Annotated in this window: 51 protein-coding genes and 1 pseudogene (2 of these 52 only partly in view); 26 read left to right on the forward strand and 26 right to left on the reverse strand. The window is 71.3% G+C overall.

Annotated features, from left to right (window positions below; translation table 11 throughout):
- Positions 1 to 382: the 5' portion of a carbonic anhydrase gene (locus tag AB0G20_RS01840; protein WP_361294259.1), read on the reverse strand. It extends 224 nt beyond the left edge of the window; only the first 382 of its 606 coding nucleotides appear in the window; the start codon lies at positions 380 to 382; its stop codon lies off the left edge, out of view.
- Between the two features lie 215 nt (positions 383 to 597).
- Between AB0G20_RS01840 and AB0G20_RS01845 the strand changes: the two genes are divergently transcribed.
- The 4 genes from AB0G20_RS01845 (at position 598) to AB0G20_RS01860 (ending at position 4,863) form a co-directional block, all read left to right on the forward strand.
- The gene (locus tag AB0G20_RS01845) at positions 598 to 1,422 is read left to right on the forward strand and encodes a response regulator transcription factor (protein WP_361294262.1); all 825 of its coding nucleotides are present in this window, start codon (positions 598 to 600) and stop codon (positions 1,420 to 1,422) included.
- Entirely contained in the window at positions 1,419 to 2,906 is a 1,488-nt protein-coding gene (locus AB0G20_RS01850; protein WP_361294265.1) for a HAMP domain-containing sensor histidine kinase, read from the forward strand. The genes AB0G20_RS01845 and AB0G20_RS01850 overlap by 4 nt, the downstream gene beginning before the upstream one ends.
- Positions 2,907 to 3,070: 164 nt before the next feature.
- Complete coding sequence (locus tag AB0G20_RS01855) at positions 3,071 to 4,228, forward strand: alkaline phosphatase PhoX (RefSeq protein ID WP_361294268.1); 1,158 nt, start codon at positions 3,071 to 3,073, stop codon at positions 4,226 to 4,228.
- 116 nt (positions 4,229 to 4,344) lie between these two features.
- Positions 4,345 to 4,863, forward strand: coding sequence for an NUDIX hydrolase (locus AB0G20_RS01860; RefSeq protein ID WP_361294271.1), 519 nt, complete (start codon positions 4,345 to 4,347; stop codon positions 4,861 to 4,863).
- Between the two features lie 276 nt (positions 4,864 to 5,139).
- Here AB0G20_RS01860 and ppdK read toward each other — a convergent pair whose 3' ends face one another.
- A complete protein-coding gene (gene ppdK, locus AB0G20_RS01865; RefSeq protein ID WP_361295769.1) occupies positions 5,140 to 7,833 on the reverse strand; it encodes a pyruvate, phosphate dikinase in 2,694 nt (897 codons plus the stop codon).
- Between the two features lie 461 nt (positions 7,834 to 8,294).
- A complete protein-coding gene (locus tag AB0G20_RS01870) occupies positions 8,295 to 9,521 on the reverse strand; it encodes an ROK family protein (protein WP_361294274.1) in 1,227 nt (408 codons plus the stop codon).
- A gap of 220 nt (positions 9,522 to 9,741) precedes the next feature.
- Between AB0G20_RS01870 and AB0G20_RS01875 the strand changes: the two genes are divergently transcribed.
- The 3 genes from AB0G20_RS01875 (at position 9,742) to AB0G20_RS01885 (ending at position 14,915) form a co-directional block, all read left to right on the forward strand.
- Positions 9,742 to 11,067, forward strand: coding sequence for a hypothetical protein (locus tag AB0G20_RS01875; RefSeq protein WP_361295772.1), 1,326 nt, complete (start codon positions 9,742 to 9,744; stop codon positions 11,065 to 11,067).
- A complete protein-coding gene (locus AB0G20_RS01880) occupies positions 11,064 to 13,001 on the forward strand; it encodes a glycogen debranching N-terminal domain-containing protein (protein ID WP_361294277.1) in 1,938 nt (645 codons plus the stop codon). Before AB0G20_RS01875 ends, AB0G20_RS01880 begins: the two co-directional genes overlap by 4 nt.
- A gap of 153 nt (positions 13,002 to 13,154) precedes the next feature.
- The gene (locus tag AB0G20_RS01885; RefSeq protein WP_361294280.1) at positions 13,155 to 14,915 is read left to right on the forward strand and encodes a sulfatase-like hydrolase/transferase; all 1,761 of its coding nucleotides are present in this window, start codon (positions 13,155 to 13,157) and stop codon (positions 14,913 to 14,915) included.
- Here the strand turns inward: AB0G20_RS01885 and dusB are convergent, their stop codons facing one another.
- Positions 14,916 to 16,049: a tRNA dihydrouridine synthase DusB gene (gene dusB / locus AB0G20_RS01890; RefSeq protein ID WP_361294283.1), complete on the reverse strand. Its 1,134-nt coding sequence runs from the start codon at positions 16,047 to 16,049 to the stop codon at positions 14,916 to 14,918.
- Positions 16,050 to 16,127: 78 nt separating this feature from the next.
- Here dusB and AB0G20_RS01895 point away from each other — a divergent pair, with 78 nt between their 5' ends.
- The gene (locus tag AB0G20_RS01895; RefSeq protein WP_361294286.1) at positions 16,128 to 17,573 is read left to right on the forward strand and encodes an MFS transporter; all 1,446 of its coding nucleotides are present in this window, start codon (positions 16,128 to 16,130) and stop codon (positions 17,571 to 17,573) included.
- A gap of 63 nt (positions 17,574 to 17,636) precedes the next feature.
- Here the strand turns inward: AB0G20_RS01895 and AB0G20_RS01900 are convergent, their stop codons facing one another.
- The gene (locus AB0G20_RS01900; RefSeq protein ID WP_361294289.1) at positions 17,637 to 18,071 is read right to left on the reverse strand and encodes a VOC family protein; all 435 of its coding nucleotides are present in this window, start codon (positions 18,069 to 18,071) and stop codon (positions 17,637 to 17,639) included.
- A gap of 142 nt (positions 18,072 to 18,213) precedes the next feature.
- On the opposite strand from AB0G20_RS01900, the gene AB0G20_RS01905 reads away from it, so the two are divergent.
- Positions 18,214 to 18,420, forward strand: a complete 207-nt coding sequence (locus AB0G20_RS01905; RefSeq protein WP_361294292.1) for a hypothetical protein — start codon at positions 18,214 to 18,216, stop codon at positions 18,418 to 18,420.
- Positions 18,421 to 18,448: 28 nt separating this feature from the next.
- Here AB0G20_RS01905 and AB0G20_RS01910 read toward each other — a convergent pair whose 3' ends face one another.
- From AB0G20_RS01910 to AB0G20_RS01930, 5 genes are all read right to left on the reverse strand, one after another.
- Complete coding sequence (locus AB0G20_RS01910; protein WP_361294295.1) at positions 18,449 to 19,315, reverse strand: GNAT family N-acetyltransferase; 867 nt, start codon at positions 19,313 to 19,315, stop codon at positions 18,449 to 18,451.
- A 91-nt stretch (positions 19,316 to 19,406) separates the two neighbouring features.
- A complete protein-coding gene (locus AB0G20_RS01915) occupies positions 19,407 to 19,994 on the reverse strand; it encodes a TetR family transcriptional regulator (protein WP_361294298.1) in 588 nt (195 codons plus the stop codon).
- A 25-nt stretch (positions 19,995 to 20,019) separates the two neighbouring features.
- On the reverse strand, positions 20,020 to 21,024 hold the full coding sequence (locus AB0G20_RS01920; RefSeq protein ID WP_361294301.1) for an aldo/keto reductase: 1,005 nt from the start codon (positions 21,022 to 21,024) through the stop codon (positions 20,020 to 20,022).
- 89 nt (positions 21,025 to 21,113) lie between these two features.
- The gene (locus tag AB0G20_RS01925; RefSeq protein ID WP_361294304.1) at positions 21,114 to 21,728 is read right to left on the reverse strand and encodes a LysE family translocator; all 615 of its coding nucleotides are present in this window, start codon (positions 21,726 to 21,728) and stop codon (positions 21,114 to 21,116) included.
- Positions 21,729 to 21,971: 243 nt separating this feature from the next.
- Positions 21,972 to 23,354 (reverse strand): glycine--tRNA ligase, encoded by a 1,383-nt coding sequence (locus tag AB0G20_RS01930; RefSeq protein WP_361294307.1) that lies wholly within the window; start codon positions 23,352 to 23,354, stop codon positions 21,972 to 21,974.
- Between the two features lie 183 nt (positions 23,355 to 23,537).
- Here AB0G20_RS01930 and AB0G20_RS01935 point away from each other — a divergent pair, with 183 nt between their 5' ends.
- Genes AB0G20_RS01935 through AB0G20_RS01950 form a run of 4 tightly spaced genes read left to right on the forward strand, consistent with a single transcriptional unit; the run spans position 23,538 to position 26,668 of the window.
- Positions 23,538 to 24,500: a metal ABC transporter substrate-binding protein gene (locus AB0G20_RS01935; RefSeq protein WP_361294310.1), complete on the forward strand. Its 963-nt coding sequence runs from the start codon at positions 23,538 to 23,540 to the stop codon at positions 24,498 to 24,500.
- A 20-nt stretch (positions 24,501 to 24,520) separates the two neighbouring features.
- Positions 24,521 to 25,288 (forward strand): metal ABC transporter ATP-binding protein, encoded by a 768-nt coding sequence (locus tag AB0G20_RS01940; protein ID WP_361294313.1) that lies wholly within the window; start codon positions 24,521 to 24,523, stop codon positions 25,286 to 25,288.
- Positions 25,288 to 26,190 carry a metal ABC transporter permease gene (locus tag AB0G20_RS01945; protein ID WP_361294316.1) on the forward strand — a complete coding sequence of 301 codons (903 nt, stop codon included), beginning with the start codon at positions 25,288 to 25,290 and terminating at the stop codon, positions 26,188 to 26,190. Before AB0G20_RS01940 ends, AB0G20_RS01945 begins: the two co-directional genes overlap by 1 nt.
- Before the next feature lie 58 nt (positions 26,191 to 26,248).
- The gene (locus tag AB0G20_RS01950) at positions 26,249 to 26,668 is read left to right on the forward strand and encodes a Fur family transcriptional regulator (RefSeq protein WP_361294319.1); all 420 of its coding nucleotides are present in this window, start codon (positions 26,249 to 26,251) and stop codon (positions 26,666 to 26,668) included.
- Between the two features lie 179 nt (positions 26,669 to 26,847).
- Here AB0G20_RS01950 and AB0G20_RS01955 read toward each other — a convergent pair whose 3' ends face one another.
- Genes AB0G20_RS01955 through AB0G20_RS01970 form a run of 4 tightly spaced genes read right to left on the reverse strand, consistent with a single transcriptional unit; the run spans position 26,848 to position 28,929 of the window.
- Complete coding sequence (locus AB0G20_RS01955) at positions 26,848 to 27,681, reverse strand: isoprenyl transferase (protein ID WP_361294321.1); 834 nt, start codon at positions 27,679 to 27,681, stop codon at positions 26,848 to 26,850.
- A gap of 56 nt (positions 27,682 to 27,737) precedes the next feature.
- Positions 27,738 to 28,484 (reverse strand): DNA repair protein RecO, encoded by a 747-nt coding sequence (gene recO / locus AB0G20_RS01960; RefSeq protein WP_361294323.1) that lies wholly within the window; start codon positions 28,482 to 28,484, stop codon positions 27,738 to 27,740.
- A gap of 26 nt (positions 28,485 to 28,510) precedes the next feature.
- The gene (locus AB0G20_RS01965) at positions 28,511 to 28,726 is read right to left on the reverse strand and encodes a hypothetical protein (protein WP_030836519.1); all 216 of its coding nucleotides are present in this window, start codon (positions 28,724 to 28,726) and stop codon (positions 28,511 to 28,513) included.
- Positions 28,723 to 28,929, reverse strand: a complete 207-nt coding sequence (locus AB0G20_RS01970) for a hypothetical protein (RefSeq protein WP_361294326.1) — start codon at positions 28,927 to 28,929, stop codon at positions 28,723 to 28,725. The genes AB0G20_RS01965 and AB0G20_RS01970 overlap by 4 nt, the downstream gene beginning before the upstream one ends.
- 286 nt (positions 28,930 to 29,215) lie before the next feature.
- Between AB0G20_RS01970 and AB0G20_RS01975 the strand changes: the two genes are divergently transcribed.
- Together AB0G20_RS01975 and AB0G20_RS01980 are read left to right on the forward strand one after the other, a co-directional pair.
- Positions 29,216 to 29,689 (forward strand): GNAT family N-acetyltransferase, encoded by a 474-nt coding sequence (locus tag AB0G20_RS01975; RefSeq protein WP_361294329.1) that lies wholly within the window; start codon positions 29,216 to 29,218, stop codon positions 29,687 to 29,689.
- Between the two features lie 50 nt (positions 29,690 to 29,739).
- On the forward strand, positions 29,740 to 31,212 hold the full coding sequence (locus AB0G20_RS01980) for an alpha/beta hydrolase (protein WP_361294332.1): 1,473 nt from the start codon (positions 29,740 to 29,742) through the stop codon (positions 31,210 to 31,212).
- Here AB0G20_RS01980 and AB0G20_RS01985 read toward each other — a convergent pair.
- From AB0G20_RS01985 to AB0G20_RS01995, 3 genes are all read right to left on the reverse strand, one after another.
- Positions 31,200 to 32,363, reverse strand: coding sequence for an abortive phage infection protein (locus AB0G20_RS01985; RefSeq protein WP_361294335.1), 1,164 nt, complete (start codon positions 32,361 to 32,363; stop codon positions 31,200 to 31,202). The two genes, AB0G20_RS01980 and AB0G20_RS01985, sit on opposite strands and share 13 nt — an antisense overlap.
- 98 nt (positions 32,364 to 32,461) lie before the next feature.
- Entirely contained in the window at positions 32,462 to 32,905 is a 444-nt protein-coding gene (locus AB0G20_RS01990; RefSeq protein WP_361294338.1) for a protein phosphatase, read from the reverse strand.
- A gap of 40 nt (positions 32,906 to 32,945) precedes the next feature.
- Complete coding sequence (locus AB0G20_RS01995; protein WP_361294341.1) at positions 32,946 to 33,662, reverse strand: FadR/GntR family transcriptional regulator; 717 nt, start codon at positions 33,660 to 33,662, stop codon at positions 32,946 to 32,948.
- 241 nt (positions 33,663 to 33,903) lie between these two features.
- On the opposite strand from AB0G20_RS01995, the gene AB0G20_RS02000 reads away from it, so the two are divergent.
- Genes AB0G20_RS02000 through AB0G20_RS02020 form a run of 5 tightly spaced genes read left to right on the forward strand, consistent with a single transcriptional unit; the run spans position 33,904 to position 40,435 of the window.
- Entirely contained in the window at positions 33,904 to 35,532 is a 1,629-nt protein-coding gene (locus AB0G20_RS02000) for an ABC transporter substrate-binding protein (RefSeq protein ID WP_361294344.1), read from the forward strand.
- 4 nt (positions 35,533 to 35,536) lie between these two features.
- Positions 35,537 to 36,499 carry an ABC transporter permease gene (locus tag AB0G20_RS02005; protein ID WP_361294347.1) on the forward strand — a complete coding sequence of 321 codons (963 nt, stop codon included), beginning with the start codon at positions 35,537 to 35,539 and terminating at the stop codon, positions 36,497 to 36,499.
- An 8-nt stretch (positions 36,500 to 36,507) separates the two neighbouring features.
- Positions 36,508 to 38,481 carry a dipeptide/oligopeptide/nickel ABC transporter permease/ATP-binding protein gene (locus AB0G20_RS02010; protein WP_361294350.1) on the forward strand — a complete coding sequence of 658 codons (1,974 nt, stop codon included), beginning with the start codon at positions 36,508 to 36,510 and terminating at the stop codon, positions 38,479 to 38,481.
- Positions 38,478 to 39,506, forward strand: coding sequence for an ABC transporter ATP-binding protein (locus AB0G20_RS02015; protein ID WP_361294353.1), 1,029 nt, complete (start codon positions 38,478 to 38,480; stop codon positions 39,504 to 39,506). The genes AB0G20_RS02010 and AB0G20_RS02015 overlap by 4 nt, the downstream gene beginning before the upstream one ends.
- Positions 39,503 to 40,435 (forward strand): dihydrodipicolinate synthase family protein, encoded by a 933-nt coding sequence (locus AB0G20_RS02020; RefSeq protein WP_361294356.1) that lies wholly within the window; start codon positions 39,503 to 39,505, stop codon positions 40,433 to 40,435. The genes AB0G20_RS02015 and AB0G20_RS02020 overlap by 4 nt, the downstream gene beginning before the upstream one ends.
- Before the next feature lie 191 nt (positions 40,436 to 40,626).
- Here AB0G20_RS02020 and AB0G20_RS02025 read toward each other — a convergent pair whose 3' ends face one another.
- From AB0G20_RS02025 to leuA, 5 genes are all read right to left on the reverse strand, one after another.
- On the reverse strand, positions 40,627 to 41,289 hold the full coding sequence (locus AB0G20_RS02025) for a response regulator transcription factor (RefSeq protein ID WP_361294359.1): 663 nt from the start codon (positions 41,287 to 41,289) through the stop codon (positions 40,627 to 40,629).
- Positions 41,286 to 42,464 (reverse strand): sensor histidine kinase, encoded by a 1,179-nt coding sequence (locus AB0G20_RS02030; RefSeq protein ID WP_361295775.1) that lies wholly within the window; start codon positions 42,462 to 42,464, stop codon positions 41,286 to 41,288. Before AB0G20_RS02030 ends, AB0G20_RS02025 begins: the two co-directional genes overlap by 4 nt.
- A 108-nt stretch (positions 42,465 to 42,572) precedes the next feature.
- Positions 42,573 to 44,666, reverse strand: coding sequence for an MMPL family transporter (locus tag AB0G20_RS02035; protein WP_361294362.1), 2,094 nt, complete (start codon positions 44,664 to 44,666; stop codon positions 42,573 to 42,575).
- A gap of 153 nt (positions 44,667 to 44,819) precedes the next feature.
- On the reverse strand, positions 44,820 to 45,515 hold the full coding sequence (locus AB0G20_RS02040) for a TerB family tellurite resistance protein (protein ID WP_361294365.1): 696 nt from the start codon (positions 45,513 to 45,515) through the stop codon (positions 44,820 to 44,822).
- Positions 45,516 to 45,726: 211 nt separating this feature from the next.
- Positions 45,727 to 47,448, reverse strand: coding sequence for a 2-isopropylmalate synthase (leuA, locus tag AB0G20_RS02045; RefSeq protein ID WP_361294368.1), 1,722 nt, complete (start codon positions 47,446 to 47,448; stop codon positions 45,727 to 45,729).
- Between the two features lie 321 nt (positions 47,449 to 47,769).
- Between leuA and AB0G20_RS02050 the strand changes: the two genes are divergently transcribed.
- From AB0G20_RS02050 to AB0G20_RS02060, 3 genes are read left to right on the forward strand one after another with little or no spacing between them, the layout of a single operon-like run.
- Complete coding sequence (locus AB0G20_RS02050) at positions 47,770 to 48,831, forward strand: M4 family metallopeptidase (protein ID WP_361294371.1); 1,062 nt, start codon at positions 47,770 to 47,772, stop codon at positions 48,829 to 48,831.
- A 20-nt stretch (positions 48,832 to 48,851) separates the two neighbouring features.
- Positions 48,852 to 49,118, forward strand: a complete 267-nt coding sequence (locus tag AB0G20_RS02055) for a protealysin inhibitor emfourin (RefSeq protein WP_361294374.1) — start codon at positions 48,852 to 48,854, stop codon at positions 49,116 to 49,118.
- Between the two features lie 58 nt (positions 49,119 to 49,176).
- A complete protein-coding gene (locus AB0G20_RS02060) occupies positions 49,177 to 50,499 on the forward strand; it encodes a GH1 family beta-glucosidase (RefSeq protein WP_361294377.1) in 1,323 nt (440 codons plus the stop codon).
- On the opposite strand, the gene AB0G20_RS02065 is transcribed toward AB0G20_RS02060, so the two are convergent.
- The 3 genes and pseudogenes from AB0G20_RS02065 to AB0G20_RS02075 form a co-directional block, all read right to left on the reverse strand.
- Positions 50,489 to 51,301 (reverse strand): SAM-dependent methyltransferase, encoded by an 813-nt coding sequence (locus AB0G20_RS02065; protein ID WP_361294380.1) that lies wholly within the window; start codon positions 51,299 to 51,301, stop codon positions 50,489 to 50,491. The genes AB0G20_RS02060 and AB0G20_RS02065 overlap by 11 nt on opposite strands.
- Positions 51,302 to 51,353: 52 nt before the next feature.
- Positions 51,354 to 51,605 carry a DUF397 domain-containing protein gene (locus AB0G20_RS02070; protein ID WP_361294383.1) on the reverse strand — a complete coding sequence of 84 codons (252 nt, stop codon included), beginning with the start codon at positions 51,603 to 51,605 and terminating at the stop codon, positions 51,354 to 51,356.
- Positions 51,602 to 52,345 (reverse strand): annotated as a pseudogene (locus tag AB0G20_RS02075) (DUF5753 domain-containing protein); the annotation flags it as partial. The gene AB0G20_RS02070 and the pseudogene AB0G20_RS02075, both read right to left, overlap by 4 nt.
- 152 nt (positions 52,346 to 52,497) lie before the next feature.
- On the opposite strand from AB0G20_RS02075, the gene AB0G20_RS02080 reads away from it, so the two are divergent.
- On the forward strand, positions 52,498 to 52,941 hold the full coding sequence (locus tag AB0G20_RS02080) for an ATP-binding protein (RefSeq protein ID WP_361294385.1): 444 nt from the start codon (positions 52,498 to 52,500) through the stop codon (positions 52,939 to 52,941).
- A 14-nt stretch (positions 52,942 to 52,955) separates the two neighbouring features.
- On the opposite strand, the gene era is transcribed toward AB0G20_RS02080, so the two are convergent.
- Positions 52,956 to 53,918, reverse strand: a complete 963-nt coding sequence (gene era, locus AB0G20_RS02085) for a GTPase Era (protein ID WP_361294388.1) — start codon at positions 53,916 to 53,918, stop codon at positions 52,956 to 52,958.
- 160 nt (positions 53,919 to 54,078) lie between these two features.
- On the opposite strand from era, the gene AB0G20_RS02090 reads away from it, so the two are divergent.
- On the forward strand, positions 54,079 to 55,389 hold the full coding sequence (locus AB0G20_RS02090) for an ammonium transporter (RefSeq protein ID WP_361294391.1): 1,311 nt from the start codon (positions 54,079 to 54,081) through the stop codon (positions 55,387 to 55,389).
- Positions 55,386 to 55,621, forward strand: the 5' portion of a protein-coding gene (locus AB0G20_RS02095) for a P-II family nitrogen regulator (RefSeq protein WP_030836455.1). It continues 103 nt past the right edge of the window; only the first 236 of its 339 coding nucleotides appear in the window; its start codon is at positions 55,386 to 55,388; its stop codon lies off the right edge, out of view. Before AB0G20_RS02090 ends, AB0G20_RS02095 begins: the two co-directional genes overlap by 4 nt.

A 55,621-nucleotide genomic window follows, 5' to 3' on the forward strand; every position in this document is an offset into this window, starting at 1 on the left:
GGCGGGCGAGGCGGAGCCAGGCGTCCACACCGGGCAGGGCGGACAGGTCGTCGCCGGACTTCAGCGCACCCATCGCACCGCAGTGTGAGTGACCACACACCACGATGTCCTGAACCCCGAGCACCTCCAGTGCGTACTCGATGGTGGCCGCCTCTCCACAGGCCCCGGGCCGTCCGTAGGGCGGCACGATATTGCCCGCGTTCCGCAGCTCGAATATTTCTCCGGGTCGTGCGCCCGTGATCATCGCGGGTATGACGCGCGAGTCCGAGCAGGTAATGAACAACGCCTCCGGGTATTGCCCTTCAGCCAGTTTCCGATATTCGCCGCTGTCGAAATCGACGCGCGTCCTGAACGTACGGGCACGGTCCAGCAAAGCCTTCAACGCACTCTCCTGAGCTGGGAGTTCATCCTGTGACCCCACCGTAGACCGCCGACCTACAGAGGAAGGTTAAGCAAAAGCCAGAGCCCGGCCAGCAATTGAACATTCTTTGTCGGATTCCCAGATGCAGCGTCATCTTGTAGCGTGTGAACTCCGGGGCAGGAAATGTGAATTGACGCTGCCCGGATTCATGCCGGCTTCACGGAGAGACAGGACGTATGGGCCTACGAGTGCTGCTCATCGAAGACGACGAGACGATCGCCGAGCCGCTCACCGAAGGGCTCGGCCACTTCGGTCTGACGGTCGACCACGTCGCCACCGGGACGGACGGTCTGAGAGGCCCGTACAACGACGTCGTCCTGCTCGACCTGGGGCTGCCGGACATGGACGGCATCGACGTCTGCCGCGGCATCCGGCAGGTCTCGGACGTGCCCATCGTCATCCTCAGCGCCCGCGGCGAGGAGGCCGACCGTGTGCTGGGCCTGGAGCTGGGCGCCGACGACTACCTGGCGAAACCATTCAGCGTGCGGGAACTGGTCGCCCGGGTCCGTGCGGTGACCCGCCGCACGCAACGCACCCACCAGGCGTTTCCCGAGAGCGCGGGAGCCCGGGGCACCCCCGAGCCGCCGCCGTACGAGCCGGCTCCGGCCCCCGCGTACGACCCGGCCCCGCCCCTCTCCTACGAACCCCCCGCGACCACCTCCTACGACCCCGCCCCCGACCCGCCGCACGACCCGGGCCCGCTCGTCGTGGACCGCCGCACCCGCCAGGTCTGGGTGGGCGACGCCCCCGTCCTGCTCACGCCCAAGGAGTTCGACCTGCTGGCACTGCTGAGCGAGGACCCGGGCGCGGTCTACTCGCGGCAGCAGATCCTCGACCGCGTCTGGGACCCGCACTACGACGGCCCGACCAAGACCCTGGACGTCCATGTGGCCGCACTGCGCCGCAAGTTGGGGCACCCGGCGTGGATCAGGACCCTGCGGGGCGTCGGTTTCCGGCTGGCGGTGCACACGGGGCCGACCGCGCAGGTGGCCTCTCCGTGACCCGCCGGCTGCTGCTCAGCTACCTCAGCCTCGCGGCGCTGGTGCTGCTCTGCCTGGAGATCCCGCTGGGCTTCGTGTACTCACGCGGCGAGCGGGAGCGGGTCGTCAACGCGGCGAAGGAGGAGGCCGAGTCGGTCTCCGCGTACGCCGCGCTGTCCCTCGCGGCGGGGCGGGCCGAGCAGGACCTGCCCGAGCGGGTGGTGCACTGTGCGCGGCGCATCGGCGGGAAGGTGGTGATCGTCGGCCCCTCGGGCGCGCCGCTCGCCGCCTCGCACCCGAGGGATGCCGAGATGTCCGGCGACCTGGCCGCGCGGCCGGGCATCGCGGCCGCACTGCGGGGCACGTCGACGGTGGACGTCCGGACCTCCACGATCGGCGGGGTCGAGTATCTGTCCGTGGCCGCGCCGGTCGGCCAGGAGGTGCGGCCGACCGGTGCGGTGTGGCTGACGGTGCCCACCCGGACGGTGCACGAGCGGGTCCACCATGTGTGGCTGCTGCTGGCGCTGGGCGGACTGGCCGTGCTGACGGCGGTCGCCGTGGTCGGTTTCGCCTTCGCCCGCTGGGCGGGCCGTCCCATCCGTGAACTGGAGCAGGCCACGCACGACTTGGCCGACGGCGGCCGGTTCGCGCCGGTGACGATCACGAAGGGACCGCCGGAAGTACGCAGTCTGGCGGCCGCGTTCAACCACACCGCGGCCCGGTTCGCCCATCTGCTGGCGTCCCAGCGGGCGTTCGCGGGCGAGGCCTCGCACCAGCTGAAGACACCGCTGGCGGCGCTGCGGCTGCGCCTGGAGAACCTGGAGCCGGACATCGCCGCCCGGGCCCGGGGCAGCCTCGCCGCGGCCGTCACGGAGACGGACCGGCTGGCCCGGATGGTCGAGCACCTGCTGGCCATGGCCCGGCTGGAGGAGCACGCGGCGATCCCCGCCACCGTCGACCTGGGCGCGGTCTGCGCGGAGCGGCACCGTACCTGGCAGGCCCTGTTCGCACGGGAGGGCGTCTCCCTCGTGCTCTTCGCGGGGAGCGTCTGCCCGGTGCTGGCGGTGCCGGGGGCCGTCGAGCAGATCATGGACAACCTGCTGTCCAACGCCCTGCGGGCGTCCCCGGCGGGCAGCACCGTCACGATCGAGCTGCGGCTGCACGCCCCGCCCCGGCGGGCCTTGCGCGACAGTCGGCCCCGCTGGGTCGACCTGCACGTCACCGACGAGGGCCCCGGCATGACGGAGGAGCAGCGGGCCCGTGCCTTCGACCGCTTCTGGCGCGCCCCGGGCGCCCCCAAGGGCGGTACGGGACTCGGTCTCGCCCTGGTGCAGCGCCTCACCCATGCCAGCGGCGGCGAGGCGACCCTGCGCGCCGCGGCGACCGGCGGCCTGGACGTGGTGATCCGGCTGCCGTCCGCGCGGCCGCCGGGCGAGGGCGGCCCCGGGCCGGGCGGCGACCGCCCGAGGAGGCCGAGACGGGAGGTTCCGGCGCTGCCGGCGTAGACCCGGCAGCCGCAGAGCACGGGCGGCCTCAGCATGCCGTCCCACGGCCACGAGTTGGCCATGCCCCGTCAACCCGGCGCCCTTAGCGTCCTTTCCGCCTCCCCCCACGCACGACCCCTGCCGTCGACCGGCGGCGGGGCGGTACGGCACCTCTTGGAGTGAGAGTGGAACGTCGTAGCCTCCTGCGTGCGGCCGTCCTCGGCGGCACATCGGCCGCTCTGGGCGGAACCCTGTGGCGCGGCGCCGCGTACGCGGCCCCGGCCCAGCCCGGCACCGGCCCCTACGGGCCGCTGGGTTCCCCGGACGCCAACGGCATCAGACTCCCCAGCGGCTTCACCAGCCGGGTGATCGCCCGGTCGGGCCAGCGCGTCGGGAACACGTCGTACACCTGGCACAACGCCCCGGACGGCGGCGCCTGTTACGCCGACGGCACGGGCTGGATCTACGTCTCCAACTCCGAGATCAACCCCTCGGGCGGCGCGAGCGCGGTCAAGTTCTCGGCGACGGGCGCGATCACCGGCGCGTACCGGATCCTCTCCAACACCCGTCAGAACTGCGCGGGCGGCAAGACACCGTGGAACACCTGGCTGTCCTGCGAGGAGGTGTCCCTCGGCTACGTCTACGAGACCGACCCGTGGGGCACGAACGCCGCGGTGCAGCGTGCGGCGATGGGCCGCTTCAAGCACGAGGCGGCGGCCGCCGACCCGGTGCGCAAGGTGATCTATCTGACCGAGGACGAGACGAACGGCCGCTTCTACCGCTTCGTGCCGACGACCTGGGGCAACCTGTCGTCCGGCAAACTCCAGGTGATGGTCGCGGGCAGCGCCACGAGCGGCTCCTTCACCTGGGCCGACATCCCCGACCCCGACGGCTCCCCCACTGCCACCCGCTCCCAGGTCTCCGGCTCGAAGTCCTTCAACGGCGGCGAGGGCTGCCACTACGCGAACGACACGGTCTGGTTCACCACCAAGGGCGACAACCGCGTCTGGCAGCTCAACCTCCTCACCAACACGTACGAACTGGCCTACGACGACTCCCTCGTCAACGGCACGGCCCCCCTCACCGGCGTCGACAACATCACCGGCGCCTCCTCCGGCGACCTCTTCGTCGCCGAGGACGGCGGCAGCATGGACATCTGTGTCATCACCCCTGACGACGTCGTCGCCTCGTTCCTGCGCGTCGACGGCCAGTCGAGCTCGGAGATCACCGGCCCGGCCTTCTCCCCCGACGGCACCCGCCTCTACTTCTCCAGCCAGCGCGGCACCAGCGGCAGCTCCTCGGGCGGCATCACCTACGAGGTGACGGGCCCGTTCCGCTCGTAACCGGGGGGCGCGTGCGACACCTGAGCCGGACCCGCCGGTGACCATCGGCGGGCCCGGCCGTTCCACCGGTTGGGCAGTTCACAGCGGGCTGCCCTGCCGACGGAAGGAACACCACCGTGGACACGACCGCGCCCGTCCCGAACGCGCCGGGTGTGCTGCCCCGTGCCGAGTGGGTCAAGACACTGCCGCAGACCATCGTCGCGTCCTGCGTCCTGCTGCTCGACGCCGAGGACCGGCTCCTGCTGCTGCGCTACGCCGGGGGCCTGCCCGCCGCGGGGCTCTGGGGGCTGCCGGGCGGCATGCTCGACCACGGCGAGGACCCCGCCGGTGCCGCGCGCCGGGAACTGCACGAGGAGACCGGCATCGTCCTGGAAGAGGACCCGCGGTTCATCGGGTACGACCACCGGGCCGATGTGCTGGGCACGGGGCCGGTGATCGACTTCTACTTCCACGGTGGCCGGCTCCCGGCCGGGCAGCCCGTCCGGCGCAGCTCGGAGCACGACGACCACGGTCTCTTCGCCCTCACTGAACTGGAGTCCATGCCGCTGGCGACTCTCCTGCCGACCCTCGGCGCGCTGCTCACCGCCGCCCGGTCCGGCACGGTCGTGTGCCTGCGGGAAGGGCGGCCCCAGTGACCCCACCGCGTCGCCCGCAGCGGTCGTCCTCGCTTCCCTCGCGCTGTCCCTCGCCCTGACCGCGCCCTCTCCCTGGAGACCGGTCCTCGTCGTCCTCGTGTCGACCCTTGCGCCCCGGCCCCTGCCCCACGGGCCACGAGCCCGGCGGTACGGTCCCGGATGCACGAAGGGGCGGCACCTCCGCACAAGGTGCCGCCCGCTCTTCTCCGTGCTCCGGAGCCGCCGCGATCGGTGAGGGTCGGGGACCGTCGACGGCTCCGGGTTCCGTGGCCCGGGCTAGCGGTGGTCGCTGCCCTGGGACTGGACCGCCGCCCGGCCCGCTTCCAGGCGGGCCACCGGGATGCGGAACGGGGAGCAGGAGACGTAGTCGAGTCCGACCTCGTGGAAGAAGTGGACCGACTCCGGGTCGCCGCCGTGCTCGCCGCAGACGCCGAGCTTGAGGTCGGGGCGGGTCTCGCGGCCGGCCTTGGCGGCCAGCTTCACGAGGGAACCGACGCCGTCCTTGTCGATCGTCTCGAAGGGGGAGACACCGAAGATGCCCTTCTCCAGGTACGCCGTGAAGAAGCTCGCCTCCACGTCGTCCCGGGAGAAGCCCCACACCGTCTGGGTCAGGTCGTTCGTGCCGAAGGAGAAGAACTCCGCGGCCTCGGCGATCTGACCGGCGGTGAGCGCGGCGCGCGGCAGCTCGATCATCGTGCCGATGGACAGCTTCAGCTGCGCGCCCGAGGCCGCCTCGACCTCGGCGATGACCTGGTCGGCCTCCTCGCGCACGATCTCCAGCTCCTGCACCGTGCCGACCAGCGGGATCATGATCTCGGCACGCGGGTCGCCCTTGGCGGCCTTGCGCTCGGCCGCGGCCTCGGCGATCGCCCGGACCTGCATGGTGAACAGGCCGGGGATGACCAGGCCGAGGCGCACCCCGCGCAGACCCAGCATCGGGTTCTGCTCGTGCAGCCGGTGCACGGCCTGGAGCAGGCGCAGTTCGTTCTCGTGCGGCTCCTGGCGGGACTCGGCGAGGGCCACGCGGACGGACAGCTCGGTGATGTCCGGGAGGAACTCGTGCAGCGGCGGGTCCAGCAGGCGGACGGTGACCGGGAGGCCGTCCATGGACTCGAAGAGCTGCACGAAGTCCTGCTTCTGGAGCGGGAGCAGCTGCTTGAGGGACTCCTCGCGCTCGGTGTCCGTGTCGGCCAGGATCAGCCGCTCCACCAGCTCGCGCCGGTCGCCGAGGAACATGTGCTCGGTGCGGCACAGGCCGATGCCCTGGGCGCCGAAGCGGCGGGCGCGCAGCGCGTCCTCGGCGTTGTCGGCGTTGGCGCGCACCCGCAGGCGGCGCTTGCGGTCGGCGAAGGCCATCATCCGGTGCACGGCCTCGACGAGCTCGTCGGCGTCGTCGGCACCCGGGTGCATCCGGCCCTCGAAGTACTCCACGACCGGCGACGGCACGACGGGTACCTCACCGAGGTAGACCTTGCCCGAGGAGCCGTCGATGGAGACGACGTCGCCCTCCTCGACGACGTGCCCGCCCGGCACGGTCATCCGGCGGCGCTTGGTGTCGACCTCCAGCTCCTCGGCGCCGCAGACACAGGTCTTGCCCATGCCGCGCGCGACCACGGCCGCGTGGGAGGTCTTGCCGCCGCGCGAGGTCAGGATGCCCTCGGCGGCGATCATGCCGTCCAGGTCGTCGGGGTTGGTCTCACGGCGGATCAGGATGACCTTCTCGCCCGAACGCGACCACTTCACGGCCGTGTAGGAGTCGAAGACGGCCTTGCCGACCGCCGCCCCCGGCGAGGCCGCGATGCCCCGGCCGACCGTCGCGACCTTCGCGCTCTCGTCGAAGCGCGGGAACATCAGCTGCGCGAGCTGGGCGCCGTTGACGCGGGTGAGCGCCTCGGCCTCGTCGATCAGGCCCTGGTCCACCAGCTGGGTCGCGATGCGGAAGGCCGCGCCCGCGGTGCGCTTGCCGACGCGGGTCTGGAGCATCCACAGGACACCGCGCTCGATGGTGAACTCGATGTCGCAGAGATCCCTGTAGTGGTTCTCCAGGGTCTCCATGATCTGCATGAGCTGGTCGTACGACTTCTTGTCGATCTGCTCCAGGTCGGCGAGCGGCACGGTGTTGCGGATGCCCGCCACGACGTCCTCGCCCTGCGCGTTCTGCAGGTAGTCGCCGTAGACGCCCTGGTGGCCGGAGGCGGGGTCGCGGGTGAAGGCGACGCCGGTGCCGGAGTCGGGGCCGAGGTTGCCGAAGACCATGGAACAGACGTTGACGGCCGTGCCCAGGTCGTGCGGGATGCGCTCCTGGCGGCGGTAGAGCTTGGCCCGGTCGGTGTTCCAGGAGTCGAAGACGGCGTGGATGGCGAGGTCCATCTGCTCGCGCGGCTCCTGCGGGAAGTCCCGGCCGGCCTCGGTCTTGACGATCTTCTTGAACTTGGTGACGAGCTTCTTGAGGTCGGCGGCCTCCAGCTCGGTGTCGACCGTGACCTTCTTGGCCGCCTTGGCCGCCTCCAGCGCGTCCTCGAACAGCTCGCCGTCGACACCCAGGACGGTCTTGCCGAACATCTGGATGAGGCGGCGGTAGGAGTCCCACGCGAACCGGTCGTCGCCGGCCTGCTTGGCCAGGCCCTGCACCGACTTGTCGGAGAGGCCGATGTTGAGGACGGTGTCCATCATGCCGGGCATGGAGAACTTGGCGCCCGAGCGCACCGACACCAGCAGCGGGTCGTCGGCCTGGCCGAGCTTCTTGCCCATGCGGGCCTCGAGCGCGTCGAGGTGTGCACTCACCTCGTCACGCAGTGCCGCCGGCTCCTCGCCGCTGTCCAGGTAGACCTTGCAGGCCTCGGTGGTGATGGTGAACCCGGGCGGGACCGGAAGGCCGAGGTTCGTCATCTCCGCGAGGTTCGCGCCCTTGCCACCGAGGAGGTCCTTGAGGTCCTTGTTGCCCTCGGTGAAGTCGTAGACGAACTTCACGCCCTCAACGCTCGCGGCCTGCTCGGCTACCGGGAGATCTTTGTTTTCCGACACGGGTCTCGACTCCTCGAGGACGCGGTGGCTGCCCTGACGGGCAGGAACATACCCAGATCAAAGGCGTCTGGGTACGTCCACTTGTGCGTCATGCGCCTGTAACCACTCGTCCGCCAGCGGATCGAAAGTCAAGGCTGAGCAAGCGATCGCAGCCGCATGTTTTCACTTCTTGAACGCAAGAGCCTCCCTGAGACCCTCCGAGCGCTCATGTGAGCGATGTTTCCGCACATTTGATTTCGCTCGATGAACGATCAAAGGGTGGCACTCAGTGCCACCCTTTGGAGAAGTGCAGTCGCCCAAGATCCGCTCATCTGAGCGCAACCCTTATCAGGGGTGGCGAGAATCACGCTGCCACAGCCGCCGGGATTTCACCATGCGGACGGCGTCCCGGGACCGAAACACCGGCGTCACACCCCGAGCGCGCGCAGCCGCTCCTCGACCCGCTCGGGCGCGTAGAGGTGCTCCACGACCATGGCACCGGCCCCGACCAGCGCGGCCTGCTCCCCCAGCCGTGCGGTCACCACGTCCAGGTGGGCGGTGGAGCGGGGCAGCGCCCGCTGGTACAGCAGTTCGCGCACGCCCGTCAGGAAGGCGGTTCCGGCCAGATCCCCGGCGATCATCAGGACGCCGGGGTTGAGCAGCGTCACGACGGTCGCGAGGACGTCCCCGACCCGGCGCCCGGCCTCCCGGGCGAGTCCGACCGCCTCGGGGTGCCCGGACGCCAGCAGGTCCCGGACGTCCGAGCCGGAGGCCGCCGGCACCCCGGTCTCCGCCAGCCGCCGCGCCACCGCGCCACCGCTCGCGACGGCGGCCAGACAGCCGTACGAGCCGCACCGGCACAGCGCCTCGGCGCCCTCCGGCACCCGGATGTGCCCGATGTCGCCGGCGCCGCCGTCGATGCCGCGGAACACCGAGCCGTCCACCACGACCCCGGCGCCGATGCCGGTGGAGACCTTGACCAGCACGAAGGCGGAGCAGCCGGGGTAGCCGGTGCGCTGTTCGCCGTACGCCATGAGGTTGGCGTCGTTGTCCACCAGCACGGGCACCCCGGCGGCGCCCGCGTGCTCGGTGAGCGCCCGGGACAGCCGGCCCCGTATGTCGTAGCCGTCCCAGCCGGGCATGATCGGCGGCTGGACGACGCGGCCGGTCTCGGTGTCGACCGGGCCGGGCACCGCGAGCCCGACCCCGCAGAGCGCCTCGGCCCCGCATCCGGTCTTCTCCAGCAACTCGGCGAACCAGCGGCCGAGTTCGCCGAGCACGGTGTCCGGGCCGTCCTCGACGACCAGGGTGCCGGAGTGCTCGGCGAGGATCTCGCCGCTCAGCGACAGCACGGCCGCCCGCGCGTGCCGCGTGTCGAGGTCGGCGGCCAGGACCACCGCGTGCTCGTCGTCGAACTCCAGGGTGATGGAGGGCCGTCCGCCCAGCGGGGAGTCCACCGGCCCCCCGGCGCCCTCGCGCAGCCAGCCCGCCCGGAAGAGCCGGTCCAGCCGCTGCCCGACGGTCGCCCGGGACAGTCCGGTCGCCTGCTGCAGCGCACCCCGGGTCACGGCACGGCGACTGCGCACCAGTTCGAGCAGCTCGCCGGCGCTCCCCCGGCCCGCACCTCGTCCGGTTCTCCCGGGCCGTCCGGTCATGCACACCCCCTTGTGTTTCTCAACCTTGCCTTACATAGTGGGTTTTGCGTGTTAAATAGACGTAACCCTACGGTAGCCGCAGCCGAACCTTCCGGCCGGACGTCTTTTCGGAGAGCCCCGAGTGGACCGCACCGCCCAACGCGCCCCGCGCCCCCCAGGACGCACCGTTGCATACGATCCGTCCAGCGCCGCGTCCCCCCTGCATGTGCGGGCCACCGCCGTGCTGGAGGCAGGCTGGACGGGGACGTCCACGGTGCCCTCGCGCAGTCTGTATCCGCACCAGTGGTCGTGGGACTCTGCGTTCATCGCGATCGGCCTCAGGCACGTCTCGCCGTTACGGGCCCAGACGGAACTGGAGACGCTGCTGGCGGCCCAGTGGGCGGACGGGCGGATCCCGCACATCGTCTTCAACCCCTCCGTCCCCCTCGACGCGTACTTCCCGAGCCCCGACTTCTGGCGCTCGTCGACCGCGGGGAGCACCGCGGGCGCCCCGCGCACCGTACAGACGTCCGGGATCGTGCAGCCACCGGTCCACGCCCTGGCCGCGTGGCTGGTGCACCTCGCCGACCCGGGCCTGTCCAGGGCGCGCGGCTTCCTCACCCGGGCGTACCCCCGGCTGGCCGCCTGGCACGGCTACCTCCTGCACCGGCGCGACCTCGGCGGGGGCGGGCTGGTCTCCGTCGTGCACCCCTGGGAACAGGGTATGGACAACAGCCCCTGCTGGGACCGCCCGTTGTCCCGGGTCACCCCGGCCCCGGCCCGCTCCTACCGGCGCGCCGACCTCGACCACGGCGCCCCCGAGGACCGGCCGACGGATCTGGACTACGGGCGGTACGTGCGGCTGGCCGCCGACTACCGGGACCGCGGATACGCCGACGGCCCCGACGGAGCGTCGGGCGGATTCGCCGTGGAGGACCCGGCGTTCAACGCCCTGCTCGTCGCCTCCGAGTACGCCCTGGCCCGGATCGCCCACGAGCTGGGCGCGGCCGGCTCCGCACGGCGGGTCCGCGCCGAGCGCCTGACGGCGGCCCTGGTGGAGCGGCTGTGGGAACCGGCGGCGGGGATGTTCCTGTGCCGGGACGTGCGCGCCGGGGAGCTGATCCCCGAGCGCGGTGTCTCCGGGCTGATCCCGCTGCTGCTGCCGGCCCTGCCGCGCGACCTCGCGGCCACCCTGGTCCGCACGATGTGCGGCCCGCACTTCGGCCTCGGCGGCACGACCCGCCTGGTCCCGAGCTACGACCTGCTCGGCGAGGCCTTCGACCCGCACCGCTACTGGCGCGGCCCGGCCTGGTTCAACACCAACTGGCTGCTGGAGCGCGGGCTGCGGCTGCACGGCGAGCGCGGCCGGGCCGACGCCCTGCGCAAGGGCATGCTGCACACCGCCGGCGCCTCCGGCTTCGCGGAGTACGTCGACCCGTACACGGCACAGGCCTGCGGCGTCACCGGCTTCGGCTGGACCGCCGCGCTCACGCTCGACCTGCTGCACGACCGGCCCGCACGGGGCAGGAACGGCCTCACGGCGATCAAGGGAGGAGACCGGGGATGACTGACCGGCATCATCTGCTCGTGCACGGCCGGACGTTCGCCGCCGTCGGCGACCGCGGCGACATCAGCGGCTACCGGGGCGGCAGCGCCCCGGACGGCATGTTCGTACGGGACGCCCGGCATCTGAGCCGGTGGCAGCTCACCGTCGACGGGGCGGTGCCCGACACGCTGACGCCGGTGGCCGACGGGGACACCGCGCGCTGTGTGCTCGTGCCGCGCGGCGGCCGCGACGAACCGCCCGCGTACACGCTCTTCCGCGAACAGGCCGTCGGGGACTCCGCGTTCGTGGAGTCGCTGCGCGTCACCAGCAACCGCCCGGTGCCGACGACGGTCCACCTCGCGGTCACCGCCGACGCCGACTTCACCGACCAGTTCGAGCTGCGATCGGACCACCGCACCTACACGAAGGCCGGGGCCGTCCGCTCCCGCCGCGTGCTGGGCCACGGCGTGGAGTTCACCTACCGGCGCGGCGAATGGCAATCCGTCACGACGGTGACGGCCGACCCCCACCCGGACGCCGTGGAGGAGACGGGCACCGGCGCCCGCCGCCTGGCATGGACCCTGGACCTCGAACCGCACGGCACCGCCGAGCTGACCCTGCGGGTCATGGCCCGCCCGCACGGCGACCGGCGTGCCCTGCGCGTACCCCGCTCCCCCGCCGCCCTCCAGGAGCAACTGCGCGCCCGGGAGGGCGAGTTCGTCCAAGACGTGGCCTTTCCGGCCGGCTGGCCCGAGCTGGCCGCGGCCTGCACCCGGGGCCTCGCCGACCTCGCCGCCCTGCAGGTCCCGGCGACCGGCCCGGACGGTGAGGAACTGCGCGTCCCGGCCGCCGGCGCCCCCTGGTTCCTGACCCTGTTGGGCCGGGACGCCCTGCTGACCTCGCTGTTCGCCCTGCCCTACCGGCCGCGGCTGGCCGCCGCCACACTGCCCGCGCTCGCCGCGACGCAGGCCACCGGGACCCGCGCCGACGAGATCGCCCAGCCCGGCAAGATCGTGCACGAGGTACGGCACGGCGAACTGGCCCACTTCGGCCAGGTCCCCTACGGCCGCTACTACGGCTCGGTCGACGCCACCCCGCTCTTCCTCGTCCTGCTCGGCGCGTACACCGAGCACACCGGCGACACCGGCCCGGCCCGCCGCCTCGAACCCCACGCCCGGGCCGCGATCACCTGGATGCTCGACCACGGCGGCCTCACCTCGCGCGGCTACCTCGTCTACCGCGCCGACCAGGGCGGCCTCGCCAACCAGAACTGGAAGGACTCCCCCGGCGCCATCTGCTCCGCCGAGGGCACCCGCCCCCACGGGCCGGTGACGGCCGCGGGCGCCCAGGGCTACGCCTACGACGCCCTGCGCCGCACGGCGGGCCTCGCCCGCACGGTGTGGCAGGACGCCACGTACGCGCACCTGCTGGAGCAGGCGGCCGGCGACCTGCGCGACCGTTTCCAGCGGGACTTCTGGATGCCGGAGCACTCCTTCCCCGCCCTCGCGCTCGACGGCCGGGGCGAACGGGTCGACGCGCTGGCCTCCGACGCCGGGCACCTGCTGTGGTCGGGGCTGCTGGACAAGGAGTACGGCGAACTCGTCGGCCGGCGGCTTCTCGAACCGGACTTCTTCTCCGGCTGGGGCGTCCGCACCCTCGCCGCCGGGCAGCCGGCGTACCACCCGCTCTCCTACCACCGCGGCTCGGTCTGGCCGCACGACAACGCGCTGATCGCACTGGGCCTGGCCCGCTACGGGCTGCACGACGAGGCCCGCGCGATCGCCCGCGGCCTGGTCGACGCGGCGGGCACGACCGGCCACCGGCTCCCGGAGGTCCTCGCGGGCTACGGCCGCGACACCCACCCGGAGCCGGTGCCGTACCCGCACGCGTGCGTGCGTGAATCCCGTTCCGCGTCCGCACCGTTGGCGCTGCTCACGGCGGTCGGCGTGGTCTGAGGGCCGTGTTGGGTCGCCGTTTGCCGGGTGTTTGCCGAGCGCTGGCCCGGCGGGCTGAACACACCTGAGGGACACCCCGTACCGAACGGTGGCGGGCCCGCACCCCCACGCGGGTCCGCCACCTCACCGGGTTCGAACGGGAAGGACCTCCGGGTGCCTGTCTTCACACACGTCCAGAAGGCCGTCGCAGCGGAGGCCGACCCTGAGAAGAGGGAGGGCGCCGGTCCCAGATCCCGCTTCGCGCGCCTCACCCGCCTCCGCGGCTGGCGCACCCGCCACCCCCGGGCCGCCCGCGCCCTCCGCCTGGCCACCACCGCCCTCGCCGCCGTCGTGGTCCTCGGGGCCCTGCTGCTGCCCAACACCCTCCCCGCCCTCGAACCGGACAGCTTCGCGCGGATCCCGGCCGAGGCGGTCATCGGGGCCGTCGTCGTGCTGGCGCTGCCGCCCCGGCCCCGGCTGGCGGCGGCGGTGCTGTACGGACTCGGGCTCACCGCACTGACCACGGTGAACCTGCTCGACATGGGGTTCAACGAGTACCTGGGCAGGGGCTTCAACGCCGCGCTCGACTGGGACCTGCTGCCCGACGCCCAGGCGTACGTCGAGGACACACTCGGCGGGGGCGTCGCGACCGCGGCCGCCGTCGGCGCGGTGGTGCTCGTGCTGCTCGTGGCGGCCGTCATGGTCGCGGCGGCGATCCGGCTCGCGCACGTGCTGGCCCGCCACCGGGTGCGGGCGACCAAGGGCGCCCTGATCGCCGGCACCGTCTGGGTCACCTGCTCCGCGCTGGGCCTGACCCTGTTCGGCGGGCCGATCGCCTCCGAGCGCGGGGCCGGGGCCCTCAGGGTGCACGCGCAGCGGACGGTGGAATCGCTGCGGGACGAGGCGGCGTTCGTGAAGCAGTCGAAGGCGGACACCTTCGGCAACACCCCGCCCGGTGAACTGCTGCCGGATCTGCGCGGCAAGGACGTGATCTTCACGTTCATCGAGAGCTACGGCCGCAGCGCGATCGAGGACCCGGTCATGGCACCCGGCGTCGACCGGACCCTCGACACGAGCACCGAGGCCCTGGAGAAGGCGGGCTTCGCGGCCCGCAGCGGCTGGCTGACCTCGGCGACCTACGGCGGCAGCAGCTGGCTCGGCCACTCCACGACCATGTCCGGCCTGTGGATCGACAACCAGCGGCGCTACCGCACGGTCAGCGCCGGCGACCACCTCACCCTCACCAAGGCCTTCCAGAAGACCGGCGCCTGGGACACGGTCGGTGTCATGCCGGGCGTGCAGAAGGGCTGGCCGGAGGAGGAGTGGTACGGCCTCGACAAGCTCTACGACGCCTTCGACCTGGGCTACCGGGGCCCGAAGTTCAGCTGGTCGACGATGCCCGACCAGTACGCGCTGGAGGCCTTCCAGCGGCAGGTGCACGGCAAGAAGCGGGACAAGCCGCTGATGTCGTTCGTCATCCTGACCTCCAGTCACCAGCCCTGGGCGCCCATCCCGAAGATGGTCGGCTGGGACGAACTCGGCGACGGCTCGGTCTTCGACGCGATCCAGAAGGCCGGCAACAAGGCGTCGGACGTCATCACCGACACCACCAAGTCCCGCCAGGAGTACGGCAAGTCCATCGAGTACTCGGTCACCAGCCTCACCCAGTGGCTGGAGCGCTACGGCACCGACGACACCGTCCTGGTCTTCCTCGGCGACCACCAGCCCATCGCCCGGGTCAGCGGCACCCGCGCCGGCCGGGACGTGCCGGTGTCGATCGTCGCGAAGGACCCGAAGGTCCTGGACAAGGTCGCCGCCTGGAACTGGACGGAGGGCCTCAAGCCCGACCGCGACGCGCCCGTGTGGAGGATGGACGCCTTCCGCGACCGCTTCCTGAAGGCGTACGGCTCCACGCCGCGCCCCTCCAAGGGCTGATCAGCCGCCGGAGGTGTCGAGCTCGGCGTCCTCGCCGACCCCGGCGCAGTCGTAGGGGTCCTTCAGCCAGCCGTCCGGCAGCACCACCCGGTTGTTGCCGGAGGTACGGCCCCGGGGCCCGTCGGCGCCGGCGGGCCAGGGCTGGTCGAGGTCCAGCTCGTCCAGACCGGACCGCAGCTCCTCCAGGGACGAGGTGATCGCGAGGCGCTTGCGCATCTCGGAGCCGACCGCGAAGCCCTTCAGGTACCAGGCGACGTGCTTGCGGAAGTCGATCACGCCCCGGGACTCGTCGCCGATCCACTCCCCGAGCAGGGTGGCGTGCCGGACCATGACGTCGGCGACCTCGCGCAGGGCGGGGCGGGCGATGTCCTGGGTACGGCCCTCGAAGGCGGCGACCAGGTCCGAGAACAGCCACGGCCGGCCCAGGCAGCCGCGCCCCACCACGACACCGTCGCAGCCGGTCTCGCGCACCATCCGCAGGGCGTCCTCGGCCGACCAGATGTCGCCGTTGCCGAGCACCGGGATCTCCGGCACGTGCTCCTTCAGCCGGGCGATGGCCTCCCAGTCGGCGGTGCCGCCGTAGTGCTGGGCGGCGGTGCGGCCGTGCAGGGCGATGGCGGTGACGCCCTCCTCGACGGCGATCCGGCCGGCGTCGAGGAAGGTGATGTGGTCGTCGTCGATGCCCTTGCGCATCTTCATCGTCACGGGCAGATCGCCGGCGCCGCTGACGGCCTCGCGCAGGATGGCCCGCAGCAGGTTCCGCTTGTACGGCAGCGCGGAGCCGCCGCCCTTGCGTGTGACCTTCGGCACCGGGCAGCCGAAGTTCAGGTCGATGTGGTCGGCGAGGTCCTCCTCCGCGATCATGCGGACGGCCTTGCCGACGGTCGCGGGGTCCACGCCGTACAGCTGGATGGAGCGGGGGCGCTCACTCGCGTCGAAGTGAATGAGCTGCATGGTCTTCTCGTTGCGTTCGACCAGTGCCCTGGTGGTGATCATCTCGCTGACGAACAGGCCCTTGCCGCCACTGAACTCCCTGCACAGGGTGCGGAAGGGCGCATTGGTGATCCCGGCCATGGGGGCCAGGACGACGGGGGGCTGGACGGTGTGCGGACCGATCTGGAGGGGCGTGGACATGCCTCCATTGTGCCGTGCAATGAGATGGCAAAATTCATTAGTTAGCCACACTATCGAAATCGGCGTACGATGGCGCGCATGCCCGAGCTCAGCCCCCGCCGCCGCATGCTGGTACTCGCGATCTGCTGCATGAGCCTGCTGATCGTGAGCCTCGACAACACGGTCCTGAACGTGGCCCTGCCGTCCATGCAGCAGGACCTGCACGCGAGCACGTCGGGCCTGCAGTGGACGATCGACGCGTACACGCTGGTCCTGGCCTCGCTGCTGATGCTCGCGGGCTCCACGGCCGACCGGATCGGCCGCAAGCGGGTCTTCATGGCAGGCCTGGTCGTCTTCACCCTCGGCTCGGTGCTGTGCTCCCTCGCGCCGAACCTGGAGGCGCTGGTCGCGTTCCGGATGGTGCAGGCGGTGGGCGGCTCGATGCTGAACCCGGTCGCCATGTCGATCATCACCAACACCTTCACGGACCCGCGCGAGCGGGCCCGGGCGATCGGCGCGTGGGGCGCGGTCGTCGGCATATCGATGGCTGCCGGCCCGCTCGTCGGGGGTCTCCTGGTGGAGTCGGTCGGCTGGCGCTCGATCTTCTGGATCAATCTGCCGGTGGGCCTGGCGGCACTGCTGCTCACCCTGCGGTTCGTCCCCGAGTCCCGCGCGCCGAAGGCCCGCCGCCCCGACCCCGTCGGGCAGGTGCTGGTGATCGCGCTGTTCGGCTCGCTGACGTACGCGATCATCGAGGCGCCGAGCACCCCGTTCCGGTCCACAGCGCCGCTGGCCGTCGTCGCCCTCGCCGCCCTGGCGGGGCTGCTCCTCTACGAGCCGCGCCGCAAGGAACCGCTGATCGACCTGCGCTTCTTCCGCTCGGCGCCGTTCAGCGGGGCGACGGTCATCGCGATCAGCGCGTTCGCCGCGCTCGGCGGCTTCCTGTTCCTGTCGACGCTGTACCTGCAGAACGTGCGCGGCCTGACCGCCCTGGAGGCGGGCCTGTGGATGCTGCCGATGGCGGTCCCGACGTTCCTGTGCGCGCCGCTGTCGGGCCGCCTGGTCGGCACGCGTGGCCCCCGTCTGCCGCTGCTGATCGCGGGCTTCGCGATGACGACGAGCGGTGTCCTCTTCGCCGCGTTCGAGGCGGAGACCTCGAACGTCACGCTCTTCGCCGGCTACGTCCTCTTCGGCATCGGCTTCGGGTTCGTCAACGCGCCCATCACCAACACGGCGGTCTCCGGCATGCCGCGTGCCCAGGCGGGGGTGGCCGCCGCGGTCGCCTCCACGAGCCGGCAACTGGGCCAGACGCTGGGGGTGGCGGTGGTGGGCGCGGTGCTCGCCTCGCGCATCGGCTCGTCCTCCTACCGCGAGGCGTTCGTGTCAGCGGCGCGGCCCGGCTGGTGGATCCTCGTGGTGTGCGGCTTCGCGGTCCTGGCGCTGGGGGCGGTGACGAGCGGGCGGTGGGCCCGGGGCACCGCCGAGCGGGCCGCGGAGCGGCTGGAGCCGGCGGAGGTACGCCAGACCGTCGGGACGAGCGGCTGAGTCCGGAACGGCTCCCGGGGCCGGCGGTCGCCGGTGCCGGCCGATTCTGCGACTCGCAGCCGCTCAGTCGAGACAGAACTCGTTGCCCTCGATGTCCTGCATCACGATGCACGACTCGTCGTACTCGTCGGCGAGCAGCACGCGCACGCGTGTGGCGCCGAGCGCGACCAGTCGTGCGCACTCGGCTTCGAGCGTGGCGAGGCGTTCCTCGCCCACGAGCCCGGTGCCCACGCGCACGTCGAGGTGCACCCGGTTCTTGACGACCTTGCCTTCGGGGACGCGCTGGAAATACAGCCGCGGTCCCACGCCCGAGGGATCACCGCAGACGAACCCCGCGCCCTGGCGCTCGGGCGGCAGAGTGCGATCGAAGTCACCCCACGTCGCGAACCCCTCCGGCGGGGGCGGTACGACGTACCCCAGAACCTCGCACCAGAAGCGGGCCACCCGCTCGGGCTCCGCGCAGTCGAACGTGACCTGGACCTGCCTGATCGATGACATCGGCGCACCCTAGCAGGGCTCTGTCGCTCATCTCCCGGTATATATCGGCAGGTTGTTGGAAACCCCGTTGATGTTGGTCTTGCTGCACACTCCTTGCTGCGAGCAGACCGGAACGCCGGATTTCTCGACGCGGGAGGGCGCCATGACACCGATCGACACGAGCAAGGTCAGCCGCTGGGACCAGCACGGCCGGGAGCATGTGGTGCGCGTGCACCGGACGGGCGTGCAGCGCACGATCAGATGCGACACCTGCGGCTGGCGCAGAAAGGCCCAGTTCCTGCCCTGGCTGAAGGCCGAGGAACACCTGGCGGAGGCCCATCAGGCGACGGTGGACCCGACGGCGGCGTGAACGGCCGGAGGGCCTGGAAGGACGAGCCTCAGTAGAGGATCGAGGGCAGGTACGCCCCGTCGGGCTGGTTGTACAGGCCGATGGTCATCAGGCTCATCAGCTGCACGACCTTGAGGCCGTTGGACAGGCACCATCTCAGCAGCACACTGTCGCTCACGGGGACGAGGATGCCCGGCCCGGCGAACTGCGGGGCCGCCGCGATCAAGGCTTGGAGGTCCCGGGTGGTCTCACCGACGGCGTGCGCGAAGAAGGCCAGGTCGGTGGCGTACCCGGTGACGCGTCCCGCGCACTCGACAACCCGGGCGGTGCCCTGTTTGAGCCCGTCGGCGACCTCTCCGCCCCGGTCGACGCCGTGGACCTGCCGGCACAGGTCGTTGCAGGCACCGAGGTCCGCGTCCGTGGCCTCCCGCACCGTGCAGCCGGGCAGCGCACGCCCGATCGGCGGGCCCTGGACGCAGGCGAGCGTGGCCCGGTGGACGAAGCCCAGGCTGACGTACAGCGAGAACGACCTGTTGTGGTAGCCGGTCTGCAGCAGCCGGATGCCCGGCGCCCCGCGCTCGTCGGACCGCTCCATCACGTCCCTCATCAGGCGGCGGCCCACGCCCGCGTTCTGCACGCCGGGGTCGACGGTGACGGGCCCGACCCCGACGACGGGTGAGCGTTCGTCGAGGAAGTTGCTGCCCACGATCCGCCCGTCGAGTTCGGCGACGACGCTGTAGAAACCGGGGTGCGTGAGGGCTCCCTCGATCACCGCGACACCCACGTCGGGGCTCGGGAAGTCGGGTGGGAACGCATGCTCCCCGGCGATGCCGGCGAAGGCCTCGTAGCAGATCCTTCCGCACTCCGCGGCGTCGTCCGCGGTGCCCGGGCGCAGTATGAGATCCACGATCGCCATCCCCTTCTCAGCGCCCCCGCGCGGTGACCCACCCCTCTCTTCCCATCCTGTGCCTCTGCTTGCCGGGGCGCACCTGCTAGCGGTGATCCTTCTAGGGCCGCAGGCCTCGCACCAGCAGGTCGACGACCGCGGTGAAGTCGGCCTCGGCGCCCGGCTCTTCCCACTCCCGGGCGTAGCTGGGATCGTGGAAGCGGCCCGTCGCCTGGAACACCGCTCGGGCCGTGGCCCGCGGGTCGGTGGCGGCGAAGTCGCCGCTGGTGACGCCGGCCTCGATGATCCGGGTCAGCTGGGCGATCAGGTCGGCGAGGTGCTCGCCGACCGCCGTACCGGCCTCGTCGGTGAGGACCGTGTACGTGGCGAACAGCTCCGGATCGTCGCCCGCTTTGCGGCGCTTGGCCGCGAACAGCGCGGTGAGCCAGTCCCGCAGCCGGGTCTCCGGGGCGCTGTCCGCGGCGGCGATCCCGGACAGCTGCCCGGACGTGCGGTCCAGCCAGCGCTTGGTGACCGCCTCGCGCAGCGCCGCCTTCGTCCGGAAGTGGCGGTAGACGCTGCCGTGGCTGACGCCGAGCGCACGCGCCACGTCCACCACGGTGGCCTTGGCCGGGCCGTGGCGGCGCAGCACCTCCTCGGTCGCCTCCAGGATGCGCTCGGCGGTCAGGATCTCGCTGGTCGGTGCCATGCCCTGACCGTACCCGGAGCCCGGTTCAGCTCTCGAGGTGTGCCATCTGGGCCGCCGGGTAACGGTCGCCCGCAGCGGCGCCGGGCGGTACGGCCTCCTCGATCGCGGCCACGTCGGCCGCGTCCAGCGTCACGTCCAGCGCGCCCAGCGCCTCCGTGAGCCGGTCGCGGCGGCGGGCGCCGACCAGGGGCACGATGTCCTCACCGCGGGAGAGCACCCAGGCGATGGCGATCTGCGCGACGCTGACGCCCTTCTGCTCGGCGATCTTCCGCAGCGCCTCGACGAGGTTCAGGTTGTGCCGGAGGTTGTCGCCCTGGAAGCGCGGCGACATCGCCCGGAAGTCGCCCGCGCCGAGCTGCCGGTCCGCGGTGAAGTGGCCGGAGATCAGGCCCCGGGAGAGCACTCCGTACGCCGTGATGCCGATGCCCAGCTCGCGGGTGGTGGGCAGGATCTCGTCCTCGATGCCGCGGGAGATGAGGGAGTACTCGATCTGGAGGTCGGAGATCGGCGCGGTGGCGGCGGCCCGGCGGATCGTGTCGGCGCCGACCTCGCTGAGGCCGATGTGCCGTACGTATCCCGCCTCGACCAGTTCCGCGATGGCGCCGACCGTCTCCTCGATGGGCACGTCCGGGTCGAGGCGGGCGATGCGGTAGACGTCGATGTGGTCGACGCCGAGCCGCTGGAGGGAGTGGGCGGCGAAGTTCTTCACGGCGGCGGGCCGGCCGTCGTAGCCCAGCCAGCTGCCGTCCGGGCCGCGCAGGGCGCCGAACTTCACGCTGACCAGGGCCTGTTCACGCCGGGCGGCGGGAGCGGCGCGCAGGGCCTCGCCGATCAGCATCTCGTTGTGGCCCATGCCGTAGAAGTCGCCGGTGTCGAGCAGGGTGACGCCCGCTTCGAGCGCCGCGTGGAGGGTCGCTATGGATTCGGCCCGGTCCGCCTCGCCGTACAGCGCGGACATGCCCATGCAGCCGAGACCGAGGGCGGAGACCTGGGGGCCGGTGGTTCCGAGGGTTCGGGTTCGCATCGTCATGCCGTCCACTGTGCCATGACGACTGACAGATTTCAATATCTGTCAGTCCATACTTGTCATCCGCCTCGAGAACTGCGGCACGCCCCTGGCTACCGCGCGGTGACCGCCAGCTTCGCGCCCAGTGCCACGAACGACCCCGCGAAGCCCCGCCGCAGCCACGCCATCACCCGGGGCCGCCCGATCACATGGCTGCGCACCGACGCGGCCAGTACCCCGTACGCGGCGAACACCGCGAAGGTCGCCAGCATGAACACCCCGCCGAGCCCCACCATGCGCACCACCGCGTGCGGCTCACCGGGGCTCACGAACTGCGGCAGGAACGCGAAGAAGAAGATCGTCAGCTTCGGATTGAGGATGTTGATCAGCACACCCCGCACGATCACCCGCCGCGCGGACACCGGCGCCGCCGCCCGCTCCTCCACCACGAGCGCCTCCTTGTCCCGCACCGTCGCCCACGCCATGTACAGCAGGTAGGCGACGCCCGCGTACTTCAGCACCTGGAACGCGGTCGCGCTCGCGTGCAGCAGCGCGGCGACGCCGGTGACGGTGGCCAGCAGATGCGGCACGATCCCGAGGGTGCAGCCGACGGCCGCGACGACACTCGCACGGCGCCCCCGGGAGAGCGCGGCGGCCAGGGTGTAGACGACGCCGGTGCCCGGCGTGGCGACGACGACAAGGGTGGTCAGCAGGAACGCGATGCTCATGCCGTCACCCTGGCGCGGCACCCGCCCTGGAAACAGGACCAATCGGCCCCGGCGCTACGGGACCAATCCCCCACGCCCCAGAGACCTCAGACGACCAGACCAAGGAGCGCATCGCCGAGCTCCTCAAGAAGCACCGGGTGCACGACTCGCGCAGGGGCAACCACCTCAAGAGGACCTGTGAAAACGCCGCGGTGCCGGGCCCCTCCGAGGAGGAACCCGGCACCGCGGCGCAGCGAAAGGCGATCAGCAGCCGATCAGGCGGGCCGCCAGGTAGCCCTCGATCTGGTCGAGGGAGACGCGCTCCTGCTTCATCGTGTCGCGCTCGCGGACGGTGACCGCGTTGTCCTCGAGCGTGTCGAAGTCGACGGTCACGCAGAACGGCGTGCCGATCTCGTCCTGACGGCGGTAGCGGCGGCCGATGGCGCCGGCGTCGTCGAACTCGATGTTCCAGTTCTGGCGGAGCGCCTGGGCGAGGCCCTTGGCCTTCGGGGACAGCTCCGGGTTGCGGGACAGCGGCAGCACCGCGACCTTCACCGGGGCGAGGCGCTGGTCGAGGCGCAGCACGGTGCGCTTCTCCATCTTGCCCTTGGCGTTGGGGGCCTCGTCCTCGATGTAGGCGTCCAGGAGGAACGCCAGCATCGCGCGGCCGACACCCGCCGCGGGCTCGATGACGTACGGAGTCCAGCGCTCGCCGGCTTCCTGGTCGAAGTAGGTGAGGTCCTGGCCGGAGGCCTTGGAGTGGGCGCCGAGGTCGTAGTCGGTGCGGTTGGCCACACCCTCGAGCTCGCCCCACTCACTGCCGCCGAACTGGAAGCGGTACTCGATGTCGGCGGTGCGCTTGGAGTAGTGGGAGAGCTTCTCCTTCGGGTGCTCGTACCACCGCATGTTCTCCTCGCGCAGGCCGAGACCGGTGTACCAGTTCCAGCGCTGCTCCATCCAGTACTCCTGCCACTTCTCGTCCTCGCCCGGCTTGACGAAGAACTCCATCTCCATCTGCTCGAACTCGCGGGTGCGGAAGATGAAGTTGCCGGGCGTGATCTCGTTGCGGAAGGACTTGCCCATCTGGGCGATACCGAACGGCGGCTTGCGGCGCGAGGTGGTCTGCACCTGGGAGAAGTTGGTGAAGATGCCCTGCGCGGTCTCGGGCCGCAGGTAGGCGATGGAGCCGGAGTCCTGCGTCGGGCCGAGGTGGGTGGACAGCAGGCCCGAGAACTGCTTGGGCTCGGTGAACTGGCCCTTGTTGCCGCAGTTGGGGCAGTTGACGTCGGCCAGGCCGTTCTCCGGCAGGCGCTTGTGCTTGGCCTCGTAGGCCTCCTCCAGGTGGTCCGCGCGGAACCGCTTGTGGCAGGAGGTGCACTCGGTCAGCGGGTCCGTGAAGGTGGCGACGTGACCGGAGGCGACCCAGACCTCGGGGGCCAGAATCACGGACGAGTCGATACCCACGACGTCCTCGCGCGAGGTCACCATGTAGCGCCACCACTGGCGCTTGAGGTTCTCCTTGAGCTCGACACCCAGGGGGCCGTAGTCCCAAGCGGCGCGCTGGCCGCCGTAGATCTCACTACAGGGGAATACGAAGCCCCGGCGCTTGCTCAGGCTGACGATGGTGTCGATCTTGTCGGCGGCCACGGTGCTCTCTTCATTACGACGACGGGCGACGAAGCGAGATGCTTCCAGCGAATGCTTCAGGTTACCGGCGGGGACGCCCCCTCAATCAAATCGCTCCCCCCTCGGCGGCCGCCGGCCCCCTCCCGTCCCGCTCCTCGGACCGTTTGTTGACAACGGTTTCCATATTTGTTGAAAATGAGTGTCATGAACGTACGACGACGCCTCATACCCGCCGCCCTGGCCTCCGCTCTCGGCCTCGGCGCCCTGACCGCCTGCTCCAGCGACAGCGCGGCCTCGGGCAACACGGACAAGTTCGACGTCGTCGCGTCGTTCTACCCGATGGCATTCCTCGCCGAGCAGATCGGCGGCGACCACGCGAACGTCACCAGCCTGACCGAGCCCGGCCAGGAGCCGCACGACCTGGAGATCAGCACCAAGCAGCGCGCGCAGCTGGAGGAGGCCGACGCGGCGCTCTACCTCAAGGGCCTCCAGCCGGCCGTCGACGAGGCCGTCGGGCAGACCGGCATCAAGACCAAGATCGACGCGACCACGCTGACCCACCTCGAGGACCACGGCACCGGCGGCCACGCCCACGAGGGCGAGGAGGGCACCGCCGAGGAAGGCCACGCCGAGGAGGAGGAGCACGCCCGCGACCCGCACATCTGGCTGGACCCGGTGAAGTACGCCGAGGTCGCCGAGGGCGTGGGCAAGGCCTTCGAGAAGGCCGACCCGGACCACGCGGCCGATTACAAGAAGAACACCGCGGCCCTGGTCGAGAAGCTGAACGGCCTCAACGGCGAGTTCGAGAACGGCCTGAAGGACACCAAGACCAAGGTCTTCTTCACCAACCACGCCGCCTTCGGCTACCTCGCCGAGCGTTACGGCCTCACCCAGGAGGCCATCTCCGGCCTCGACCCCGAGAGCGAGCCCAGCGGCGCCCGCGTCCGGGAGCTCCAGCAGGAGGCCAAGGCCGACGGCGTCACCACCGTCTTCTACGAGACACTGGTCTCCGACAAGACCGCGAAGACCCTCGCCAAGGACGCGAAGCTCAAGACGGACGTCCTCGACCCGCTCGAGGGCATCACCGACAAGTCCCGCGGCGACGACTACTTCCAGGTCATGGAAGCCAACCTCAAGGCCCTTCAGGCGGCCCTGGGAGCGAAGTGATCGACCCATCGGAGGACGGCATGAACGAGCCCGTCGTATCCCTGCGCGGTGTCCGCGCGGACCTGGGCTCGCGCCCCGTCCTGCGCGGCATCGACCTCACCGTGCACCACGGTGAGGTCGTCGCGCTGCTCGGCGCGAACGGCTCCGGCAAGTCCACGGCCGTGCGCAGCATCATCGGCCAGGTGCAGACCGGCGCCGGCGAGATCGAGCTGTTCGGCACGGACCGCAGGCGGTTCCGCGACTGGCACCGCGTGGGCTACGTCCCGCAGCGCACCACGGCCGCCGGCGGCGTGCCCGCCACCGTGACCGAGGTGGTCTCCTCCGGCCGCCTGTCCCGGGCCCGCTTCGGCGTACTGCGCAAGGCCGACCGCGCGGCCGTGGGACGCGCCCTGGAGCTCGTCGGCATGGCGGACCGGGCCAAGGACTCGGTCGACGCCCTCTCCGGCGGCCAGCACCAGCGCGTCCTGATCGCCCGCGCCCTCGCCTCCGAGCCGGAACTGCTGATCATGGACGAGCCGATGGCCGGTGTCGACCTGGCCAGCCAGGAGGTCCTCGCGCACACGCTGCGCGAGCAGGTCTCCCAGGGCACGACCGTGCTGCTCGTGCTGCACGAACTGGGCCCCCTGGAGCCCCTCATCGACCGGGCGGTCGTCCTGCGCGACGGCTGCGTCGTGCACGACGGACCGCCCCCCAAGGCGGTCGGGCAGCACGCCCTGCCCGGCCACGACCACGTACACCCGCACGCACCCGCGGGCCACGAACCGATCCGCACGGGACTGCTGAGCTGATGGAGATCCTCGACTACGCCTTCATGCAGCGGGCCCTGCTCGCCGCCGTCCTGGTCGGCATCACGGCCCCCGCGGTGGGGATCTACCTGGTCCAGCGGCGCCAGGCCCTGATGGGAGACGGCATCGGCCACGTCGCGATGACCGGCGTCGGCCTCGGCTTCCTGCTGACCTGGTCCCCGGTGTGGATGGCGACTCTCGTCTCCGTCCTCGGCGCGGTCCTCATGGAGCTGATCCGCTGGTACGGCAAGACCCGCGGCGACATCGCCCTCGCGATGCTGTTCTACGGCGGCATGGCCGGCGGTGTGATGTTCATCAACCTCGCGCCGACGGGCTCCAACGCCAACCTGACGTCGTACCTGTTCGGCTCCCTGTCGACGGTGTCCGAGTCGGACGTCACGGCGATCTGCGTCCTGGCCGCCTTCGTCGTCCTGGTCACCCTCGGCCTGCGGCGGCAGCTGTTCGCGGTCAGCCAGGACGAGGAGTTCGCCCGGGTGACGGGCCTGCCGGTGCGCGCGCTGAACCTGCTGACGGCGATCACCGCGGCCGTCACGGTGACGGTGGCGATGCGCGTGGTCGGGCTGCTGCTGGTCAGCGCGCTGATGGTGGTGCCCGTGGCGGCCGCCCAGCAGATCGGCCGCAGCTTCGCGGCCACCTTCGTGATCGCCGTCGCCATCGGCGTGAGCGTGACGATCGGCGGTACGGTCACCTCGTACTACCAGGACGTGCCGCCCGGCGCGACGATCGTGCTGCTGACCATCGGCGCGTTCATCGTGCTCACGGCGCTAGCGGCCCCGCTGGCACGCCGCCGCGCCCGCGCGGCGACGGCCGCGAACACCACGGCCGACCCCGCCGAGTGCGCGATCCCGGGCAGCCGGGAGGCGGCCGACGAAGTCGGCGTCTGAACGCCCCCACCCCGGACTGGCACAATGTCCCGGGCAAGGCAGACGTGAGGAGGCAACGGTGACGACCGCTGGACCGTCCGTGAAGGGCCGCGCCACCAGGCAGCGGGCCGCCGTGTCGGCGGCCCTGCAGGAGGTCGACGAGTTCCGCAGCGCGCAGGAACTGCACGACATGCTCAAGCACAAGGGCGACTCGGTCGGGCTCACCACGGTCTACCGCACGCTGCAGTCCCTCGCCGACGCCGGTGAGGTCGACGTCCTGCGCACCGCCGACGGCGAGTCCGTCTACCGCCGCTGCTCCACCGACGACCATCACCACCACCTCGTGTGCCGCGGCTGCGGCAAGGCCGTCGAGGTCGAGGGCCCGGCCGTGGAGAAGTGGGCCGAGTCCATCGCCGCGGAGCACGGATATGTGAACGTGGCTCATACGGTGGAGATTTTCGGGACCTGTGCGGACTGCGCGGCTGCCTCCGGCGGGTGAGCCGTTCCTCGCCGTAGAGGTGAGTACGCGTTGCCGGGTGCGGGTGCGTGGGGGTTGTTCGCGCAGTTCCCCGCGCCCCTGAGGTCGGAAGCCTCCTACGCGCCCCGGGCACTCAGTCTGCCCCTCGTGTGATCCGCCGCGGCCCGGCTGCCACCGGAGGGGCGGCCGGGCGTGGCGTGTTACGGCTGCTTGCCCTCCATGGCCTGAAGTTCCTCGTTCGGGATGGCCCCGCCGAAGCGCCGGTCCCGGGAGGCGAACTCCAGGCAGGCCCGCCACAGGTCACGCCGGTCGAAGTCCGGCCACAGCACGTCCTGGAAGACCATCTCGGCGTAGGCGCTCTGCCAGATCAGGTAGTTGGAGGTGCGCTGCTCGCCGCTGGGACGCAGGAACAGGTCCACGTCCGGCATGTCCGGGTAATACAGGTACTTCGCGAAGGTCTTCTCATTGACCTTGGACGGGTCGAGCCTGCCGCTCTTCACGTCCTCGGCCAGGGCCTGCGCCGCGTCCGCGATCTCGGCCCGCCCGCCGTAGTTCATGCAGAAGTACAGCGTGAGCTTGTCGTTCCCCTTGGTCTGCTCCTGGGCGACCTGGAGTTCCTTGGCGACCGAGCGCCACAGCTTGGGCATACGGCCCACCCAGCGCACCCGGATGCCCAGCTCGTCCAGCTGGTCCCGGGTCTTGCGGATGAAGTCCCGGTTGAAGTTCATCAGGAAGCGCACCTCGTCCGGCGACCGCTTCCAGTTCTCGGTGGAGAAGGCGTACAGGGAGATGGCGCCCACGCCCATCTCGATGGCCCCCTGAAGCACGTCCAGGACGCGCTCGGCACCGACCTTGTGCCCCTCGGTACGCGGCAGCCCGCGGTCCTTGGCCCAGCGGCCGTTGCCGTCCATGACGATCGCCACATGCCGCGGTACGAGCTCCGCGGGGAGCTTCGGGGGCCGCGCGCCGGACGGGTGCGGCTCCGGCGTCCTGTAGTCCCGGCGCTGACGCCCCAGGATCCCGCGTACGGCCATGTGTTTCTCGTCTCCTCGTGCTCGCTTGCTTGCTTCTCTGCTGCTCCGCGGCCGCGCTACTTCTCGACGTAGCGCAGGGAGCGCAGCCCGCGCTCCATGTGCCAGTGCAGATACGCGGACACCAGCCCGCTGCCCTCCCGGACGTGGCGCGCCTCGCACGCGTCCGCGGTCTCCCAGTCTCCCGTAAGCAGGGCGCCGAGGAGTTCCAGGGCCTGGGGCGAGGGTACGACGCTGCCGGGCACGCGGCAGTCCACGCAGACGGAACCGCCCGACGCGACCGAGAAGAACCGGTTGGGCCCGGGCATCCCGCACTTCGCGCAGTCGGTGAAGCTCGGGGCGTACCCGTTGACGGCGAGGGAGCGGAGCAGGAACGCGTCGAGCACGAGATGCGGCGCGTGCTCCCCCCGGGCGAGGGTCCGCAGCCCGCCGACCAGCAGCAGGTACTGCTGCACGGCCGGCTCCCCTTCATGGTCGGTGAACCGCTCGGCGGTCTCCAGCATGACGGTCCCGGCCGTGTACCGGGCGTAGTCGCTGACGATCCCGCTGCCGTACGGCGCGATGGTCTCGCTCTGAGTGCACAGCGGCAGCCCCCGCCCGACCAGCTCGCTCCCCTTGGCGAAGAACTGCACGTCGACGTGCGAGAACGGCTCGAGACGCGCACCGAACTTCGACTTCGTCCGGCGCACGCCCCGGGCCACAGCGCGTACCCGTCCGTGACCGCGCGTGAGCAGCGTGATGATCCGGTCCGCCTCACCCAGTTTCTGGGTGCGCAGCACGATGCCGTCGTCGCGGAACAGACTCATGGAACCATTCTGGCAGGGTCGTCACGTCAAGGGACCTCACCCCTGCTGCGGGCGTTCGCGTACGCGGTCGCCGCGCGCAGCCGCTCGGCCGGGGTGGCGTGCCGGACGGCTCCGGGGTCGGCGTCCCACTCCCTGCCGCCCCCGTACGGCCTCAACTGCACGTAGGGCCCCTCATGCCCCATCACGATGCCGATGCGACCGCTGCGGGTGTCCACGACATACGCGCCGACCGGAGGCTTCATCGCGACACCGCCGTGAGCCGCCGGGCGGTCCGCACCGAACACCGGACCGGTTCGACGAGCGGGCAGGGCGCTTCCCACGCAAGACTCACCGGGTCAAGTCTCAGTGAGGGCAGGGTAATTCCGGCCTTGGCGAGTTCTGCCCGCAATTCTTTCACCGCGTCCTCCGCTTCTTCGGCACAGAGCGCCGAGTGTCGTGCCTCCACCGTGCTCCCCTTCCTTTCGCGGTTTCACTCTTCGCGCCTTCATCGTGACGCTCCGCGACTACACTCCAGAGGGGTCTGTGCCCTACAACTGCGGTGCGGCACAAAGGGGTTCGGCGCCGGATGCCGCAAACCGGGGGAATTTTCGAGCGGTGGTACGGGAAGCAGATCGGCGATATACGGGATGCCGCCGGTGTATTGGACGACCGCGGCCGTAAGGGCGCCACGCCCCCCTTGAAACAATCCAGCCGTGGGAGCATCAGCGAGGCACTTGGAACCGGAATGGGGCATGCGCCCCGCGCGGCCGGCGGATGTCGAGGCGATAGCGGAACTCCGGGCCGTGGTGATGCGCCCGGACCTGGAGCGGCTGGGGCGCTACGACGAACACCGGGTCAGGCAGCGCCTGCGGGACGGCTTCTCCCCGCAGCACACGTCGATCATCATGACGGCCTCCACCTTCGCGGGCAGCGTCACACTGCGCCCGTCCGGGAACGGCCACTGGCTGGAGCACTTCTACCTCGCCCCGGCACTCCAGGGCCGGGGCCTGGGCTCGGCGGTCCTGCGAACCCTGCTGAGCAGGACGGACACCTCCGGCGACCTAGTCCGCCTGAACGTCCTCCAGGACAGCCCGGCCCGCCACCTCTACGAACGCCACGGCTTCACGGTGGAGACCCAGGACGAGATCGACATCTTCATGGTGCGACGGCCGGGGGCCGATGCTCTTCCTCAGGCGGGATCCTCGGGTAATCCCCCTGCCGTTTAGGGCAGTTACCCGGATGTGGCCGTTCGTCGAGGTCGGACAGGCTGCTCGGTATGAAGCAGACCACGAAGTACGCGGCACTGGTCGCCGCCGTCGGTGCGGTGTTCGGGCTCGCCGGGCCCGGCGGGGCGTCCGCCGCCGCACCCGAGCGCCTCCACTGGACGAAGTGCACCAGCCCCGGCCTCGACCCCAGACAGCAGTGCGCCACCCTCGACGTCCCCATGGACTACTCCGACCCGGACAGCCCGGAGATCCAGATCGCCGTCTCCCGGATTCCCAGCGAGAAGCCGTCCGCGCGGCGAGGTGCGCTGTTACTCATTCCGGGCGGCCCCGGCGGGGACAGTCTCAACGATCCCTCCGGCAAGGGGCAGAAGCTGCCGCAGCGGGTGCGGGACGCCTACGATCTCGTCGGGTTCGCACCGCGCGGGATGGCGCCCTCCACCGCCGTCGACTGCGCACTCGACCCCGCCGACATCAGCATGACGAAGCGTCTGCCCTGGCCCGCCCCGGACGGTTCCGTCGGCGAGAACATGGCCACCGCACGGCGTACGGCCGAGGCCTGTGCCCGCAACGGCGGGGAGTTGATCCGGCACATCAGCACCGCCAACGAGGCCCGTGACCTGGACCGTGTCCGGGCCGCCCTCGGCGAGGAGAAGGTCTCCGCGTGGGGCGTCTCGTACGGCACCTACGTCGGCGCCGTCTACAGCCAGTTGTTCCCGCACCGCACCGACCGCATCGTGCTGGACAGCAACAACCCCGACCACACCCGTGTGACCCGCAACTGGCTCGCCGCCTTCGAGGTCGGCGTCGAGGACAACTTCCCCGAGTTCGCCCGGTGGGCCTCCCGGCCCGGCAATCCGTACCGGGTCGCCCGTACGCCCGCCGAGGTACGGTCCGGATTCCTGCGGCTCGCCGCCGGGCTGGACCGCGAGCCCCTCCCCTGGCCCGGCGCCGAACCCCCGCGGTTCGACGGCAACGCGCTCCGCCAGACCATGCTGTCCAGCCTCTACGACCCCGACGACTACCCGACCCTGGCCAAGGCCCTCCGGGCCGCCCGCGAGGGCACCGTGCCGCCCGTGCCCGAGGCGCCGCCCGAGTCGGTCCTGCAGAACGTCGCCGCGGTCGGCGTCGGCACCATCTGCAACGACGTCGACTGGCCCGACTCGGCCACCGCGTACCAGCAGGACGTGGACGAGAGCCGGGCCGCGTACCCGCTGACCGCGGGCATGCCGCGCGGGCCGATGGTGTGTGCCGCCTGGCCGTACGAGCCGAAGGAGCCGGCCGTGCGGATCACGGACCGCGGGCCCTCCAACATCCTGCTCGTGCAGAACGAGCGGGATGTCGCCACCCCGCTCGCGGGGGCCCGGAAGCTGCGCCGGGCCCTCGGCGACCGGGCGGTCATGGTCACCGTGAACTCCACCGGCCACGACGCCTATCTGGACAACGGCAACGCCTGCGGCGACCGGACCGTCTCCCGTTTCCTGGCCACCGGCACCCGGCCCGCCTCCGACCTCTACTGCGACTGAGCGGTGCGGTGGCCCGCCGCCCCGTATCGGCGGGCCACCGCGCGGAACGCCTCCTTCGGCTCCCAGTGCCAGCCGGAGGCGGGGTCGTCCGGGCGGTCCTTGATCACCTTGGTGAGGGCGTACGACGCCATGTCGAGGTCGAACCGGGGCGCGTCCGGGCGGTGCGGGGCGTCCGCGCTGATGAACTCGAAGGCCATCGCCGCGTACAGGCCCATCGACTCGAAGACGTCCAGCAACTCGCCCACGTAGTCGGCCTGGACGCGCTCGCTGCGGACCGGGCTCCCCTTGATCTCCGGCGGGTCCTTGTCGTAGTCGACGATGTCCCAGCCCATGCCGCCGGTCTCGGGCGCACCGACGTACGCGCACGTGCCGAACTCGGTGATGGCGAGCGGCTTGCCCCACTTCAGGTACTGCTTCAGCTCCCGGACGTGGTCGGACCGCTTCTCGAAGTGCGCGTAGTAGTCGATGCCGACGATGTCGAAGAGGCTCCAGTCCGGGTCGTCGATGCTCTGGGCGGCGGCGTAGCTGAGGTTGCCCTTGAAGACGGACCGGCCGACCTTCGCGGCCTTCACGGTGAACTCGGCGAGACGCCGCCGCATGCGCGGCCAGTCGACCGTGCCGTTCTGGAGGTTCTCGATGCGCTCCAGCACCGTCTCGCCCGGCAGGATGCCGGGGACGAACAGCCAGAACTCGCAGCCGACGCTGAAGTCGACACTCGCGCCCTGCCTCCGCAGGCGCTCCGCGAACCGGCCGGTCTCGGCGATGTGCTCCAGGATGTCGCGCTGCGGTGCGTCCCCGAGGGTCGGCTGCAGCCAGACGTGCAGTCCGCGCTCGGCGGCCTCGGCGGCGGTCCTGGTGAGGCGTTCGACGCCGTCGCCCGTGACGTCGACGGTGTCGGCGTGCAGGTCGTCCCGGATGGCCCGGATGTCGTGGCGCATCCGCCGGGCACTCCACGCGGTCCCCGGTGTCTCCCCCGCCCCGACCGTGTAGACGACGCCCCGCCGCCGCAGTCCCCGGCCGTGCCGGGCTTCCGTGGCCCGGGCCTGCCCGGCCGATCCCACCACCCCGGCGGCACCCACCGCCGCGGCCCCGGCCAGGAACTGCGCCCGGCTGATCCCCTTCGCCTGCTTGGTCCCCTTGGTCTCTTCCATGCCGCCCACTGTGCCGAGCGGGCGCCGGGGCCGCTGTCGGCCGACGGTCTACGGCGGCGCGACCAAGGTATGAGGTGCCGCGCCGAAGGAGACGCTCATCAGGCTCGCCCCTCGCCGAACCGGCGCACGTACCGCCGCTGCCACGGCGTCTCCACCGCCCGCCGGTCGTAATGCCGCCGGACGTACGCCACCGCCTCCTCCCCCGGCACCCCGTCCAGCACCGCCAGGCAGGCCAGGGCCGTGCCCGTGCGGCCGCGGCCGCCTCCGCAGGCGATCTCCACCCGCTCCCCGGCGGCCCGTTCCCACGCCCCGGTCAGCAGGTCGCGGGCGGCCGGCGGATCCGCCGGGAGGCGGAAGTCGGGCCAGCGGATCCAGGCGGAGTCCCAGGGGACCTCGGGCGGTCGCCTGCCGAGGAGGTGGACGGCGTAGGAGGGCTGGGGCCTGCCCGGGTCCAGGGGATGGCGCAGGCCCCGGCCCCGGATCAGCCGGCCGGACGGCAGGCGCAGGACGCCGGCGTCGCTCTCGCTCCACAGCTCGCTCACGCCCTCATCATGCTCCGCGTCCGCTCGGCAGGGCACCGATTCAGCCCACTCCCCGGGGCTCCTGCCCCGCCCCTGCCCCGATGCCCCGGAAATGCACCGCCATCGCCCGCTGCGCCCCCTCCACGTCTCGGGCCCGCAACGCCGTGACGATGTCGCGGTGGCGGCGGACCGTGATCTCGGGGGACGGGTCGTCGGGCCGTCCGCGGGCGCCGGAGACGCGGCGGAAGACCGTCCAGAACGCGGCGAGGAGCTGGGGCACGAGGTCGTTGCCCAGGGACGCGTACAGGACTTCGTGGAACTCGCGGTCGAGTTCGGGGAAGGAGCGGCCCGTGCCGCGCGCGGCCTCCTCCATGCGCATCACCACGCCCTCCAGCTTGTCCAGTTCCGCTTCGGTGGCCGTCGTGGCGACCCGGCGGATCAGTCCCTCCTCCAGCACCTCGCGGACCTGGAGGATCTCGGCGAGGGCGCCGGTGTCGTCGTCGTGGCGGGCCAGGGTGCGGAAGGTCAGGCCGTCGACGAGCGGGGTGAGGGAGGCTCGGCCGACATACGTGCCGTAGCCGTGTCTGACCTCGACGATGTCGAGGGCCTGGAGGGCCTTCAGGGCCTCGCGGACGGAGTTGCGGCTGACGCCGAGGGCCTCCATCAGTTCGGCCTCGGTGGGCAGCGGCGCGCCGGCGGTGAGTCTGCGGTCGAGGATGAGCTGGACGACCTGGCGCTGTATCCGGCTGGTCCTGGGCTCCTCGGACATGCGCCGCATCGTACGCGCCCCGGACGTCCCACGTCCCACCTCTGGCGGTACCCGGTACCGGGCCTGCCCTGATACGTCGTCAACTCAGGCCATTTCACCGTGCCATTGGTCCGACCTCTGGCGAATACGCCATTCGTGTGCGATCCCTTGACCGGCCCCACGGCCCCTCCTATGGTCGCGCTGACCGCAGGACGTAGGACGTCGTATCTCCTCTGCCAGTCCCTTCCCCCCAGACCTCGCTGGAGGACCCGTGCGCGACGTGACCCCCGACGTGCCGGCGCTGCACCGCCGGTCGTTCCTGAAGTACACCGGCGCGCTGGGCGCGGCCGCCGCCGTCTCCGCGTCGCTGTCGGCCTGTTCGTCCGGGCCTCAGTCCACCAACGACACCGGCACCGGCGGTGGCCCGGGCCGGACCCTCACCGCGGTGATCGGCTACGGCAACGACGGCAGCTGGGATCCCACGCAGACGGCGTCCGCGTTCTGCATGGCCGCCAACAACCACATCTACGAGGGGCTGCTGGACACGGACCCGATCTCCCGGGAGCCGTACGCGGCGCTGGCGACCGAGGTGCCGAAGGATCCGGACAGCACGTCCTGGAGGTTCGCGCTGCGGCCGGGCGCCACGTTCCATGACGGCAAGCCCGTCACCGCCGACGACGTGGTGTTCGTCTTCCAGCGGATCCTCGACCCGGACACCCAGACCCTCGCCAAGGGCTTCTTCGCGAGCTGGCTGAAGGAGGTCCGGAAGATCGACGCGCAGAACGTCGAGCTGGTGCTCAAGTTCCCGTTCCCGGACGGTCTTTCGCGGCTGACGCTCGCCAAGATCATGCCGCGGCACGTGTTCTCCCGGCCGGGGGGCTGGGACGACGCCATCAAGGGCAAGGCGATCGGCTCGGGACCGTACCGGCAGACCGCGCACCACCCGAAGTCGAACACCACCTTCGAGGCGTTCGACGGCTACAACGGCCCCCGCAAGCCCGCCTTCCGGAAGATGAACTGGCTGACGATCGTGGACGCGGCACCCCGCGTCGCCAAGATCTCGGGGTCGAGCGCCGGCGCGCAGATCGCGGACAACATCCCGTACGCCAACATCGGGCAGTTGGAGAGCGGCGGCATGACGGTCGCCGGCGGGGCCGGGATGAACAACCTGTTCCTGATGTTCAACACCAAGCACAAGCCGTTCGACGACGTGCGCGTGCGCCAGGCCCTGCACTACGCCATCGACACCGAGAAGATGGTGGAGGTCGCGCTCAAGGGCCACGGCAAGCCCTCCAGTTCCTTCCTCGACGAGGCCAACCCGTCCTATCGCCGGGCGAAGACCGTCTACGACCACGACCCCGACAAGGCGAAGGCGCTGCTGAAGGAGGCCGGCGTCAAGGGGCTGAGCATCGAGATCCTCGCCGTGAACGTCAGCTGGATCGTCGACTGCCTGCCGACCATCAAGGCGTCCTGGGACGCGATCGGTGTGGAGACGACCCTGTCCCCGCAGGAGACCACGGCCGTCTTCACGAAGATGGACCAGAAGCAGGACTACCAGGTCGTGGCCGCCGCCTCGAACCCCAACCAGTTCGGCCTCGACGCCGACCTGATCATGCATTACAACTACGGCCCCGAGAACCTCTGGATGCAGTACACCCGCTGGGCCGCCGACCCGGTCGCCAGGCAGCTCTTCAAGGACATGGACCGGGCCACCCGGGAGCCCGACCCGGCGAAGAAGAAGGCGATCGTCCAGGACTACATCGACGTCGTCGCCGAGCAGGCCGTGCTCTACCCGGTCGTCCACAACGAGCTCATGACGGCCTGGAACCCGGCGCGGCTCAGCGGGATAAGGGCACAGCCGTATCCGGGCATCAACCTCCTCCAGGCCAAGTGGGCCTAGCGCCATGACGGCCGTCCTGCGGATCCTGCTCCGCCGCGTCGCCCTGCTCGTGCCGCTGACGCTCGGCATCGTGCTGTTCGTGTTCCTGGTGATGCGGTTCTCGGACGTCGACCCGGCGTCCGCGTTCTTCCAGGGCGCCAACCCGACACCGCGGCAACTGCACGACTTCCGCGAGGAACACGGCCTGCTGGATCCGCTGCCGGTGCGCTACGCCGACTTCGTCGCCGACCTGCTGCACGGCGACATGGGCACCAGCGCGCTGACCCGGGCGCCGGTGATCGACCAGGTCACCACCGCCCTGCCGCTCACCCTCCAGCTGACCTTCCTCGGCCTGGGCATCGCGGTCGTGCTGTCCCTCGCCGGCGGCGTGACCGCGGCGATCTACCGGGACCGGCTGCCCGACCAGATCATCCGGGTCGTGTCGCTGACCGGTGTCGCGGCGCCCGGCTTCTGGCTGGCGCTGCTGATGATCCAGTACCTGGCGGTCGACCTGGGCTGGTTCCCGACGGGCGGCTACATCAACCCGGCGGACTCCCTCACCGGCTGGCTGAAGACCATGACGCTGCCGGCCTTCGCGCTGTCGTTGCCGGTGGCGGCGCAACTGACCCGGATCGTGCGGACGGCCGTGGTGGAGGAACTGGACAAGGACTACGTGCGGACGGCCATCGGGAGCGGGCTGCCGCCGCGGGTGGTGGTCGGGCGGAACGTCCTGCGCAACGCGCTCATCAACCCGCTCACCGTGCTCGGGCTGCGCGTCGGCTATCTGCTGGGCGGGGCGGTCGTCATCGAGACGATCTTCTCGCTGCCCGGCATGGGCAAGCTGATGATCGACGCCGTGAAGAACGGCGACCCGGCCGTCGTCCAGGGCGTCGTCCTGACCACGGCGGCCGGGTTCGTCGTCGTGAACCTCGTCATCGACGTCCTGTACCTGCTGGTCAACCCGCGACTGAGGGATGCGACCTCATGATGACCCGCATGACGACCCGGAAGGGCCTCACCGAGGCGCTGTCCCGGCCCGGCGTCCGGCTGCGCGGCTGGCGCAGGCTGCCGCTGCCGTCGAAGATCGCCGTCTGCTTCCTGGCGGTCGTCGTCCTGATGGCGCTGCTCGCGCCGCTCCTCGCCCCGCACGACCCGCTCGACCAGCAGCCGCCCGTCGACGGCACCGGGCATCCGTCCGCCGGGCACTGGATGGGCCAGGACAGCCTCGGCCGGGACATCCTCAGCCGGCTGATGTACGGGGCGCGCTGGTCGCTCGCGATCGGGCTCGGCGCGACCGGACTCGCCCTGGTGGCCGGCGCGCTGCTCGGGGCGATCGCGGCCACCTCCCGCAAGGCGGTCGACGAGACGCTGATGCGCTGCCTGGACGTCGTGATGGCGTTCCCGGGCATCGCGCTCGCCGCCGTGCTGGTGGCGGTGTTCGGCGGTGGCATCACGGTGCTGATCTGCGCGATCGCGTTCCTGTTCACCCCGCCGGTGGCGCGGGTGGTCCGGGCGAACGTCCTCGACCAGTACGGCGAGGACTATGTGACGGCGGAACGGGTGATCGGCGCGCGGACGCCGCACATCGTGCTGCGGCACGTGGCGATCAACTGCGCCGCTCCGGTGCTGGTGTTCTGCACGGTCCAGGTCGCCGAGGCGGTCGTCTTCGAGGCGTCGCTGTCGTTCATCGGGGCGGGCGTACGGCCGCCCGACCCGTCCTGGGGCAGTGTCATCGCGGACGGCAAGAACATGGTGCTGACCGGCGGCTGGTGGGCGACGGTGTTCCCCGGGCTGCTGATGCTGGTGACGGTGCTGGCGCTGAACATCCTGTCCGAGGGGGTGTCCGACGCGTGGGCGGCCCCGTCGGCGCGGAAGGTGGACGCACCCGACGACGACCGGCTCCAGACACCGGAGCCCGGCAGCGGGGAGGTCGTGCAGCTGCCCGGTCTGGCGGAGGCGGCGCGGCGGTTGCGGGCCCGGGCCCGTCATCTGCCCCGGGACGGGCAGCCGGTGCTCGCGGTGGAGAACCTCGCCATCGGCTTCGACCAGCGGCACGGCGGCGTGGACATCGTGGACGGCATCAGCTTCGAGGTCCATCCCGGTGAGGTGCTGGGGCTGGTCGGCGAGTCGGGCTGCGGCAAGTCGCTCACCGCACTGGCGATCATGGGCCTGCAGCCGAAGGGGGCGCGGATCGGCGGCCAGGTCCGTTTCCACCAGCGGGACCTGCTCGCCGAGCCGATGCGCGTACGCCGCAGGCTGCTCGGCCACGAGATGGCGATGATCTACCAGGACGCGCTGTCGTCGCTGAACCCGGCGATGACGATCCGCGCCCAGCTGAGGCAGGTCGTGCGGCGCGGCGGGCACCGCAGTCCCGCCGAGCTGCTGACGATGGTCGGACTCGACGCCGAACGCACCCTGCGCAGCTACCCGCACGAGCTGTCCGGCGGGCAGCGGCAGCGCGTCCTGATCGCCATGGCCCTGTCCCGCGACCCGAAGCTGATCGTCGCCGACGAACCGACGACCGCCCTCGACGTGACCGTGCAGGCGCAGGTCATGGAACTGCTGCTGCGGCTGCGCGAGGAGCTCGGCTTCGCGCTGATCCTCGTCTCGCACGACCTGGCGCTGGTCGCTGACGTCACCGACCGGGTGGTGGTGATGTACGGCGGGCAGATCGTGGAGACAGGGGTGACCGCCGACCTCGTGGAGGCCCCGGCCCACCACTACACGCGCGGGCTGCTCGGCAGTGTGCTGTCGCTGGAGTCGGCGCAGGAGCGGATGACGCAGATCAGGGGCGTCGTGCCGTCCCCGGCCGACTTCCCTGCGGGGTGCCGCTTCGCCGACCGGTGCCCGCGCGCGAGCGGGGTCTGCCGCACGACGGCCCCGGTGCTGACCGGTACGCCGGCGCACACGGCGGCCTGCCATCACCCGGCGATGGAGCTCGCGACCACCGAGACCGAGGCGGTGTCATGAACGCACAGCCCGCTCTCGTGGAGCTCTCCGACGCCCACGTCGTCCACAAGGCCCGCAGCGGCGGCCTCTTCACCCGGGACCGCGTGTACGCCCTGACGGGTGCCGACCTGGCGATCGCGCCCGGCGAGACCGTCGGCGTGGTCGGCGAGTCCGGCTGCGGCAAGTCGACGCTGGCGAAGGTGCTGGTCGGGGTGCAGCCGCCGACGCGGGGGACGGTGTCGTTCCGGGGCAGGGATCTGTGGGCGATGCCGGCCGCCGAACGCCGCCGGGCCGTCGGCAGCAGCACCGGCATGATCTTCCAGGACCCGTCGACGGCCCTGAACCGCCGCCTGACCATCCGTCAGATCCTGCGGGACCCGCTGGACGTGCACGACCGGGGCACGAGGACCCAACGTGAGGACAGAGTCCGCGAGTTGATGTCCCTCACAGGTCTCCCCCGGGCCCTCGCCGACGCCGTGCCCGCCCAGCTGTCGGGCGGACAGCGCCAGCGGGTCGCCATCGCCCGGGCGCTGGCGCTGGACCCGGACCTGGTCGTGGCGGACGAGCCGACCAGCGCCCTGGACGTGTCGGTCCGGGCCCAGATCCTCAATCTGCTGCTGGATCTGAAGGAACGCCTCGGCCTGGCCCTGGTGTTCGTCTCGCACGACATCCAGACGGTGCGGCGGATGAGCGACCGTGTGATCACCATGTACCTGGGCCGGATCGTGGAGGAGTCCCCGGCCGCCCTGGTCACCGACCGGGCCCGGCACCCGTACACCCGTGCCCTGTTCTCCGCCACGCCCGGCCTGCTCGACCCGATCGACCCGATCCCGCTGGTCGGCCCGGTGCCGTCGGCGACCCGCCCGCCGAGCGGCTGCCCGTTCCGCACCCGTTGCTGGAAGGCGGACGCGACGTGTGCGCGGGAGATGCCGGACTTCTCCGCCGCGTCGGCGCCCGCACACCGCTTCCGCTGCCACCATCCTGTCCAGGAGGACGAGTCGACCCGCGACCTCGTCCGCCAGAGCGACCCGATGGAGGCTCCATGACCTTCGCCCCGCTGACCGGTGTCATCCCGCCCGTCTGCACGCCCCTGACACCGGACGGCGAGGTGGACGTCCCCTCGCTGCTCAGGCTCGTCGACCATCTGGTGGCCGGCGGGGTGCACGGACTGTTCGTGCTCGGCTCGACCTCGGAGGCCGCGTATCTGCCGGACCGGCAGCGCGAGCTGGTCGTCGAGTCGGTCGCGGGCCATGTGGGCGGACAGCTCCCGGTGCTGGCCGGGGCGATCGACATGACGACGCCCCGGGTCCTGGACCATGTCGCGTCGGTGACGGCGGCGGGAGCGGACGCGGTCGTCGTCACCGCCCCGTTCTACACCCGCACCCACCCGGCGGAGATCGCCCGCCACTACCGTGCGGTCGCCGCCGCGAGCCCGGTCCCCGTCATCGCCTACGACCTTCCCGTCGCCGTCCACACCAAGCTGCCGGCCGACGTGGTCCTGGAGCTGGCCGCCGACGGTGTCCTGGCCGGGCTCAAGGACTCCAGCGGCGACCTGGCCGCCTTCCGCCAGGTCGTGACCGGCATCCGGGACCGCCAGGGCATCACCGGCTTCAGCGTGCTGACCGGCTCCGAGCTGATCGTCGACGCGGCCCTCGCGATCGGCGCGGACGGCACGGTGCCGGGCCTCGGCAACGTCGACCCGCACGGCTACGTCCGCCTGGACCGCCTGTGCCGCGCCGGGGATCGGGACGAGGCCCGTGCCGAACAGGAGCGCCTGTGCGCGCTGTTCGGCATGGTGACCGTCGGCGACCCGGCCCGGATGGGCCCGAACTCCTCGGCGATCGGCGCCTTCAAGGCCGCCCTGTATCTGCGCGGCGTGATCGACTGCCCGGCGACGGCGGAGCCGCAGATCCCGCTGTCGCCGGACGAGGTGGAGCGGGTGGGGAAGTATCTGGCGGCGGCCGGGCTGCTCTAGTGCCCCGGCAGGCAACGTTTGCCCGTCAAGGAGCGGCGTCCGGTGCGTGCTCTCGGCGTGCCGGCCGGAAGTCCTCGTACTGGATGTACTTGGGCTTTCGGCCGGTGCGGCGAGAGGGCGTGCCGGGCGTCGCGACGGGGCGAACGTTGCCTGCCGGGGCACTAGGTCGTGTCAGTCCCGTCGTCGGGCCGTCAGACGCTCCCCGGCGTCACTATCCCGGACTCGTAGGCGACGATGACCAGCTGCGCCCGGTCCCGTGCTGCCAGCTTGCCCATGATGCGGCTGACGTGGGTCTTGGCGGTGAGCGGGCTCAGGCCCAACGCGTCGGCGATCTCCGTGTTGTTGAGGCCGCGCGCGACCAGCGCGAGCACCTCCCGCTCCCGGCCGGACAGGCACTCGGGCCCGCCCGTCTTAGGTGCGGAGGGGCTGCGCAGGAACCGCTGGATCAGTCGCGCCGTGGGCCCGGGCGACAGCAGGGCCTCGCCGGCCGCGACCGTGCGGATGGCGTCGAGGAGTTCGGCCGGCCTGGTGTCCTTCACCAGGAACCCGGAGGCACCGGCGCGCAGGGCGTCGACGATGTTCTCGTCGGTGTCGTACGTGGTGAGGACGAGCACCCGTACGCCCGCGAGATCCTCGTCGGCCGCGATGAGCCGGGTCGCCTCGATGCCGTCCAGGTCGGGCATGCGGATGTCCATCACCACGAGGTCGGCGCGTGCGCTGCGGGCCAGTTCGACGGCCTGCCGGCCGGTGGCGGCCTGGCCGACGACCTCCATGTCCCGGGCCGAGTCCACGAGCATCGCGAACGCCTCCCGCACCAGCGTCTGGTCGTCCGCGAGCAGCACCCGTACGGTCATCCGGTCCTCTCCCCCGTCGTGGTCAGCGGCAGAGCCGCGGTCACCTCGAATCCGCCCCCGGTGCGCGGTCCGGCGTCGAGTGTGCCACCGACGCTGCGGGCCCGCTCACGCATCCCGACGAGCCCGAAGCCCGGGGTGCCGCCCGGGGCCGGTCCGGTGCCGTCGTCGCGGACCGACAGGTGCAGGACGCCCTGCCGCTCCTCCAGTTCCACCCGCACGGCGGGTTCGGGCCCGGCGTGCCGTACCGCGTTCGTCAGGGCCTCCTGCACGATGCGGTAGGCGGCGGCGCCGACGGCGGGCGGTGCCCGCCGGATCCGTACGGTCTGCTCGACCCGGGCTCCGGCGAGGCGCGCGGCCTCGGTCAGGTCGGGCAGCCCGTCGAGGCCGGGCAGCGGGCCGCGGGCGTCCGGGGGGCCGTGCTCGCGCAGCACCTCCAGGGTCGTACGGAGTTCACCGCGGGCGCTGCGGCAGGTCTCGGCGATGTCGTCGAGGGCCTTGGCCACCGTCTCCCGGTCCAGCCGCTCCGGGTCGGCGGACAGCACATGGGCGGCGACGGAGGTCTGCACGCCGATGAGGGTGATGCTGTGGGCGAGCAGATCATGCAGATCACGGGCGATCCGCAGCCGCTCCTCGGCGACCCGCCGCCGGGCCTCCTCCTCGCGGGTGCGTTCGGCGCGTTCGGCGCGTTCCACGATGGAGGCGACGTACTGGCGGTAGAAGCGCACGTCGACGCCGAGGAACAGCACGGCGACGACCCAGCCCGATATCCGGAGCACCTCCAGCGCCTCGTGCATGCTGACGGTGAGCATCACGCTGACCGAGAGGCTGATGACACCGACGCCGACCACGACGGTGCGCAGCGGGCGGCCGGTCACGGCGACGGTGTAGAGGGCGATGTACGTCGCCGGGGTCGGCGCGGAGTGACTGTTGTCGAGGGCGTGGTACGGGGCGACACAGGCCACGACCGCGAGCAGCACGAGCAGCGGCCGTCGGCGTCGCCACGCGATCGGCACGTTGCAGGCGATCAGCAGCGTCCAGCCCAGCGTGTCGGGCCTGCGCCCGTCGTCGACGAGCAGCGCCAGGACGGTGGCGAGCGCGGCGGCGAGAACGGCGAGCAGCGCGTCGTTGCGGAGGGCGTGCGGGGCGGTCAGGGGGTCGCGGTTGATCGCGGCCATGATCCGCTCGGCGGGCCGCGACCAGGTCGGCTGGGTGGTGGTGGGAGCCTGCACGGCATCATCCTCGGCCAGGAAGGCGCCCCTCCGGGAGAGGAGGGGCGCCGTGGGTCAGCGGGCGTTGGCGGCCACAGGCTCCTGCTCCTTCGGCGGAACCGTCCGCTCCGGCGCCCGCGAGAGCTTCCCCGGCCACCACACCCGGCGCTTGAGCAGCACACTCGCGGTGGTCACCAGGTACGTCCGCACCAGGAACGTGTCGAGCAGCACCCCTACCGCGATCACGAACCCGAGCTCGACCAGCCCCACCATGGGCAGCGTGGTCAGCACCGCGAAGGTCGCCGCCAGCACGACCCCCGCCGAGGCGATGACCCCGCCGGTCGTCCGCAGCGCGGTGAGCGCCGCCGCCTCCGGCTCGGCGCCGCGCACGGACTCCTCCCGCATCCGGTGCATCAGGAAGATGCCGTAGTCGACACCGAGGGCGACCAGGAACACGAAGGACAGCAGCCCGAGCCCCGGATCGTTCCCGGCGAACCCGAACACCGGCTCGAAGACCAGCCCGCCGATCCCGAGCGCGGCGCCCCAGACCGCCACCACCGCCGCCAGCAACAGCAGCGGCGCGACGAGGCTGCGCAACAGTCCGACCAGGATGACGAACACGGCACCGAGCACCAGCGGCACGATCACCTTCCGGTCCCGCGCCTCGCTCTCGGCCAGGTCGATCTGCTGCGCGCTGGGCCCGCCGACGTACGCGCCCACGGGATCGAGCCCGGCCCGCAGCGCCTCGATGGTGCGGGTCTCGGCCGGGGACTCGGGGGCCGCGGTGGTGAAGACGGCGATCTCGGTCCAGCCCGAGCCACTGCGTCCGGGCGCCACCTCGGCGACGCCCCCGGTGGTCCGGGCCCGCTCGGCAACCGCCTCCGCCCGCTCTTCGGGCGCGATGACCGTGACGGGCCGGCTGCTCCGCTCGGGATACTCCCGTGCCAGCGTCTGCATCGCCGTGATGGACTCGGGCCGCTCGGTGAAGAAGTCCTCCTGCTTCAGGCTGCCGGACAGGTTGAACGTGCCGAGCGCGAGGGCACCGAGCAGCACGGCCCCGCCGGCGAGCACGGTGGCGGGGCGCCGCGTCGCCGAGCTGCCCATCGCGGCGAACAGCGACCGCCGGGCCTTCGGCACACTCCCGAACGCCGGGATCAGCGGCCAGAAGACCCGCCGCCCCAGCAGCACCAGAACCGCCGGCAGCAGGGTCGTCATGGCGACCAGCGCGGCGAGCACCCCGACCATGCCGACCGGCCCCATGCCGCTGCTGCTGTTGAGGTCCGCGGCGAGCAGGCACAGCAGCCCGGCCGCGACGGTCCCCGAGGAGGCGAGGACGGCCGGCCCGCAGCCGCGCAGCGCGGTGCGCATGGCGTCGTACGGCCGCTCGTGGTGCCGCAGTTCCTCGCGGTAGCGGGAGACGATCAGCAGCGCGTAGTCGGTGCCGGCGCCGAGGACCAGCACGGTCATCACGCCGCCGCTCTGCCCGGTGACGGTGACGTCGAACAGTTCGTGCAGCCCGTACCCGGCGGCCATCGACACGGCGGCGGCGACGCCCGCCACGGCGAGCGGCACCAGCCACAGGAAGGGGCTGCGGTAGATGAGGATGAGCAGCACGGTGACGACGCCGAGCGTGGCGAGCAGCAGCGTGGCGTCGAGGGTCCCGAACACCTTGTTCATGTCGGTGTTCAGCGCACCGGGCCCGCCGACCTCGACGCTGAGCCCGCCGCCGCCGTCGGCGATGTCCCGCACCCCGTCGACGAACGCGTCCCGGGCCTCCTCGTCCTGGCCCGGCTGGGTGCTGGAGACCGGGTACATCAGGGTGGAGCCGTCCTTGGACGGGATGCCCAGGGGCTCCCCGGAAAGGTCGTAGGCGCCGCTCACCTCGGTGATCTGCCGGTCGGCGGTGCGCCGGTCGGCGTCGGTCAGACGACCGTCCCGGTGGTAGACGAGCACCAGGTCGGTCGACTCACCGCCCGGCAACTCGTCCTGGATCCGCGCCACCTGCGTCGAGTCGGCGCTGTCGGGCAGGTAGTCGACCGCGCGGTTCTGCTGGATGTCGGCGAACTTGCCCGCGAGCGGCCCGACCAGCACGAGCGCGGCGAGCCACAGCCCGACCACCACCCAGGGCACGGCCCGCTTCCGCCCGGTGCGCGTCCTTACGGCCCCCATGTGTCCGGCTCCCTCCGGTCGGGTGTCTGGATCGGTCTCCAGACTCCCGCCGGGCGGGGGCCGGTTCGTCGGGCGTGAGGTCGAGTCGGGGGTTACTGCGGGGGGCGGCCCGGGCCGCGCGTTACTCCCCGGGGAGTAGCGCGGGGGTGTGCCCTACGACGGTGTGCGCGCCGCCGCCAGCAGCCGAGTCACGTCGTCGGAGCAGATCGTGAGCGCCGCCCCCACCGTCGCCAGCACGTCCCGCTCGGCCGGGGTGTAGGGCCCGTCCGCCAAGGCGATGCGGGCACCCTGCAGCAGGATCGATTCGCGGCCGACGGTGGCGAGGTGCGGGGCGAGCGGGTCCAGCGCCTCGTGCAGCTCTATGGCCAGCCCCGCACCGCAGGGTTCGCCGGTGATCCGGCCGGTGTCCGCCTCCAGCGCCTCGACGAGGGCGGCCAGCTGCTCCTCGGTGCAGTCGTCGAAGCCGGCCACGCGCACGGCGAGCACGGCGGCCTCCAGTGCCGAGCGGGACCCGGCGCCGCCGGCGGCCAGCACCGCGAGCGCGACGGTGTGCACAGCGTCGCGGAGCATCGCGGAGAAGCGGGTGGTGGTCGGGTGGTCGAGGACGTCCGTGCCGAAGTGGCGGCGGCAGGCCGCGCACTCCACGACCGGGCCGGTCTCGCCGCGCGGCAGCACGGGCAGGCCGAGCAGGGTGAAGCGGCGCTGTCCGGTCAGCCGCTGGTAGTTGCGGTCGCCGCCGCAGCCGGGACAGAAGAACTCCCCGTCACCGGCGGCCGTCCACGCGGTACGGGTGCCCAGGATGCGAGAAAGCCTGGCGGCATGGCCGTTTCGTCCCCGTCCTGGCAGCACGTCGCACCTCCGTCACGCCCCACGGCAACGTCGCCGCGCTTGCGTGATGTTAGCCACATCAGAGACGAGGAGTCAGCACCCCGGAGGAGACCTTTCCGTGACCTCCACAGCAAATGGCCGGTATACGACGGGGCTCCACCCGCCGTAGACCGGCGGACGGAGCCCCTGCGGCATTCCTGAGCGGCCCGTGGCCGCAGACCCGTACGGCTGGTCAGCGAGCCGCGCGGTTGACGGCCGAGACGACCGCCTTCAGCGAGGCCCGCGTCGTGTTCGCGTCGATTCCGATGCCCCACAGGATCTTGTCGTCGATCGCGCATTCGATGTACGAGGCGGCCTGCGCGGAGGCACCCTCGCTCATCGTGTGCTCCTGGTAGTCCAGCAGGCGTACGTCGATGCCGACGGACTGCAGGGCGTCGAAGAAGGCCGAGATCGGACCGTTGCCCGAACCGGTCAGGACGGTGTCCTGGCCGTCGACGGTGGCCTCCACCTTCAGCGTGTCCACGCCGTCGGTGTCGGTCGTCGACTGGTTGTTCTTGACCTGGATCCGGCCCCACGGGTTCACGGGGTTGGGCAGGTACTCGTCCTCGAAGGTCGCCCAGATGTCCTTCGGCGTGACCTCGCCGCCCTCGGCGTCCGTCTTCGCCTGGATGATCTTCGAGAACTCGATCTGCATCCGGCGGGGCAGTTCCAGCTTGTGGTCGTTCTTCAGGACGTAGGCGATACCGCCCTTGCCGGACTGCGAGTTGACCCGGATGACCGCCTCGTAGGAGCGGCCGACGTCCTTGGGGTCGATCGGCAGGTAGGGGACGGCCCACTCGATGTCGTCGACGGTGACGCCCTTGGCGGCCGCGTCGGCCTCCATGGCGTCGAAGCCCTTCTTGATGGCGTCCTGGTGGGAGCCGGAGAAGGACGTGTAGACCAGGTCGCCCACGTACGGGTGGCGCGGGTGGACCTCCATCTGGTTGCAGTACTCCCACGTACGACGGATCTCGTCGATGTCGGAGAAGTCGATCTGCGGGTCGACGCCCTGCGAGAACAGGTTCATGCCCAGGGTGACCAGGTCGACGTTGCCGGTGCGCTCGCCCTGGCCGAACAGGCAGCCCTCGACGCGGTCGGCGCCGGCCATCAGGGCCAGCTCGGCGGCGGCGACGGCGGTGCCGCGGTCGTTGTGGGGGTGGATCGACAGGCAGACGTGCTCGCGGCGGGAGAGGTTGCGGCCCATCCACTCGAAGCGGTCGGCGTGCGTGGACGGCGTGGAACGCTCCACGGTGGCCGGCAGGTTCAGGATGATCTCGCGGCCCGGGCCGGGCTGCCAGACGTCCATGACCGCCTCGCAGACCTCCAGGGCGAAGTCCAGCTCGGTGTCGGTGAAGATCTCGGGGCTGTACTGGTAGCCGAACTCGGTCTCGGGGCCCAGCAGCTTCTCGGCGTACTCCATGACCAGGCGCGTGCCGTCGACGGCGATCTGCTTGATGTCGTCCCTGGAGCCGCGGAAGACGACCCGGCGGAAGACCGGGGCCGTGGCGTTGTACAGGTGGACCGTGGCGCGCTTGGCGCCCTTCAGGGACTCCACCGTGCGCTCGATCAGGTCCTCGCGGGCCTGGGTCAGTACGGAGATGGTGACGTCGTCGGGGATGGCCCCGGGCTCCTCGATGATGGAGCGCACGAAGTCGAAGTCGGTCTGCCCGGAGGCCGGGAAGCCGACCTCGATCTCCTTGTAGCCCATCTTGACCAGCAGGTCGAACATGGCGCGCTTGCGGGCCGGCGACATGGGGTCGATCAGGGCCTGGTTGCCGTCACGCAGGTCGGTGGAGAGCCAGCGGGGGGCGGTGGTGATGCGCTGCTCCGGCCAGGTGCGGTCCGAGATGTCGACCTGCTCGTAGCGGCCGTACTTGTGGATCGGCATGGAACTGGGCTGCTGGCGGTTCGCCATGATGCGGGGGCTCCTCAAAGGGTGTCCGGAAGGACGGCCGACGACGCAGCACCAAGCTCCGCGGGGAGGGAGTCGGCCTCGACTACAGGCCCTCGCCGCGGCAGCTAAGGAGAAGCAGCCCGAAACGCATGATGCGCAGCATGCTAGCCGAGCCTCTCCCGGCGCGTGGGGTCGTATCAGTATGCGGGACCCGGCGCACATACGGGACAAAAAGTGCGCTATACCACTTCACCACGGAGCGTGAGGGCGCTTGTCCCCGTATTTCACCAATCATGGTGGCTACTAGTGACAGCTTCGTCACGCAGTGCAAGGGTGCCCGGCATGACGACTCACGGGGGCTTCGAGCCCGTCTTCTGCACCATCGTTCCGCCTCATGTCCTCGACAAGCTCGCCCAGGCCGAGGACCCCGCGCTCGCCGGTCCCGCCCGCCGCACCCTGCAGCGCGACGCCTTCGAGCGCACCCAGCGCCGCCTCACCACGGTCATCGGGGCGACCGCCGTCGCCGCGGTCGCCCACGGCAAGCCGCAGCGCACCGTCCACGACGCCCGGCACGGCACCGACCTGCCCGGCCACAAGGTCCGCGGCGAGGGCGACAAGCCCGGCAAGGACGCCACCGTCAACCGCGCCTACGCGGGCCTCGGCGCCACGTTCGAGCTGTTCCTCCACGCCTACCAGCGCGACTCGATCGACGGGAACGGCCTCCCGCTGAACGCGACGGTGCACTACGACCGCGACTACAACAACGCCTTCTGGAACGGCGAGCAGATGGTCTTCGGCGACGGGGACGGCGAGATCTTCCTGGACTTCACCATCCCGATCGACGTCATCGGCCACGAACTCGCGCACGGCGTCACGCAGTACACGGCCAACCTCACCTACTTCGGCCAGCCCGGCGCGCTCAACGAGTCGCTGTCGGACGTCTTCGGCGCCCTGATCAAGCAGTACACGCTCGGCCAGACCGCGGCCGAGGCCGACTGGCTGATCGGCGCGGGCCTGCTCGCCCCGCGGGTGACGGGCACGGCGCTGCGCTCCATGAAGGAGCCGGGCACGGCGTACGACGACGACGTCCTCGGCAAGGACCCGCAGCCGGCGACGATGGACGACTTCGTCCGCACCGGCCGCGACAACGGTGGTGTCCACATCAACTCGGGCATCCCGAACCGCGCCTTCTACCTCGCGGCCACGGCCCTCGGCGGCCACGCCTGGGAGCGGGCCGGACAGGTCTGGTACGACGTCCTCACGAGCGGTCGCCTGACGCAGCAGGCGATGTTCACCGACTTCGCCACGCTCACCGTCGAGGCCGCCCGGGAGCGCTTCGGCGACGGGGAGGAGCTGGACGCCGTGTCGAAGGCCTGGGAGCAGGTCGGGGTGCGGACCCCGTAGTTCCGTACTAGACAGGTGCCATGCGGATTCAGGTGAGGCGCACGGGCGGGTTCGCGGGCATCGAGCGGCATGCCGAGGTGGACACCTCGGGCCGGCCCGATGCCTCCGAGTGGCAGGCCTTGGCCGAGCAGGCGGTCGCCGACGGCCGGAGCACGCCGCCGATCGGGGTCCCGGACGGGTTCAGCTACCAGCTCACGGTGGACGGGAGGACCGTGTACTGCGCGGATCCCCGGCTGACGGAGGAGCAGCGGGCGCTGATCTCGCGGGTCCTGAAGGAAGGGGCCTGACAGCTCCTTCCCGCCCGGCCGTTGACTTCCGTTACCGCCGGTACGGATGATCCAGCGCATGGCGACTGACGCAGGCAATCCGATCCCCCGCTTCCCGGCCGGCTTCCTCTGGGGGGTGTCCACCTCGGCGCACCAGATCGAGGGCGCCGCGGACGAGCGCGAGCCGTCCGTGTGGGACGCCTTCACGGCGGAGCCGGGGCGGGTGAAGGACGGCTCGACGGCGGCGGTGGCCTGTGACCACGTCCACCGCCACCGCGAGGACGTGGCCCTCCTGGCCGGCCTGGGCGTGAACGCCTACCGCTTCTCGGTCTCCTGGCCGCGGGTCCGGTCGGAGAAGGGCCTGGACTTCTACGACCGGCTGGTCGACGACCTGTGCGCGGCCGGTGTCCGCCCGGTGCCGACGCTGTTCCACTGGGACCTGCCCGCGGACCTGGACTGGCTGGAGCGGGACACGGCCGAGCGCTTCGCCGAGCACGTGTCGCTGGTCGCAGGCCGCCTCGGCGACCGCGTGACGAAGTGGATCACCCTGAACGAGCCCGCCGAGCACACCCTGCTGGGCCACGCCCTGGGCGTGCACGCACCGGGCAGGAAGCTGCTGTTCGACGCGCTGCCGGTCGCCCACCACCAGCTGCTCGCCCACGGCCTGGCCGTACGGGCCCTGCGCGCCTCGGGCGCCACCGACATCGGCATCGCCAACTCGCACGGTCCGACCTGGGCGGCGTCGACCGAGGCGGCGGACGTGGAGGCGGCCGAGTTCTACGACCTGCTGCTGAACCGCCTGTTCGCGGACCCGCTGCTGCTGGGCCGGTACCCGGACGGCATCGGCGAGCTGATGCCGGGGGACGTCGAGGCGGACCTGAAGGTGATCGCCGAGCCGCTCGACTGGTACGGGGTCAACTACTACGCCCCGACCAGGGTGGGTGCCCCGCAGGGCGCGGAGATCGAGTTCGGCGGGGTCGCCATGCCCGCCGAACTGCCCTTCTCCGTCCGGGAGATCGAGGGCCACCCGGTCACGGACTTCGGCTGGCCGGTCGTCCCCGAGGGCCTCACCGAACTCCTCACCGCCTTCCGTGAGCGCTACGGCGACCGGCTCCCGCCCGTCGTCATCACCGAGAACGGGTGCTCGTACCCGGGCGTCGACGACCAGGACCGCATCGCCTACCTGGACGGCCATGTCCGGGCCCTGCACCGGGCGGTGGAGGCGGGCGTCGACGTGCGCGGCTACTTCGTGTGGTCCCTGCTCGACAACTTCGAGTGGGCGGAGGGCTACGCACGCCGCTTCGGCCTGGTCCACGTCGACTTCGACACCCTGGAGCGGACCCCGAAGGCGTCGTACCACTGGTACCGGGAGCTGCTGAGGGCGCAGGGACCTACGGCTTGATGCCCACCCCGGTCCACAGGCTGACCTCGGCGTCCGTCGGGACGTCGCCCTCGGCGGGGTCGGGCCGCCAGCGGTGGCCCACGGTGACGCCCGGCTCCAGCAGGTCCAGGCCGTCGAAGAAGCGCGCGACCTCCTTCTGCGAGCGGAACCGCACCGGGGTGCCGGCCGAGGTGTAGATGTCGGTGACCTTCTGCCACGTCGACGGGTCGAAGTCGGGCGTGCAGTGGCTCAGCGCCAGGGCGCTGCCCGAGGGCAGCACGTCGAGCAGGCGGCGCACGATGCCGTAGGGGTCCTGGGCGTCGGTGACGAAGTGCATCAGGGCGTTGAGGGACAGCGCGACCGGGCGGTTCAGGTCCAGGATCTCGGCCAGCTCGGGCGCGTCCAGCAGCGTCTGGGGGTCGTTGACGTCCGCCTCGATGTACGTGGTGCGGCCCTCGGACGTGCTGCGCATCAGGCGCTCGGCGTACTTGAGGACGAGCGGGTCGTTGTCGGCGTAGACCACCCGGGCGTCCGGCACCACGGACTGGGCGACCTGGTGCAGGTTGGGCTCGGTGGGGATGCCGGTGCCGATGTCCAGCCACTGGCGGATGCCGTGCTCACGGGCGAGGACGCGGGTGGCGCGGTGCATGAAGGCCCGGTTCTCGCGGGCGCACACGAAGATGGCGGGGTAGGCCTCGGCGACCCGCTCGGCCGCCAGCTTGTCGACCTCGAAGTGGTCCTTGCCGCCGAGGTAGTAGTCGTACATGCGGGCGGAGTGCGGCCTGCTGGTGTCGATGTCCCGCGCGGCCTGCGAGGTGCTCATGGGGGGTGCCTCTCGTGGGGGGGTGGTGGTGCGAGTGCGGTGCGGTGGGGTTTCAGCGGGCCGTCAGGTGGTCGGCGAGGCCCTGCTTGACCCCCGTGACGAACGCGGTGATCTCCTCGGACGTGTAGATCAGCGCGGGACCGGCGGGATCGGCCGACTGGCGCACCGCCACGCGGCCGTCGGCGAGCTGCTTCGTCTCCACGCACTGGCCCCCGTTGGGGCCGCTCCACGGACGCTCCCAGCCCTGCTCGCCGAGGTCCGACGCGGGCATCCCGTTGTAGACGGCGCCCTCGGTCACGGTCATGCGTACTCCTTCCGCATGCGGTTCAACAGCGCCTTGCTGTCCGCGGACGAGGTCTTCAGCGACAGCCGGTTGTGCGCCTCCAGATGGGCCACCACGTCCGCGCGCTGGTCGAGGTAGACGGAGGCGGAGAGGATCTCGCTGTAGACGATGTCGGGCAGCTCCCGCTCCTCGAACCGGAAGTAGGTGAAGGGCGCGCACGCCCCGACGTGGGCGCCCGCGCCGAACGGCACGATGTCCACGCTGACGTGCTCCAGCTCGGACGCCTCCAGCAGCCGGTCGATCTGGTCCCGCATCACCTCCGGGCCGCCCACCACCCGGTGCAGCACGGCCTCCTCCATCACCACCCACAGCGTGGGCGCGTCCTGCCTGGTGAGCAGGCTCTGCCGGCGCAGCCGCAGCTCCACGCGCCGGTCGAGGTCGTCCTCGCCGTCGTTCGGGAAGCCGCCGCGCAGCACGGCACGCGCGTACCCGGGAGTCTGGAGCAGGCCCATGACGTACTGCGGCTCATAGGTGCGCAGCGTCCGGGCGCCGGTCTCCAGGCTGACGTAGGCCGTGAACCAGGACGGCATCACATCGCGGTAGGGGTGCCACCAGCCGGGCTCGTTGGCCCGCTCGGCGAGGGCGACGAACTCGTCGATCTCCTGCCGGCCCGCCCCGTAGGTCTCCAGCAGCTTCTCGACGTAGAGGATCTTCAGGCCGACCTCGGCCTTCTCCAGGCGGCGGATGGTCAGCGGCGTGACGCATCAGGGAGATGGTTGCAGCGTGAACTGCTCTACGAGCATAGTTACTTGTGTGACCAGGGTGCCGGAAGCATCAACTCCCCCCACCGGCCGGTCCCTTGCCCGCTCGCCCCTTCCTTGATTGCGCCCACCCCCCACGGAAGGCGATCGCCGTGTCCCCCCACACGACATCCACCCACCGGTTCCTGGACGCGGTGCGCCCGGACCGCACCGACTGGCTGGAGCTGCCGCCGCAGCGGGGCGTCAGAGCCGCCCGTCACGCCCTGCGCACGCGGCTGGCCTCCTGGCAGGTGCCCGAAGAGGTGTGCGCGAACGCCGTGCTGCTCGTGTCCGAGCTGGTGACCAACGCCGTGCTGCACACGCTCAGCGAACGGATCCTGTGCGGCGTCCAGCTGATGACGGACGCGCGCTTCCGGCTGGAGGTCCACGACGGCGACCTCACGGGCCGCGGCATCCCCGAGCGCCACCCCGGCCTCGACGACGAGGGCGGCCGCGGGCTGCTGCTCGTACGGGAGATAGCCGACAGCTGGGGCATCACCCGCTCGGCCCTCACGGGCGGCAACGCGGTGTGGGCGAGCCTCGGGACGGCGTCCTAGCGCGGTGAGGGACCTCAGAATCCCAGCTTGCGCAACTGCCGCGGATCCCGCTGCCAGTCCTTCGCCACCTTGACGTGCAGGTCCAGGAAGACCGGTGTGCCCAGCAGCGCCTCGATCTGCTTGCGGGACTTGATGCCGACCTCCTTCAGGCGCTTGCCCTTGGGGCCGATGATGATGCCCTTCTGGCTGGGGCGCTCGATGTAGACGAAGGCATGGATGTCGAGGAGGGGCTTGTCGGCGGGGCGGTCCTCGCGCGGGAGCATCTCCTCGACGACCACGGCGATGGAGTGCGGCAGCTCGTCGCGGACGCCCTCCAGGGCCGCCTCGCGGATCAGCTCGGCGATCATGACCTGCTCGGGCTCGTCGGTGAGGTCGCCCTCGGGGTAGAGGGCGGGACCCTCCGGGAGGAGCGGGACGAGCAGGTCGGCCAGCAGGCCCACCTGCTTGTCGGCGACCGCCGAGACGGGCACGATCTCGGCCCACTCGAAGCCCAGCTCCTTGCCGAGCTGGTCGATGGCGATCAGCTGCTCGGCGAGCACCTTGCTGTCGACGAGATCGGTCTTGGTGACGATCGCGATCTTCGGCGTCTTCTTGATGGACGCCAGTTCCTTCGCGATGAAGCGGTCGCCCGGGCCGAGCTTCTCGTTCGCCGGCAGACAGAAGCCGATCACGTCGACCTCGGCCCACGTCGTGCGCACGACGTCGTTGAGCCGCTCGCCCAGCAGCGTGCGCGGCTTGTGCAGCCCCGGGGTGTCGACCAGGATCAGCTGCGCGTCCGGGCGGTGCACGATGCCCCGCACGGTGTGCCGCGTCGTCTGCGGCTGGTTCGCCGTGATCGCCACCTTCTGGCCGACCAGAGCATTCGTGAGGGTGGACTTGCCCGCGTTGGGACGGCCCACGAAGCAGGCGAAGCCAGCCCTGTGGACAGCTCCGGCCGGCTCTTCGGATGACTGGGTACGAACGCTCATGCCGCCCATTCTCCCTGATCCCCGGAGCCGCCCCGCACCGGACGTCTCTGGTGAGCTTCTTGAAACCCTCACGCAACGAAACGTCACGGAAACATACCCGTACGCAACCGGAAACGCAGGCCGGTGAACCTCTGACGAGCCCCCGGAGCCCCCACCCGTTGGAGACACCGTGCCTCTGGCCGCCGCAACCGCCGACACCGGCGACACCGCCTGGCTGCTCGCCGCCACCGCCCTCGTCCTGCTGATGACCCCGGGCCTGGCCCTCTTCTACGGCGGCATGGTCAGAACGAAGAGCGTGCTCAACATGCTGATGATGAGCTTCGTGTCGATCGCCCTGGTCACGGTGGTGTGGCTGGCGGCCGGCTACTCGCTCGTCTTCGGCGAGGACGCCGCCGGGGGTCTCATCGGCGGGCTCGACCACGTCGGCATGAGCGGCCTCGGCCCGGACAGCGTCCAGGGCACGGTGCCCACCGTCCTCTTCGCCACCTTCCAGCTCACTTTCGCGATCATCACGGCCGCCCTGATCAGCGGTGCCGTCGCCGACCGGGCGAAGTTCGGCGCGTGGCTGGTCTTCGTGCCGGTGTGGGCGCTGCTCGTATACGTTCCGGTCGCGCACTGGGTGTGGGGCCCGGGCGGCTGGATCCTGGAGAGGCTGGGCGCCCTGGACTTCGCCGGCGGGCTGCCCGTGGAGATCGTCTCCGGCGCCTCGGGGCTGGCGTTGTGCCTGGTCCTGGGCCCGCGCCTGGGCTTCAAGAAGGACGCCATGCGCCCGCACAACCTGCCCATGGTGATGCTGGGCGCCGGTCTGCTCTGGTTCGGCTGGTTCGGCTTCAACGCCGGCTCCGCGCTCGGCGCCAACGGTCTCGCGGCCGCCGCGTTCCTCAACACCCTCGCCGCGGGCTGCACCGGCCTGCTCGGCTGGCTCTTCGTCGAGCAGAAGCGCGACGGCCACCCCACGACCCTGGGCGCCGCGTCCGGCGCGGTCGCGGGCCTGGTCGCGATCACCCCGTCCTGCGGGTCCGTCTCCCTGCTCGGCGCGCTGGTCGTCGGCCTCGCCGCCGGTGTCGTCTGCTCGTACGCGGTGAGCTGGAAGTTCAAGCTGAACTACGACGACTCCCTGGACGTCGTCGGCGTCCACCTGGTCGGCGGTGTCATCGGCACGCTCCTGATCGGCGTCTTCGCCGTCGAGTCGATGACGGGCGGCGCCGAGGGCCTCCTCTACGGCGGCGGCCTCGGTCAGCTCGGCAAGCAACTGGTGGCCGTGGTCGTGGTGGCGGTGTACGCGTTCGGCGTGACGTACGGCATCGGCAGGCTGATCGACACCACGATGGGCTTCCGCGCCGACGAGGAGCAGGAGCAGACCGGCCTGGACCTTACGGTGCACGCCGAGACGGCCTACGATCACGGGGTCCTGGGCCATGGCGCCCCGGTCTCCTCCTCCGTCGTCCCCCACGCCCAGAAGGTCACCCCCCAGGCATGAAGCTCATCACCGCGATCGTCAAGCCGTACCGCCTCGACGAGGTCAAGAACGCCCTGCAGGAACTCGGCGTGCACGGCCTGACCGTCAGCGAGGCCAGCGGCTACGGCCGACAGCGCGGCCACACCGAGGTGTACCGCGGCGCCGAGTACCAGGTCGACCTGGTACCGAAGGTCCGGATCGAGGTCGTCGTCGAGGACGCGGTCGCCGAGGACGTCATCGACGCGGTCGTGAA

This window comes from Streptomyces sp. NPDC024017 (genome assembly GCF_040638895.1).
Taxonomy (GTDB): Bacteria; Actinomycetota; Actinomycetes; order Streptomycetales; family Streptomycetaceae; genus Streptomyces.

Coding starts and splice junctions, on each gene's coding strand:
- AB0G20_RS01905 (WP_361294292.1), top strand. CDS start 18,214: ATGACACCGATCGACACGAGCAAGGTCAGCCGCTGGGACCAGCACGGC.
- AB0G20_RS01940 (WP_361294313.1), top strand. CDS start 24,521: ATGAACGAGCCCGTCGTATCCCTGCGCGGTGTCCGCGCGGACCTGGGC.
- AB0G20_RS01915 (WP_361294298.1), bottom strand. CDS start 19,994: ATGGCACCGACCAGCGAGATCCTGACCGCCGAGCGCATCCTGGAGGCG.
- AB0G20_RS01920 (WP_361294301.1), bottom strand. CDS start 21,024: ATGACGATGCGAACCCGAACCCTCGGAACCACCGGCCCCCAGGTCTCC.
- AB0G20_RS01975 (WP_361294329.1), top strand. CDS start 29,216: ATGCGCCCCGCGCGGCCGGCGGATGTCGAGGCGATAGCGGAACTCCGG.
- recO (WP_361294323.1), bottom strand. CDS start 28,484: ATGAGTCTGTTCCGCGACGACGGCATCGTGCTGCGCACCCAGAAACTG.
- AB0G20_RS01870 (WP_361294274.1), bottom strand. CDS start 9,521: ATGACCGGACGGCCCGGGAGAACCGGACGAGGTGCGGGCCGGGGGAGC.
- AB0G20_RS01995 (WP_361294341.1), bottom strand. CDS start 33,662: ATGCGGCGCATGTCCGAGGAGCCCAGGACCAGCCGGATACAGCGCCAG.
- AB0G20_RS02060 (WP_361294377.1), top strand. CDS start 49,177: ATGGCGACTGACGCAGGCAATCCGATCCCCCGCTTCCCGGCCGGCTTC.
- AB0G20_RS01945 (WP_361294316.1), top strand. CDS start 25,288: ATGGAGATCCTCGACTACGCCTTCATGCAGCGGGCCCTGCTCGCCGCC.
- leuA (WP_361294368.1), bottom strand. CDS start 47,448: ATGGCGAACCGCCAGCAGCCCAGTTCCATGCCGATCCACAAGTACGGC.
- AB0G20_RS01925 (WP_361294304.1), bottom strand. CDS start 21,728: ATGAGCATCGCGTTCCTGCTGACCACCCTTGTCGTCGTCGCCACGCCG.
- era (WP_361294388.1), bottom strand. CDS start 53,918: ATGGGCGGCATGAGCGTTCGTACCCAGTCATCCGAAGAGCCGGCCGGA.
- AB0G20_RS01910 (WP_361294295.1), bottom strand. CDS start 19,315: ATGGCGATCGTGGATCTCATACTGCGCCCGGGCACCGCGGACGACGCC.
- AB0G20_RS01895 (WP_361294286.1), top strand. CDS start 16,128: ATGCCCGAGCTCAGCCCCCGCCGCCGCATGCTGGTACTCGCGATCTGC.
- AB0G20_RS02070 (WP_361294383.1), bottom strand. CDS start 51,605: ATGACCGTGACCGAGGGCGCCGTCTACAACGGGATGCCCGCGTCGGAC.
- AB0G20_RS01980 (WP_361294332.1), top strand. CDS start 29,740: ATGAAGCAGACCACGAAGTACGCGGCACTGGTCGCCGCCGTCGGTGCG.
- AB0G20_RS01985 (WP_361294335.1), bottom strand. CDS start 32,363: ATGGAAGAGACCAAGGGGACCAAGCAGGCGAAGGGGATCAGCCGGGCG.
- AB0G20_RS01955 (WP_361294321.1), bottom strand. CDS start 27,681: ATGGCCGTACGCGGGATCCTGGGGCGTCAGCGCCGGGACTACAGGACG.
- AB0G20_RS02030 (WP_361295775.1), bottom strand. CDS start 42,464: ATGGCCGCGATCAACCGCGACCCCCTGACCGCCCCGCACGCCCTCCGC.
- AB0G20_RS01935 (WP_361294310.1), top strand. CDS start 23,538: ATGAACGTACGACGACGCCTCATACCCGCCGCCCTGGCCTCCGCTCTC.
- dusB (WP_361294283.1), bottom strand. CDS start 16,049: ATGTCCACGCCCCTCCAGATCGGTCCGCACACCGTCCAGCCCCCCGTC.
- AB0G20_RS01965 (WP_030836519.1), bottom strand. CDS start 28,726: ATGAAGCCTCCGGTCGGCGCGTATGTCGTGGACACCCGCAGCGGTCGC.
- AB0G20_RS02010 (WP_361294350.1), top strand. CDS start 36,508: ATGACGACCCGGAAGGGCCTCACCGAGGCGCTGTCCCGGCCCGGCGTC.
- AB0G20_RS02055 (WP_361294374.1), top strand. CDS start 48,852: ATGCGGATTCAGGTGAGGCGCACGGGCGGGTTCGCGGGCATCGAGCGG.
- AB0G20_RS02025 (WP_361294359.1), bottom strand. CDS start 41,289: ATGACCGTACGGGTGCTGCTCGCGGACGACCAGACGCTGGTGCGGGAG.
- AB0G20_RS01880 (WP_361294277.1), top strand. CDS start 11,064: ATGACTGACCGGCATCATCTGCTCGTGCACGGCCGGACGTTCGCCGCC.
- AB0G20_RS02015 (WP_361294353.1), top strand. CDS start 38,478: ATGAACGCACAGCCCGCTCTCGTGGAGCTCTCCGACGCCCACGTCGTC.
- AB0G20_RS01845 (WP_361294262.1), top strand. CDS start 598: ATGGGCCTACGAGTGCTGCTCATCGAAGACGACGAGACGATCGCCGAG.
- AB0G20_RS02050 (WP_361294371.1), top strand. CDS start 47,770: ATGACGACTCACGGGGGCTTCGAGCCCGTCTTCTGCACCATCGTTCCG.
- AB0G20_RS02020 (WP_361294356.1), top strand. CDS start 39,503: ATGACCTTCGCCCCGCTGACCGGTGTCATCCCGCCCGTCTGCACGCCC.
- AB0G20_RS02005 (WP_361294347.1), top strand. CDS start 35,537: ATGACGGCCGTCCTGCGGATCCTGCTCCGCCGCGTCGCCCTGCTCGTG.
- AB0G20_RS02035 (WP_361294362.1), bottom strand. CDS start 44,666: ATGGGGGCCGTAAGGACGCGCACCGGGCGGAAGCGGGCCGTGCCCTGG.
- AB0G20_RS02065 (WP_361294380.1), bottom strand. CDS start 51,301: ATGAGCACCTCGCAGGCCGCGCGGGACATCGACACCAGCAGGCCGCAC.
- AB0G20_RS01900 (WP_361294289.1), bottom strand. CDS start 18,071: ATGTCATCGATCAGGCAGGTCCAGGTCACGTTCGACTGCGCGGAGCCC.